Origin of the sequence: Pseudomonas sp. Pseusp97 (assembly GCF_047304025.1) — a bacterium.
Classification (GTDB): domain Bacteria; phylum Pseudomonadota; class Gammaproteobacteria; order Pseudomonadales; family Pseudomonadaceae; genus Pseudomonas.
The window spans coordinates 1-56,397 of sequence record NZ_JBGLYK010000009.1; the positions used below are offsets into that span (position 1 = coordinate 1).

Here is a 56,397-nt window from a genome sequence, read left to right on the forward strand (position 1 = left end):
GGGGGGGGTGGGGCCCGCCCCGGGGGGGGGGGGCCGTTGGGCGCCCGCCGGCCGCGCCCCCCCGGGGGGGGGGGGGGGCCGGGCCCCCCCCCCCCCCCCCCGCTCCTACGAAGAGCCGGGCTTACGCGCCGAACTCGCGCACCAGCGAATCACGGGTGATCTCGCCGATGGTCTTGGCGCCGGTGAGCACCATGGCCACGCGCATTTCCTTCTCGAACAGGTCCAGCAGGTTCTTCACGCCGGCCTCGCCGTGGGTCGCCAGGGCATAGAGGAAGGCGCGGCCGATGAGCACGGTGTCCGCGCCGAGGGCGACCATCCGTACCACATCCAGGCCATTGCGGATGCCGGAGTCGGCGAGGATCTTCAGGTCGCCCTTCACTGCATCGGCGATGGCCGGCAGCGCGCGGGCACTGGAGAGCACGCCGTCGAGCTGACGGCCGCCGTGGTTGGACACGACGATGCCGTCGGCGCCGAATTTCACCGCGTCCTTGGCATCTTCCGGGTCGAGTATGCCCTTGATGATCATCGGGCCGTCCCAGAATTCGCGGATCCACTCCAGGTCCTTCCAGGAAATCGACGGGTCGAAGTTGGCGCCGAGCCAGCCGATATAGTCGGCGAGGCCGGTGGGGTTGCCGCGGTACTTGGAGATATTCCCCAGGTCGTGGGGCTTGCCCAGCAGGCCGACGTCAAATGCCCAGGCGGGGTGGGTCATGGCCTGCCAGACGCGACGCAGCGGCGCATTCGGGCCGCTCATGCCGGAGTGGGCGTCACGGTAGCGCGCGCCGGGCACCGGCATGTCGACGGTGAACACCAGAGTCTTCACGCCGGCGGCCTTGGCGCGCTCCAGGGCGTTGCGCATGAAGCCGCGGTCCTTCAGCACATAGAGCTGGAACCACATGGGCCGGTCGATGGCCGGGGCGACCTCCTCGATGGGGCAGACCGATACGGTGGACATCGTGAACGGAATGCCTTTCGCGGCGGCCGCGCGGGCTGCCTGTACTTCACCGCGCCGGGCGTACATGCCGGTCAGGCCGACCGGGGCCAGGGCGATGGGCATGCTCAACGTCTCGTCGAACAGCTTCGTCTCAAGGCTCAGCTCGGACATGTTCTTCAGCACGCGCTGGCGCAGGGCGATGCCCGCCAGGTCGTCGACGTTGTTGCGCAGGGTGCGCTCGGCGTAGGCGCCGCCGTCGGCGTAGTGGAAGAGGAACGGCGGCAGCTTGCGTTGGGCCGCGGCGCGGTAGTCGGTAGAGGCAGAGATGATCATGGGCGTCTCATCGTTGTGGGTCTTGTCGAGGCCACCGCGTTGGCGCCGGTGACCTCGAAAGACCTTAGCTGCTTTGGACGGATTTCCGCGCTGAGGCGCGGAGCCGAGCTTGCCTTAGTGAACCAGCATGCCGGTGAAGATGTAGGCCTGGGCCAGGGTGATCAGGCCCACGATGGCGGCGAACATCAGGCTGTGCTTGAGGGTAAAGCGGAACAGGTCGGATTCCTTGCCGACCATGCCGGTTGCGGCGCAGGCCACGGCGATGGATTGCGGCGAGATCATCTTGCCGGTCACGCCGCCGCTGGTGTTGGCAGCCACCAGCAGGGTGTCGTTGACCCCGATCTGGTGCGCGGTGGTGGATTGCAGCGAGCTGAACAGGGCGTTGGAGGAGGTATCCGAGCCGGTCAGGAACACACCCAGCCAGCCGAGGAACGGCGAGAAGAACGGGAAGGCCGCGCCGGTGCCGGCCAGGACCAGCGCCAGGGTGGTGGACATGCCCGAGTAGTTGGTGACGAAAGCGAAGGCCAGCACCATGCCGATGGAGAGGATCGGCCATTTCAGCTCGATCAGGGTCTCCTTGAAGGTGGTCAGACCAGTTTTCGCACCGATGCGCAGGATGAACATCGAGACCACGGCGGAGAGGAAGATCGCGGTGCCGGTGGCCGAGACCGGGTCGAGCTTGAACACGGCGGCGATCGGCGTCGGGTTGGCGACGATGGGTGCGGTCTTCACCACCAGTTGGTCCAGGTGCGGGATGGGGAAGTTGAACACCAGGTTGTACAGCGCGCCGCCCGGAGCGAAGAGCGCCTTGAACGGCTTCAGGGTCCAGATGGTGACCAGCACGGTCAGCACCAGGAAGGGCGACCAGGCCTTGAGGATTTCGCCGAAGCTGTAGGGAGTCGGCTCGGCGCTGCGCGGGCCGTTGCCGCCCAGGACGGCGGCGCCGCCCGCGGTGGCGACTACTTCACGCTCGCCGGCGGGTTGCCAGACCTTCAGGAACAGGGTCAGGGAAATCAGGCTGACCAGGGCCGAGGTGATGTCCGGCAGCTCCGGGCCGATGAAGTTGGAGGTGAAGTACTGGGTGATGGCGAAGCTGCCGCCAGCGACCAGTGCGGCCGGCCAGGTTTCCTTCACGCCCTTGAAGCCGTCCATCATGAACACCAGCCAGAACGGCACGAGGATCGACAGGAACGGCAGCTGGCGGCCAGTCATGGCGCCGATCTTGAACGCGTCGATGCCGGTGACCTGGCCGGCGACGATGATCGGGATGCCCAGGGCGCCGAAGGCCACCGGCGCGGTGTTGGCGATCAGGCACAGGCCCGCGGCGTACAGCGGGTTGAAGCCAAGGCCGACCAGCAGCGCGGCGGTGATCGCCACCGGCGCGCCGAAGCCCGCCGCACCTTCGAGGAACGCACCGAAGGAAAAGCCGATCAGCAGTACCTGCAGGCGCTGGTCGCCGGTAATCGACAGCACCGAGCTGCGTATCACTTCGAACTGGCCGCTCTTCACCGTGAGTTTGTAGAGGAACACCGCCGCGACGATGATCCAGGCGATCGGCCAAAGACCGTAGGCGAAGCCATAGCCGGCGGCGGCGATGGCCATGTCGGCGGGCATGCCGAAGGCGGCGATGGCGATGATGATCGAGAGGGCGAGGGTGATGCTGCCGGCGACGTGGCCCTTGAGACGGAACACGGCGAGGGCGAGGAAGAAGAACACGATCGGGATGACGGCGACCAGCGCGGACAGGCCGAGGCTGCCGAGCGGGGTGTAGATCTGCTGCCAGGTTTGCATCTGGTTTGGCTCCCTAATTGTTTTTGGGTGGAGGGCCTGGTTGCCGGTCGGGCGATTCCGATGCGCTTGTGGCGCCTGGGCAGGTCGGTCGACTGATCGCGGCTTATTTTTCGTGAACTGTTGTGGTTCGGTTCGATATTCGGTAAATTGGTAATACCAATTTACAAAGGCGAGCGCTAAGGGTAAAAGCCCTGCTGGCGGCATGTCAATTTGCTGCTCTGCGACTTTTGTCGAGCGTGCTCGGAAAGACGAAGGGCTCCTTTGGTCGGCCGCGGCGCCGATCGGGTTGCGGCGCGCGGTGCAGATCGCGAACTGGAGCGGGATATCGAGAGGGTTCATCCACATGAGTTTTGGCCAGGTCAAACAACGCCGTCTGTCGGACGACATCGTCGAGCGGCTGGAGGCGATGATCCTCGAGGGCACGCTCAAGGCCGGGGAGAGGTTGCCAGCCGAGCGCGTGTTGGCCGAACAGTTCGGTGTTTCGCGGCCGTCACTGCGTGAGGCGATCCAGAAGCTCGGCGCCAAGGGGCTGCTGGTCAGTCGCCAGGGCGGGGGCAACTATGTCAGTGAAGGCCTGGGATCGATGTTCAGCGACCCGCTGCTGCAACTACTGGAAAGCAATCCGGAGGCGCAGCGCGACCTGCTGGAATTTCGCCACACCCTGGAAGGCTCCTGCGCCTACTACGCGGCGCAGCGTGCGACCGAGGTGGATCACCAGCGCCTGAAACAGGCCTTCGATGCCCTGCAGGATTGCTATCAGCGGGTGGGCAAGGTCAGTCGTGCGGAAGAGGGCGCGGCGGACGCGGCCTTCCACCTGGCCATTGCCGAGGCCAGTCACAACGCCGTGCTGCTGCACACCATTCGCGGCCTGTTCGACCTGCTCAAACGCAACGTGGTGACCAACATCGGCGGCATGTACGCGCAGCGCGACGAGACTCGCGAGCAGTTGATGCGTCAGCACCGTGAACTGTACGAGGCGATCATTGGCGGACACGCGGAGGCCGCGCGGGAGATTTCCCAGCGGCATATCGACTACGTTCAGGAAGTGCTGGCCGAGGTGCAGGCGAAGGAATTGCGCCTGCAACGGGCACAGCGACGCCAGGGCACGGCGGACGCCTGACCGGCAACGCGCCCTCGCAGGAGGGCGCGGAAGGACTCAGTCGTCCTTGCCGTGCCGAATGGCGCGCTGGATTTCCCGGTCGGAGTCGCGCTCCTTCTCGGTGCCGCGCTTGTCGTACTCTTTCTTGCCCTTGGCCAGTGCGATCTCGCATTTGATCAGGTGCTTCTTCCAGTACATCGACAGCGCGACGCAGGCGTAGCCTTTCTGCTGCACGGCACCGAACAGCTTGCCCAGCTCGCGCTTGTGCAACAGCAGCTTGCGCGTGCGCACCGGGTCGGCGATGACGTGGGTGCTGGCAGTGGTCAGCGGCGTGATGTGGCTGCCCAGCAGCCAGGCTTCGCCATCCTTGAGCAGCACGTAGCTGTCCACCAGCTGCGCCTTGCCGGCGCGCAGGCTTTTCACTTCCCAGCCGGCCAGGGCGACGCCCGCCTCGAAGCGCTGCTCGATGAAGTAGTCGTGCAGAGCCTTCTTGTTCTGCGCGATGGTCCCCGAAGGGTGTTTCTTCTGTTTAGCCATAGGCCGCGCATTATAGGGAGTCCCTCGCCGCGCCGCTATCGGGAGAGCGTGCGACGGCATGCAAGCTTGAGGGTGCGTGGCTAATCTCGGAGAATGCGCGCTGTTTTTTTTGATCGGCGGGCATCGATTGCGGTCAGATGCCCCACAACACAAAGCGAGAAGTCTATGAGCACGCATATCCAGCGTTCGGCACTGTTGCCCTATCCGGCGAAGGCGCTGTACGACCTGGTCAACGATGTGGCGCGCTACCCGGAGTTCCTGCCCTGGTGTTCGGCCTCCACCGTGCTGGAGGCAAGCGATACGGCCATGCGCGCCGAGCTCACGGTGGCCAAGGGCAGCATCACCCAGCGCTTCACTACCCGTAATGTGCTGGTGCCGGGGCAGAGTATCGAGATGAACCTCGAGGAGGGCCCATTCACCCAGCTGCACGGCGTGTGGACGTTCAAGGCTCTGGGCGACAAGGCCTGCAAGATCTCCCTCGACCTGACCTTCGACTACGCCGGCGCGCTGGTTAAGGCGACCCTGGGCCCGCTGTTCACCCAGGCGGCGAACACCATGGTCGACGCCTTCTGCCAGCGCGCCAAGCAGCTGCATGGCTGAGGCCGTGAGCATCGCCATCGAAGTGGTGTATGCCTTGCCGGACAGGCAGGCGCTGCTGCGACTGAGTGTTCCGCGAGGCACGCGGATGCGCGAGGCAGTGGAGTTATCCGGCATCGCCTCGCAGTTTCCAGGCCTGGACGTTTCGAACTGCCCGCTGGGCATCTTTGGCAAGGCAGTGGCGAGGCCCGAGGAACGGATATTGAGAGAGGGCGAGCGGGTGGAAATCTACCGGCCGCTGATTGCCGATCCCAAGGAAGTCCGCAAGCAACGCGCTGCACGAGCCAAGGCGGCGCGCGGCTGATCTTTCGCGGGAAAGTGCAGATCGCAGGCAACAAAAAGCCCGGCATCGGCCGGGCTTTTCGTGGCAGCGGATCCCTTACTGCGGATTCTTGTCCAGCGGCTCCGGAGTCGGGACCGGCACGGTTTCCACCTGGTCGACTTCCTTCTGGATCTGCTCTTCCACGGAGCCGGGCTTGGCCGGTTCTTCCTTGGGCTGTTCGGGCTGTTGCTGGGTCGGCTGTGACGGCGTGGTAGCCGGGCTGCCTTCCTTGCCGAGGATCGACTCGTCGCGGCTGACACCAGGCATGAAATCGCCGTTGAGGCCGATCAGCTGGTCGTTCTCGCCGAAGTACAGGCTCATGCGCTCCTGCTGGCGCTGACCGCCGCCGGGCTGGATGCTGTAGAGGTAGTCCCAGCGATTGGGGTGGAAGGTGTCCACGATCAGGGGGTTGCCCATGATAAACCGCACTTGGCGCCGGGTCATTCCGGGCTTCAACTGGTCTATCATGTCCTGCGTTACAACGTTGCCCTGCTGGATGTCGATCTTGTAGACCCCCGGGAACGAGCAACCGGCGAGTGCGGCGAGTCCCAGCCCGAAAGCGAGACTGGTCAGCATGAGCTTGGCGTTTTGCATCAAGGGGTGACTTCCACTATCTTGGCTGAGCGACGAAATCCCGATCATACCTGTATTGAGAGATGCTGCGAAGCATTCCGCGCCGAGAAAGCACACATGGTTGAAAATAGCGAACTGCGCAAAGCCGGACTCAAGGTCACGCTGCCGCGCGTCAAGATCCTCCAGATGCTCGATTCCGCCGAGCAGCGCCACATGAGCGCAGAGGATGTGTACAAGGCGCTGATGGAGGCGGGCGAGGACGTCGGCCTGGCTACCGTCTACCGCGTTCTGACCCAGTTCGAAGCCGCCGGCCTGGTGGTGCGCCACAACTTCGATGGCGGTCATGCCGTCTTCGAACTGGCCGACAGCGGTCACCACGACCACATGGTTTGCGTCGATACCGGCGAAGTCATCGAGTTCATGGACTCGGAAATCGAGAAACGCCAGAAGGAGATCGTCAAGGAGCGCGGCTTCGAGCTCGTCGATCACAACCTGGTGCTCTACGTGCGCAAGAAGAAGTAAACGCACGCAGATGCAGAAACGGCGACCCGCGGGTCGCCGTTTTCGTTTGTGCGGGGCTGTTTGTAGGAGCGAGCTTGCTCGCGAACCGTGCAACTCCTGTGCTGCCGGAAAGCTCCGTTCGCGAGCAAGCTCGCTCCTACAGATTCATGTCTCAGCTTTGGACCGCGGAATCGACCATCTTGCGGGCGTGGGCCAGGGATTCCTTGGTCAGGTCCACGCCGCCGAGCATGCGGGCGATTTCCTCGATGCGCTCGGCCTTCTTCAGGTTGGCCACGGCGGTGCGGGTCTCGCTGGTGTCGCGGTCCTTGTGTACGAACAGGTGTTGATGGCCCTGGGCTGCGACCTGCGGCAGGTGGGTGACGGTCAGCACTTGGCCGCGATCGCCGAGGCGACGCAGCAACTGGCCGACCACTTCGGCGGTGGGGCCACCGATACCGACGTCCACTTCGTCGAAGACCAGGGTGGGAATGCGCGAGGTCTGCGCGGTGATCACCTGGATCGCCAGGCTGATGCGTGACAGTTCGCCGCCCGAGGCGACCTTGGCCAGGCCCTTCATCGGTTGCCCGGGGTTGGCGCTGACCAGGAACTCCAGTTGCTCCAGGCCACTGACCTGCGGCTCGTCCGAGCTGGTCTGGCGCAATTCGATGGCGAAGCGCCCGCCGGGCATGCCCAGGCGCTGCATCTCCACTTCCACGGCCTTGGCCAGCTTCGGTGCGGCTTCCTGGCGGATGCGGCTGAGCTCGTCGGCCTTCTCCTGGTAGTGGCGGGCGTAGGCGGCCAGTTCGTTGCCCAGGCGCTCCACGGCCTCATCGTCGGCGTTCAGCGCCTCCAGTTCGTCCAGCAGGCGCTGCTGCAGGTCCTGCAATTCATGGGGCTGTACGCGGTGTTTGCGCGCGAGGCTGTAGATGGCGTCCATGCGCTCTTCCAGTTGCTGCAGGCGCATGGGGTCGGCGTCGAAGTGATCGACGAAGCGGTTCAGCTCGCCAATGGCTTCCTCCACCTGGATCTGCGCGCTGGAAAGCAGGTTCACCGCTTCGCCCAGGGCGGCCGGTTGGCTCTGGAAGGCGGTGAGGCGGTTGAGGCTGGAAGTGAGGGCGGAAAGCACATTGCCAGCGTCGTTTTCGCTGCACAGTTCGACCACCTGGCGGCAGGCGGCGATCAGGCTGCCGGCGTTGCTCTGGGTCTTGTGCTCGGCTTCCAGCGCCTCCAGTTCGTTGTCGCCCAGGCCGAGGTTTTCCAGTTCTTCCAGCTGGTAGCTGAGCAACTGGTGGCGGGCGCGTTGTTCGTCGCCGTTGCGCGACAGGCGGTCCAGTTCCTGGCGGGTCTGCTTCCAGCGCTGGGCGGCGAGGTGCACCTGGCGTGCGAGGTCCTGGCTGCCGGCGTATTCGTCGAGCAGGCGGCGATGGGTGTCGGCCTTGAGCAGTGATTGGTGCTCGTGCTGGCTGTGGATGTCGATCAGCAGCTCGCCCAGGTGCTTGAGGTCGCCCAGCGGGCAGGGCGTGCCGTTGATGTAGGCGCGGGAGCGGCCTTCGGCGGTGATCACGCGGCGCAGGATGCACGGGCCGTCCTGTTCCAGGTCGCGCTCGGCGAGCCAGTCGCGGGCCTCGGCAATCGCGCTGACGTCGAAGCTGGCGAGAATGTCTGCCTTGTCCGAGCCGGGGCGCACCACGCCGCTGTCGGCGCGGTCGCCCAGGGCGAGGCCGAGCGCGTCGAGCATGATCGACTTGCCGGCGCCGGTTTCGCCGGTGATCACGGTCATGCCGGCGGCGAGCTCGAGATCGAGGTGCTCGACGATGGCGTAGTTGTGCACGGACAGATGAACCAGCATGGACGGCGGCTCCGCAGAAAGTTCTGGTTATTTATACAGTATTTTTTGCCGCTGGCAATTCTCCTTTGTCGGCTTTGGGAGGGGCCCGTGAGGCATGCACCCTTGAAGTCGAAAAAAGCTGCCCCATATACACGGCAGAGCCGCGGACCATTGGGTTCGCCTTGTTTTCAAAGGCTTATTTTCTTTTTTAGGAGAGTGGCATGTCTGACGAACAACAGACTCAGGATTCCCAGTTCAACGAGCAGCCGGACACCGGGGCTGCCGGGGATCTGAACGCCCGCGTGCTGGAACTGGAAGAACAGGTCGCCGCGGCGAAGGACCAGAGCCTGCGCGCCGTTGCCGAGCTGCAGAACGTCCGCCGTCGTGCCGAGCAGGACGTGGAGAAGGCGCACAAGTTCGCGCTGGAGAAGTTCGCCGGCGACCTGCTGCCGATCGTCGATACCCTCGAGCGCGCGCTGGAGATGTCGAGCCCGGAAGACGAAGCGATCAAGCCGATGCGCGAAGGCATCGAGCTGACGCTGAAAATGTTCCACGACACCCTCAAGCGCTACAACCTCGAGCCGGTCGACCCGCACGGCGAGCCGTTCAATCCCGAACATCACCAGGCCATGGCCATGGAAGAGAGCATCCGTCTCGAGCCGGGCAGTGTGGTCAAGGTGTTCCAGAAGGGTTACCTGCTCAACGGTCGCCTGCTGCGCCCGGCCATGGTCGTGGTGAGCAAGGCGCCGGAACAAACTCCGCCTTCGATCGACGAGAAGGCTTGAAATCCACCACCCGGTCCCCATCTGGGTAATCAACCGAGCCAAAGACCCGCAACAGGGTCAGCGCGGAATCTAATTTCTGGAGAGTGAAATATGGGCAAAATCATTGGTATCGACCTGGGGACCACCAACTCCTGTGTGTCCATCCTGGAGAACGGTAACGTCAAGGTCATCGAGAACGCCGAAGGCGCTCGTACCACCCCGTCGATCATCGGTTACGCCAACGACGGCGAAATCCTGGTCGGTCAGCCGGCCAAGCGCCAGGCCGTGACCAACCCGAAGAACACCCTGTACGCAGTGAAGCGCCTGATCGGCCGTCGCTTCGAAGAAGACGTCGTGCAGAAAGACATCAAGATGGTGCCTTACAACATCGTCAAGGCTGACAACGGCGACGCCTGGGTCGAGGCCAAGGGCCAGAAGATGGCTCCGCCGCAGGTCTCCGCCGAAGTCCTGAAGAAGATGAAGAAGACCGCCGAGGACTATCTGGGCGAGCCGGTCACCGAAGCGGTCATCACCGTTCCGGCCTACTTCAACGACAGTCAGCGCCAGGCCACCAAGGATGCCGGTCGCATCGCCGGCCTGGACGTCAAGCGCATCATCAACGAGCCGACCGCGGCTGCGCTGGCCTACGGCCTGGACAAGGCCAAGGGCGACCACACCATCATCGTCTATGACCTGGGCGGCGGCACCTTCGACGTTTCCGTGATCGAAATCGCCGAAGTCGATGGCGAGCACCAGTTCGAAGTGCTGGCCACCAACGGCGACACCTTCCTGGGTGGTGAAGACTTCGACCTGCGCCTGATCGACTACCTCGTCGAGGAATTCAAGAAAGAATCCGGCATGGACCTCAAGGGCGACCCGCTGGCCATGCAGCGCCTGAAGGAAGCTGCCGAGAAGGCCAAGATCGAGCTGTCCTCGACCCAGCAGACCGACGTCAACCTGCCGTACGTCACCGCCGACGCCTCCGGCCCGAAACACCTGAACGTCAAGGTCTCCCGCGCCAAGCTGGAATCCCTGGTGGAAGACCTGGTCAGTCGCACCATCGAGCCGTGCCGCGTTGCGCTGAAGGACGCAGGCCTGGACGTGTCGAAGATCGACGAAGTGATCCTGGTCGGCGGCCAGACCCGCATGCCGCTGGTGCAGAAGACCGTTGCCGAGTTCTTCGGCAAGGAAGCGCGCAAGGACGTCAACCCGGACGAAGCCGTTGCCATGGGTGCTGCCATCCAGGGCGCCGTACTGGCCGGCGACGTGAAGGACGTGCTGCTGCTCGACGTCACCCCGCTGACCCTGGGTATCGAAACCCTCGGTGGCGTGATGACCGCGCTGATCGACAAGAACACCACCATCCCGACCAAGAAGTCACAGGTGTTCTCCACCGCCGATGACAACCAGGGCGCCGTGACCATCCACGTGCTGCAGGGCGAGCGCAAGCAGGCCGCGCAGAACAAGTCGCTGGGCAAGTTCGACCTGGCCGACATTCCGCCGGCTCCGCGCGGTGTGCCGCAGATCGAAGTGACCTTCGACATCGACGCCAACGGCATCCTGCACGTCGGCGCGAAGGACAAGGCCACCGGCAAGCAGCAATCCATCGTGATCAAGGCTTCTTCGGGCCTGTCCGAGGACGAGATCCAGCAGATGGTCCGCGATGCCGAGGCGAATGCCGAGGAAGACCGCAAGTTCGAGGAACTGGCCGCTGCCCGCAACCAGGGTGATGCGCTGGTCCACGCGACTCGCAAGATGGTCACCGAGGCGGGCGACAAAGCCACCGCCGAGGAGAAGGCCGCCATCGAGAAAGCGCTGGGCGAGCTGGAAGTTGCCGTGAAGGGCGACGACAAGGCCGAGATCGAAGCGAAGATGAATGCGCTGTCCCAGGCATCCACTCCGCTGGCGCAGAAGATGTACGCCGAACAGCCGCAGCCGGGCGCTGCCGCTCAGGGCGAGGCCGCTGACGACAAGGCTGGCGACGATGTCGTCGACGCCGAGTTCGAAGAGGTCAAGGAGAACAAGTAAGCCACGTGCTTGCTTCCGCTCCGGTGCGCTGGCGATTGTGTCGGCGCGCATGAAACGCCACGCGGGAGCTTGCTCCCGCGTCGGCGTGTCTGGGGGAGAGGTTTTTAAGGTGCAGGAAAGTTATGGCCAAACGTGATTTTTACGAGGTACTGGGTGTCGAGCGCGGCGCCAGCGAAGCGGACCTGAAGAAGGCCTATCGCCGGCTCGCCATGAAGTTCCACCCGGACCGCAATCCCGGCGACAAGGAAGCCGAGGATAAATTCAAGGAGGCCAACGAGGCGTACGAGGTCCTGTCCGACGCCAGCAAGCGTGCGGCTTACGACCAGTACGGCCATGCCGGCGTCGACCCGCAGATGGGTGGCGGCGGTGCGGGCTTCGGTGGCGCGAGCTTCTCGGACATCTTCGGCGATGTCTTCAGTGACTTCTTCGGTGGCGGCGGCGGACGCGGCGGCTCCCGTGGCGGTCCGGCGCGTGGCGCTGACCTGCGCTACACCCTCGACCTGGATCTGGAGGACGCGGTTCGCGGCACCACCGTGACCATCCGCGTTCCGACCCTGGTCGGCTGCAAGACCTGCAATGGCAGCGGCGCCAAGCCCGGCACCACGCCGGTTACCTGTACCACTTGCGGTGGTATCGGCCAGGTGCGCATGCAGCAGGGCTTCTTCTCGGTGCAGCAGACCTGCCCGCGTTGCCATGGCAGCGGCAAGATGATCACCGATCCCTGTGGCTCCTGCCATGGCCAGGGTCGCGTGGAAGAACACAAGACCCTGTCGGTGAAAGTGCCGGCCGGCGTCGATACCGGTGACCGCATCCGCCTGACCGGTGAAGGCGAAGCCGGCGCCCATGGCGGCCCGGCGGGCGACCTGTACGTGGTGGTGAACGTGCGCGAGCACGACATCTTCCAGCGCGACGGCAAGCACCTGTACTGCGAGGTACCGATCAGCTTCGCCGATGCCGCCCTGGGTGGCGAGCTGGAGGTTCCGACCCTCGATGGCCGCGTGAAGCTGAAGATTCCGGAGGGCACCCAGACCGGCAAGCTGTTCCGCCTGCGCGGCAAGGGTGTTGCCCCGGTTCGCGGCGGTGGTGCCGGCGACCTGATGTGCCGCGTCGTCGTCGAGACGCCGGTCAACCTGGACAAGCGTCAGCGCGAGCTGCTCGAAGAGTTCCGCAATACCCTGCAGGGCAACTCTTCCCATTCGCCCAAGGCCAGTGGCTGGTTCGAGGGCATGAAGCGCTTCTTCGACGATCTATGACTTTGAAGTCGCAAGCCGCAAGCCGCAAGCCATAAGGGGCTGCGCTTGCGGCTTGAGGCTTGCTGCTTGGAGCTGATGTTATGCGACGTATAGCCGTAATGGGCGCCGCCGGGCGCATGGGCAAGACCTTGATCGAGGCGGTCCAGCAGACCAATGGTAGCGCCGGCCTGACCGCGGCGGTCGACCGCCCGGACAGCACCCTGGTGGGCGCCGACGCCGGCGAGCTGGCGGGGCTGGGCCGTATCGGCGTGCCGCTGTCGGGCGACCTGGCCAAGGTGGTCGACGAATTCGACGTGCTGATCGACTTCACCCATCCGACCGTTACCCTGAAGAACCTGGAAGTCTGCCGCAAGGCCGGCAAGGCCATGGTCATCGGCACCACTGGTTTCAGCGCGGCGGAAAAAGAGCTGCTGAACGAAGCCGCGAAGGACATTCCGATCGTCTTCGCGGCCAACTACAGCGTCGGCGTGAACCTCTGCCTGAAGCTGCTCGACACCGCCGCCCGCGTTCTGGGTGACGATGTGGACATCGAGATCCTCGAAGCGCACCACCGCCACAAGGTCGATGCGCCGTCCGGCACCGCGCTGCGCATGGGCGAAGTGGTCGCCAATGCACTGGGCCGTGATCTGGAAAAGGTGGCCGTGTACGGTCGTGAAGGCCAGACCGGCGCTCGTCCGCGCGAGACCATCGGCTTCGCCACTGTGCGTGCCGGCGATGTGGTGGGCGACCACACCGTGCTGTTCGCTGCTGATGGAGAGCGCGTGGAGATCACCCACAAGGCTTCGAGCCGCATGACCTTCGCCCGCGGCGCTGTGCGTGCTGCTCAGTGGCTGGAAGGGCAGGCCAACGGCCTGTACGACATGCAGGACGTTCTCGGCCTGCGCTGAGCGGCATGGCCGTACGTCGTGCAAAAGGTGGACCATGATGTCGCATTTCTGTAAACTACAGCTTTAGTGTGTCCACTAAAAGTAGCGCAGCATGATCACATAAAAAGCGGGATGACTTCTTCTGATGTCATCCCGCTTTTTTACAATCTGCGCACGCCCAGCCAGGCTTGAACTACGGGAGGTCTTCTTGACTAAGCCAGCCATACTTGCACTTGCCGACGGCAGCGTTTTTCGCGGTGAAGCCATCGGCGCCGACGGCCAGACCGTCGGAGAGGTGGTGTTCAACACCGCCATGACCGGCTACCAGGAAATCCTCACCGATCCTTCCTACGCCCAACAGATCGTCACCCTGACCTACCCGCACATCGGCAACACCGGCACCACGCCCGAAGATGCCGAGTCGAACAAGGTCTGGGCCGCCGGCCTGATCATCCGTGACCTGCCGCTGCTCTCCAGCAGCTGGCGCGACAAGCAGTCCCTGCCGGACTACCTGAAAGAGAACGGCACCGTTGCCATCGCCGGCATCGATACCCGCCGCCTGACCCGCATCCTTCGCGAAAAGGGTTCGCAGAACGGCTGCATCCTCGCTGGCGATGACGCCACCGAGGAAAAAGCCCTCGAGCTGGCGCGCGGCTTCCCGGGCCTGAAAGGCATGGACCTGGCCAAGGTCGTTTCCTCCACCGAGCGCTACGAATGGCGTTCCAGCGTGTGGAACCTGGAAACCGACAGCCACCCGGAAATCGCCGCCGCCGACCTGCCGTACCACGTGGTCGCCTACGATTTCGGCGTCAAGCTGAACATCCTGCGCATGCTGGTCGCCCGCGGCTGCCGCCTGACCGTCGTGCCGGCGCAGACCCCGGCCAGCGAAGTGCTCGCCCTGAACCCGGACGGCATCTTCCTTTCCAACGGCCCTGGCGACCCCGAGCCGTGCGACTACGCCATCCAGGCCATCCGCGAGTTCCTCGATACCGAGATCCCGGTATTCGGCATCTGCCTCGGCCACCAGCTTCTGGCCCTGGCCTCCGGCGCCAAGACCCTGAAGATGGGCCACGGCCACCACGGTGCCAACCACCCGGTGCAGGACCTGGATTCGGGCGTGGTCATGATCACCAGCCAGAACCACGGTTTCGCGGTCGACGAAGGCAGCATGCCGGCCAACCTGCGCGCCACCCACAAGTCGCTGTTCGATGGCACCCTGCAGGGTATCGAGCGCACCGACAAGGTGGCCTTCAGCTTCCAGGGTCACCCGGAAGCCAGCCCAGGCCCGCACGACGTAGCTCCGCTGTTCGACCGCTTCATCGCGGCGATGGCCGAGCGCCGCTGAGTCCGGCCTGCTGCGAACGAGACGCAAGAGGTAGAAGAAGATGATGCCGACCCTGGGAATCACCGACCTCTGGACCTACGTCCTGGGTACGTTGTTCATCGTCCTGCTGCCGGGGCCGAACTCGCTGTTCGTCCTCGCCACCGCCGCCCAGCGCGGCGTGGCCTCGGGCTACCGGGCGGCGAGCGCGGTGTTCCTCGGCGATGCGATCCTGATGTTCCTGTCGGCGCTGGGTATCGCCTCGGTCCTCAAGGCCGAGCCGATGTTGTTCCTGGGCCTGAAGTACGTCGGCGCCGCGTACCTGTTCTATCTGGGGATCGGCATGCTCCGCGGTGGCTGGCAGAAGCTGCGCCACCCGCTGGAAGCGGCTGCCGCGCCGGCGAAGGAAGTGGACGTCAACCAGCCGTTCCGCAAGGCGCTGCTGCTGAGCCTGTCCAACCCCAAGGCGATCCTCTTCTTCATTTCCTTCTTCATCCAGTTCGTCGACCCGGGTTACGCCTATCCCGGCCTGTCGTTCCTGGTGCTGGGCACGATCCTCGAGATCATCAGCGCCCTGTACCTGAGTTTCCTGATTTTCTCCGGTGTGCGTCTGGCGGCCTGGTTCCGTCGGCGGCAACGGCTGGCTGCTGGCGCCTCTGGTGGCGTCGGCGCCCTGTTCGTCGGCTTTGGCGTGAAGCTGGCCAGCGCAACCCTTTCCTGAATATTGCAACGAGAGTCCCATGCCCAAGCGTACAGACATCAAGAGCATCCTGATCCTCGGCGCCGGCCCGATCGTCATCGGCCAGGCCTGCGAGTTCGACTACTCCGGCGCACAGGCCTGCAAGGCCCTGAAGGAAGAAGGCTTCCGTGTCATCCTGGTGAACTCCAACCCGGCCACCATCATGACCGACCCGGCCATGGCCGATGCCACCTACATCGAGCCGATCAAGTGGCAGACCGTCGCCAAGATCATCGAGAAGGAGCGCCCTGACGCGCTGCTGCCGACCATGGGCGGCCAGACCGCTCTGAACTGCGCCCTGGACCTGGAGCGCCACGGCGTGCTCGAGCAGTTCGGCGTGGAAATGATCGGCGCCAACGCCGACACCATCGACAAGGCCGAAGACCGTTCGCGCTTCGACAAGGCCATGCGCGACATCGGCCTGGCCTGCCCGCGCTCGGGCATCGCCCACAGCATGGAAGAAGCCTACGGCGTGCTGGAGAAGGTCAACTTCCCGTGCATCATCCGTCCGTCCTTCACCATGGGCGGCACCGGCGGCGGCATCGCCTACAACCGCGAAGAATTCGAGGAAATCTGCACCCGTGGTCTGGACCTGTCGCCGACCAACGAGCTGCTGATCGACGAATCGCTGATCGGCTGGAAGGAATACGAGATGGAGGTTGTCCGCGACAAGAAGGACAACTGCATCATCGTCTGCGCCATCGAGAACTTCGACCCGATGGGCGTGCACACCGGCGACTCGATCACCGTTGCCCCGGCGCAGACCCTGACCGACAAGGAATACCAGATCATGCGCAACGCCTCCCTGGCGGTGCTGCGTGAGATCGGCGTGGAAACCGGCGGTTCCAACGTGCAGTTCGGCATCTGCCCGAACACCGGCCGCATGGTCGTGATCGAGATGAACCCGCGCGTATCGCGTTCCTCGGCGCTGGCCTCCAAGGCCACCGGCTTCCCGATCGCCAAGATCGCCGCCAAGCTGGCCGTCGGCTACACCCTCGACGAGCTGCAGAACGACATCACCGGCGGTCGTACCCCGGCGTCCTTCGAGCCGGCGATCGACTACGTCGTCACCAAGATCCCGCGTTTCGCCTTCGAGAAATTCCCGAAAGCCGACGCCCGCCTGACCACCCAGATGAAATCCGTGGGTGAAGTCATGGCCATCGGCCGGACCTTCCAGGAATCCGTGCAGAAAGCCCTGCGCGGCCTGGAAGTCGGCGCCACCGGTTTCGATCCGAAGCTCGACCTGAGCAACCCGGAAGCCGAGAGCATCCTCAAGCGCGAGCTGACCGTGCCCAATGCCGACCGCATCTGGTACGTCGCCGACGCCTTCCGTGCCGGCAAGAGCATCGCTGAAGTCTTCGATCTGACCCGCATCGACGAGTGGTTCCTGGTGCAGATCGAAGACCTGGTCAAGGACGAAGAGCGCGTCAAGACCCTGGGGCTGTCCGCCATCGACCGCGAGCTGATGTACAAGCTCAAGCGCAAGGGCTTCTCCGACGCCCGCCTGGCGACCCTGCTCGGCGTGACCGAGAAGAACCTGCGCAACCATCGCCACAAGCTCAAGGTGCTGCCGGTGTACAAGCGCGTGGACACCTGCGCCGCGGAGTTCGCCACCGATACCGCCTACATGTACTCGACCTATGAGGAGGAGTGCGAAGCCAATCCGTCGACTCGCGACAAGATCATGATCCTGGGCGGCGGTCCGAACCGCATCGGCCAGGGCATCGAGTTCGACTACTGCTGCGTACACGCGGCGCTGGCCATGCGTGAAGACGGTTACGAGACCATAATGGTCAACTGCAACCCGGAGACCGTCTCCACCGACTACGACACTTCCGACCGCCTGTACTTCGAGCCGGTGACCCTGGAAGACGTGCTGGAAATCGTCCGCGTCGAGCAGCCCAAGGGCGTCATCGTGCAGTACGGCGGCCAGACCCCGCTGAAACTCTGCCGCGCCCTGGAAGAAGCCGGCGTGCCGATCATCGGCACCAGTCCGGACGCCATCGACCGCGCCGAAGACCGCGAGCGCTTCCAGCAGATGGTCCAGCGTCTGAACCTGCGCCAGCCGGCCAACGCCACCGCGCGCAGCGAAGACCAGGCCCTGGAGCTGTCGAAGAACATCGGCTACCCGATGGTGGTTCGTCCGTCCTACGTGCTCGGCGGCCGTGCGATGGAAATCGTTTACCAGGAAGAAGAGCTCAAGCGCTACATGCGCGAAGCCGTGAAAGTCTCCAACGACAGCCCGGTGCTGCTGGACCGCTTCCTCAACTGCGCCATCGAAGTCGACATCGATGCGGTGTGCGACGGCGAGACCGTGGTGATCGGCGCGATCATGCAGCACATCGAACAGGCCGGCGTGCACTCCGGTGACTCCGCCTGCTCGCTGCCGCCGTACTCGCTGCCGCAGCACATCCAGGACGAGATCCGCGAGCAGGTCAAGAAGATGGCCCTGGAGCTCGGCGTGGTCGGCCTGATGAACGTGCAGATGGCCGTGCAGGGCGAAGACATCTACGTGATCGAGGTGAACCCGCGCGCGTCGCGTACCGTGCCGTTCGTCTCCAAGTGCATCGGCGAGTCCCTGGCCAAGGTTGCGGCCCGCGTCATGGCTGGCAAATCCCTGGCCGAAGTCGGCTTCACCCAGGAGGTGATCCCGCCGTACTATAGCGTCAAGGAAGCGGTGTTCCCGTTCGCCAAGTTCCCGGGCGTCGACCCGATCCTCGGCCCAGAAATGAAGTCCACGGGCGAGGTGATGGGTGTCGGCGACAGCTTCGGTGAGGCATTCGCCAAGGCCCAGTTGGGCGCCAGCGAAATCCTGCCGAACGCCGGTTGCGCCTTCATCAGCGTCCGCGAGGACGACAAGCCGCAAGCCGTTCAGGTCGCCCGCGACCTGGTCGCGCTGGGCTTCGAGGTGGTTGCCACTGCCGGCACCGCCAAGGTGATCGAGGCCGCCGGTCTGCCGGTGCGTCGCGTGAACAAGGTGACCGAGGGCCGTCCTCACGTGGTCGACATGATCAAGAATGACGAAGTCACCCTGATCATCAACACCACCGAAGGCCGCCAGTCCATCGCCGACTCGTACTCCATCCGTCGTAACGCCCTGCAGCACAAGATCTACTGCACCACCACCATCGCGGCGGGTCAGGCGATCTGTGAGGCGCTCAAGTTCGGTCCCGAGAAGACCGTTCGCCGTCTGCAGGATCTCCATGCAGGAATCAACGCATGAGCAAATTTCCAATGACCGTCCAGGGCGCTCGCGCCCTGGAAGAAGAACTGAAATACCTGAAGACCGTTCTGCGCCCGCAGATCACCCAGGCCATCGCCGAAGCGCGTGAACTGGGTGACCTCAAGGAGAACGCCGAGTACCACGCGGCCCGTGAGCAGCAGGGTATGTCCGAGGCGCGCATCCGTGACATCGAGGCCAAGCTGTCCAACGCGCAGATCATCGACGTGACCACCATTCCGCACAGCGGCAAGGTGATCTTCGGCACCACCGTCGATATCGCCAACGTCGAGACCGACGAAACCGTGACCTACCAGATCGTCGGCGACGACGAGGCGGACATCAAGAACAGCAAGATCTCGGTCAACTCGCCGATCGCCCGTGCGCTGATCGGCAAGACCGAGGGCGACGCCGTTCTGGTGAAGACTCCGGGCGGCGACGTCGAGTACGAGATCGTTGAAGTCCGCCACGCCTGATCGGCAATCCCTGAATGCAGGCACCGCCAGTTGGTTGCTGGCCCAGACATTCTGGGTCGGCGGCCTCTGGCTGCTTCAGTTCGTGGTGCTGCCGGCGCTGGACAAGATCGGTCTGGCGCCGTTGCTGGTGGAGTCCGTCTCCGACGCGCTGAAGCCGTTGCTGCTGGGGTTTGCCGCTTTCTGCGTTCTGCTCCAGGCGCTGGTGCTCTGGCAGGCGCGCGGGCTCGCGGCCTTCATCCGTGAAACGCGGGGGCAGTTGCTGCTCACCGTGCTGGTAATGGCGGCAGCCTATTTCGTGGTGCGACAGGTCGCGCCGGACGCTCAGCGCTGGCTGCTGTTCAACTACCTGGTGGTGGCGCTCTGCGGTCTGCTGCTGGTGCTGCAGCCGGTGCCCGGGCGCAACGAGCGCAACTGACGCGGCGGAGCCTTGCCGGCTCCGCGTTGCCGGTCTTGACTGTCAGAGACCGCTGAAGCGGCTGATGTTCGACAGGTTCTTGTTCGGCTTGGGATTGCGGCGATAGATCAGCGCCATCTTGCCGATGCTTTGAATCAGTTCGCAGCTGCCGTTCTGGCAGAGTTCGTCGATCAGCGCACGACGATCGTCGCGTTCGGCGATGCGGAACTGCACCTTGATCAGTTCATGATCGTTGAGCGCACGCTCAAGCTCGGCCATCACACCTTCCGACAGACCGTTTTCAGCAACGGTCAATACGGGTTTCAGGTGATGCCCGATAGATTTGAACTGCTTTTTCTGCTCCTGAGAGAGCGCCATAATCTGACCCCTGGGAAAAAGGCGGATATTCTACCCGAGTTTCGGTTATACCGGGATGCCGCTCAGACGAGGTAATACGTGGCCCGTTCCAAGACTAGCCATCGCTGGCTGAAAGAACATTTCGACGATCCGTACGTGAAGATGGCACAGCGCGACGGCTATCGCTCGCGCGCCAGCTACAAGCTGCTGGAAATCCAGGAGAAGGATCGCATCCTCCGTCCGGGCATGACCGTGGTCGATCTCGGCGCGGCGCCGGGCGGCTGGTCGCAGGTCACCAGTCGGGTGATCGGCGACAAGGGCACGCTGATCGCCTCGGACATCCTGCCGATGGACAGCATCCCGGACGTCACCTTCATCCAGGGGGACTTCACCGAGGACGAGGTCTTCGCCCGGTTGCTCGAGGCCATCGGAGAAAATCCGGTAGACCTTGTGATTTCCGATATGGCCCCCAATATGAGTGGACTGCCCGCCGTCGACATGCCTCGTGCGATGTTCCTCTGCGAGCTGGCCCTGGACCTGTGCACCCGCGTGCTGCGTCCGGGCGGCGACTTCCTGATCAAGATCTTCCAGGGTGAGGGTTTCGACGCTTACCACAAGATGGTTCGCGAGAACTTCGAGAAGGTGCAGATGCGCAAGCCGCTGTCGTCCCGCGACCGTTCGCGGGAGCAGTATCTGCTCGCACGGGGCTTTCGCGGCGCCTAGACTGGAATGATTGGGCCGGCCTCCGGTCTATGCCTTGCAGGTTTTGCTTGTACCGGTGAAAGCCGGGGTTCATAAAGGGTTACAGACGGCGCCTGCCTGGCGGCGGGCGTTGTGTAGTAATTTTGGCCGGAAGGAGTCTGGCCGTCGTGAGAAGCGGTTTCCAGGGCGGAGCCGGCTTCAGAGGGTAGTCAATTGAACGACATGGCAAAGAACCTGATTCTGTGGCTCATCATCGCGGCGGTACTCGTCACTGTGATGAACAACTTCTCCAGCCCGAGCGAGCCGCAGACGCTCAACTATTCCGACTTCATCCAGCAGGTGAAGGACGGCAAGGTCGAGCGCGTAACCGTCGACGGCGCGGTCATCACCGGCAAGCGCCAGGATGGTGACACCTTCAAGACCATCCGCCCGGCCATCGCTGACAATGGCTTGATCGGTGATCTGGTCAACAACAACGTGGTCATCGAAGGCAAGCAACCCGAGCAGCAGAGCATCTGGACCCAGCTGCTGGTGGCGAGCTTCCCGATCCTGGTGATCATCGCGGTCTTCATGTTCTTCATGCGCCAGATGCAGGGCGGCGGCGGCGGTCGCGGCGGCCCGATGAGCTTCGGCAAGAGCAAGGCCCGCCTGCTGTCGGAAGACCAGGTGAAGACCACCTTCGCCGACGTCGCCGGTTGCGACGAGGCCAAGGAAGAAGTCAGCGAGCTGGTGGAATTCCTTCGCGATCCGGGCAAGTTCCAGCGCTTGGGTGGCCGTATCCCGCGCGGCGTGCTGATGGTCGGTCCGCCCGGTACCGGCAAGACCCTGCTCGCCAAGGCCATCGCTGGCGAAGCCAAGGTGCCGTTCTTCACCATTTCCGGTTCGGACTTCGTGGAAATGTTCGTCGGCGTGGGCGCCTCGCGCGTTCGCGACATGTTCGACCAGGCCAAGAAGCACGCGCCCTGCATTATCTTCATCGACGAGATCGACGCTGTTGGTCGCCATCGTGGCGCCGGCCTGGGTGGCGGTCACGACGAGCGCGAGCAGACCCTCAACCAGTTGCTGGTGGAGATGGACGGCTTCGAGATGAATGACGGCATCATCGTCATCGCCGCGACCAACCGTCCGGACGTGCTCGACCCCGCGCTGCTGCGTCCGGGTCGCTTCGACCGCCAGGTGGTGGTCGGCCTGCCGGACATTCGCGGCCGCGAGCAGATCCTGAAAGTGCATATGCGCAAGGTTCCGCTGGGCGATAACGTCGATCCGGCCGTAATTGCGCGCGGTACCCCGGGCTTCTCCGGTGCCGACCTGGCCAACCTGGTCAACGAAGCCTCGCTGTTCGCCGCCCGCGCCAACAAGCGCATCGTCGATATGCGCGAGTTCGAACTGGCCAAGGACAAGATCATGATGGGCGCCGAGCGCAAGACCATGGTCATGTCCGAGAAGGAGAAGAAGAACACCGCGTTCCACGAAGCCGGCCACGCCATCGTTGGTCGTCTGGTTCCGGAGCACGACCCGGTCTACAAGGTTTCCATCATTCCGCGCGGCCGCGCCCTGGGCGTGACCATGTTCCTGCCGGAAGAGGACCGCTACAGCCTGTCCAAGCGCGCCCTGGAAAGCCAGATCTGCTCGCTGTTCGGCGGCCGTATCGCCGAAGAGATGACCCTGGGCTTCGAAGGCGTCACCACCGGTGCCTCCAACGACATCATGCGTGCCACCCAGTTGGCGCGGAACATGGTGACCAAGTGGGGGTTGTCGGAAAAGCTCGGTCCGCTGATGTACGCGGAAGAGGAGGGCGAGGTGTTCCTGGGGCGCAGCGCCGGCGGCCAGCACTCTAATCTCTCCGGTGAGACTGCAAAGCTGATCGACCAGGAAGTGCGCCGCATCATTGACGACTGCTACGGCACCGCCAAGCGCCTGCTGGAAGAGAACCGCGACAAGCTCGACATGATGGCCGACGCGCTGATGAAGTACGAAACCATCGATGCCGATCAGATCGACGACATCATGGCCGGCCGCACTCCACGTGAGCCGCGCGACTGGCAGGGTGGCAACTCCGGCTCATCCGGCAATGCCGCGTCGCCGCGCGACGAGGGCCGCCAGGAAAACCCGATTGGCGGTCCCGCCGGCGAACACTGAGATCACTGAATGAGTTCGTTGTACCACCCGACCCGGTTGCCTTGCGGCAACCGGGTTCTTGATTTAAGCCGCCCGCACGTCATGGGCATCCTCAATGTCACGCCGGATTCCTTCTCCGACGGCGGGCGCTTCAACCAGCACGATGCTGCCTTGCGCCATGCGGCGGAGATGGTCGCAGCCGGCGCGACGCTGATCGACATCGGCGGCGAGTCGACCCGCCCGGGAGCCCGCGTGGTTTCCCCCACTGAGGAACTGGAGCGTGTAGCCCCGGTGGTCGAGGCGATTGCCCGCGAGCTGGATGTCGTGATCTCGGTGGATACCTCTACTCCTGCCGTCATGCGAGAGACCGCCCGGCTCGGTGCGGGCCTGATCAACGACGTACGCTCCTTGCAGCGCGACGGCGCCCTGGATGCTGCCGTGGATACGGGGCTCCCGGTATGCCTGATGCACATGCGTGGCGAGCCGGGGAACATGCAGGACGATCCGCGTTATCCGGATATTCTCCAGGAGGTCCGGGGCTTCCTTGAGGGGCGCATCGCCGTGTGCGAATCCGTGGGCATTGCCCGGGAAAAGATCGTCATCGATCCTGGCTTCGGCTTTGCCAAGACCCAGAGTCACAACCTCAACCTGTTCCGGCAGATGGAGCAGTTGCTGAGCCTGGGTTGCCCGCTTCTGGTCGGTGTCTCGCGCAAGAGCATGGTCGGCCGCGCGCTGGGGCGCGAGGTCGGGGAAAGACTTCATGGCAGCCTTGCGCTTGCCGCTCTTGCGGTGACCAAGGGGGCCAGCATTATACGGGTGCACGATGTGTCCCAGACAGTTGACGTAGTGCGAATGATCCACGCGGTGGAAAGCGCAACAGAAGGAGAGCAGGTATGAGCAGGAAGTATTTCGGTACCGATGGAATTCGCGGGCGCGTAGGCACTCCGCCGATCACGCCGGACTTCGTGCTCAAGTTGGGTTGGGCTGTGGGCATGGCCTTCCGTCAGCAGGGCAAGTGCCGTGTGCTGGTGGGCAAGGACACGCGCATCTCCGGCTACATGTTCGAGTCCGCGCTGGAGGCTGGTCTGTCGGCCGCCGGCGCCGATGTGATGCTGCTGGGCCCCATGCCGACTCCGGGTATCGCCTATCTGACCCGTACCTTCCATGCCGAGGCCGGTATCGTCATCAGCGCTTCGCACAATCCACATGACGACAACGGCATCAAGTTCTTCTCCGGCCAGGGCACCAAGCTGCCGGACGAGGTCGAGTTGATCATCGAGGAGCTTCTGGACGCGCCGATGACCGTGGTCGAATCCGCGCGCCTGGGCAAGGTCTCGCGGATCAACGACGCCGCTGGCCGCTACATCGAGTTCTGCAAGAGCAGCGTGCCTTCCAACACCAGCTTCGCCGGCCTGCGCATCGCGCTGGATTGTGCCCATGGCGCGACCTACAAGATCGCCCCGAACGTCTTCCGCGAGCTCGGCGCCGAAGTCTTCGTCATCGGCGCCGAGCCCAACGGTCTGAACATCAACGACAAGTGCGGCTCGACCCACATGGGGGCGTTGCAGGAAGCGGTGTTGTCCCAGCATGCGGATATCGGTGTTGCCTTCGACGGCGACGGCGATCGGGTGATGATGGTCGACCACACCGGCACCATCGTCGATGGCGATGAGATCCTCTTCCTCATCGCTCGCGACATGCTCGACCGCGGCAGGCTGCACGGCGGGGTGGTCGGCACCCTGATGAGCAACCTGGGCCTGGAGCTCGCCTTGCAGGACCTGCACATCCCCTTCGCCCGCGCCAAGGTCGGCGACCGCTACGTGATGTCCGAGCTGCAGTCGCGCAACTGGCAGCTGGGTGGTGAGAACTCCGGCCATGTCGTGTGCTACCAGCACACTACGACCGGCGATGCGATTATCGCGGCTCTGCAGGTGCTGATGGCGCTGAAAACGCGCGGACAGAACCTGGCCGAGGCGCGGATGGGCATTCGCAAGTGTCCGCAGGTGCTGATCAACGTGCGTTTTGCCGGCGGTGGGGTCGATCCGCTGGAACATCCGGCGGTGAAGGAGGCCTGTGCCAAGGTGACCGAGGAAATGGCCGGCCGCGGCCGCGTCCTGTTGCGCAAGTCCGGCACCGAACCCTTGGTGCGGGTCATGGTCGAGGGTGACGAGGAAGCACGCGTACGCGCTTATGCCGAACAGCTGGCAAAAGTCGTTACAGAGGTATGTGCTTGATTTCTCTTGTCAGTTCCAAAAGCGTCGAGTAATATCTGCGCCCACTTTGCTCAGCGAGGTACAGCATGCGTCGACCCTTGGTGGCCGGTAATTGGAAAATGCACGGTACCCGCTCCAGCGTAACGGAGCTGATCAAAGGCCTGCGTCAACTGGCTCTTCCCACGGGTGTCGATGTGGCGGTGTTCCCGCCCTGTCTGTACATCAATCAGGTCGTTCAAGGTCTGGATGGAAAGGCGGTTGCCGTCGGTGCGCAGAATTGCGCGGTTGAGCCGATGCAGGGTGCCCTCACGGGCGAAGTCGCAGCCAGCCAGTTGGCGGATGCGAACTGCTCCCTGGTGCTGGTGGGTCATTCCGAGCGTCGCCTGATCCTGGGCGAAAGCGATGGGGTGATCAGTCGCAAGTTTGCGGCGGTTCAATCGTGTGGCCTGATTCCGATCCTGTGCGTGGGCGAGACCCGCGAGCAGCGAGAGGCGGGCAAGACTCTTGAGGTTGTCGGGCGCCAGTTGGGCTCGGTGATCGAGGATCTCGGTGTCGGGGCTTTCTCCCGCGCCGTTGTGGCTTACGAGCCGGTGTGGGCGATTGGGACGGGGCTTACCGCTTCTCCCGAGCAGGCCCAGGAAGTGCATGCGGCGATTCGCGCGCAGATCTCGGCGGAAAACGCAGAGGTGGCCCGCGGCCTTCGTCTCCTGTACGGCGGCAGTGTCAAGGCCGCCAACGCTGTCGAACTTTTCGGCATGCCGGATATCGATGGGGGGCTCATTGGTGGAGCTTCCCTGAATGCAGATGAGTTCGGTGCGATCTGTCGCGCCGCAGGAAACTGAAGATGCTGGAAACAGTTGTAATCGTGATTCACCTGCTGATGGCGCTGGGTCTGGTTGTGCTGGTCCTGCTTCAGCAAGGCAAGGGTGCCGACGCTGGTGCGTCGTTTGGTGCTGGCGCTTCGGGTACTGTTTTCGGTAGCCAGGGTTCTGCTACCTTCCTGAGCCGCTTCACCGCGGTGCTGGCTGCAGTTTTTTTTATTACCAGCTTGGGTTTAGCGTATTTTGCTAAAGAAAAAGCTGATATAATTCGTCACGCTGGGCTTCCTGATCCGGCAGTGATGGAGCAGAAGCAGGAACAAGCTCCGGCAGCTAGCGATGTGCCGGGCGCGCAAGGGCAACCTCAAGCCCCTGCAGGCGGTAACGGCGACGTTCCGGCGGCTCCTGAGCAGAGGTAAGCAGGCAAGAGTTTTTGCCGAGGTGGTGGAATTGGTAGACACGCTACCTTGAGGTGGTAGTGGCCATAGGCTGTAGGGGTTCGAGTCCCCTCCTCGGTACCATATACGAAAAGGCCCGCAGTGCGGGCCTTGTCGTTTCGGAGTTTCGGTTGACCTTGAAGGGGCTCAACCGTATAATTTCGCACCAGCTTTGACGCGGGATGGAGCAGTCTGGTAGCTCGTCGGGCTCATAACCCGAAGGTCGTTGGTTCAAATCCAGCTCCCGCAACCAGTTTGGCAGAGCCCCTTTTCAGGGGCTTTTTGCTAGCTGGACAGTCCGCGCCGCCGTGTCAGGGCGGTCCTTAAGGGATGGGCGTTTCGCCCATTTTTTGTTTCTACAGCATACGCGAGGCGATCAGGTGTCGAGCAAGCTAGAACAGTTGCAGGCCTTGTTGGCCCCTGTAGTAGAAGCGCTCGGCTATGAGTGCTGGGGCCTGGAGTTCATTTCCCAAGGTCGCCATTCCCTGCTCCGGGTTTATATCGACCGTCCGGAAGGCATCCTGATTGATGACTGCGAAATCGTCAGTCGTCAGGTCAGTGGCATCCTGGACGTGGAAGACCCGATCAGTGGCGAGTACACCCTGGAGGTGTCGTCGCCCGGTATGGATCGGCCTCTCTTCACGCTCGAACAGTTCGCCCGCTATGTCGGCGAGCAGGTGAAGATCAAGCTGCGCACGCCCTTCGAACGGCGGCGCAATTTCCAGGGCATTCTCCGTGGTGTGGAGGAGCAGGATGTGGTGGTCCTGGTGGACGACCATGAATACCTGCTGCCGGTCGACTCGATCGACAAGGCCAACATCATTCCCCGATTTGAGTGAGCCGCCAGAGCGCGGATTCCAATGGATTGAAAGGCGAGGCGTACGATGAGCAAAGAAGTACTGCTGGTTGTTGAGTCGGTATCCAACGAGAAGGGTGTACCGCCTGGCGTGATTTTCGAAGCGCTGGAACTGGCCCTGGCGACCGCGACCAAAAAGCGTTTCGAGGACGAGGTTGACCTGCGCGTGGAAATCAACCGCGCCAACGGCAACTACGAGACTTTCCGTCGCTGGACCATCGTCGAAGACGAGGACTACTCCAACCCGGCATCGGAACTGACCGTCGAAGACGTGCAGGAAGAGCACCCCGGCATGAAGGCCGGCGAGGTCATCGAGGAAAAGATCGAGTCCATCGAGTTCGGCCGCATCGCTGCGCAGACCGCCAAGCAGGTCATCGTGCAGAAGGTCCGCGAAGCCGAGCGCGCTCAGGTGGTCGACGCCTACCGCGAGAAGGTCAATGAGATCATCTCGGGTACCGTCAAGAAGGTCACCCGTGACAACGTCATCGTCGACCTGGGCAACAACGCCGAAGCGCTGCTGGCCCGCGACCAGATCATCCCGCGTGAAACCTTCCGCGTCGGCACCCGCGTGCGTGCCCTGCTCAAGGAAATCCGCAGCGAGAACCGTGGCCCTCAGCTGATCCTGTCGCGTACCGCGCCGGAAATGCTGATCGAGCTGTTCCGCATCGAAGTACCGGAAATCGCCGAGCAACTGATCGACGTGATGGCCGCCGCCCGTGATCCGGGTTCGCGCGCCAAGATCGCCGTTCGCTCCAAGGACAAGCGTATCGACCCGCAGGGCGCCTGCATCGGTATGCGTGGTTCCCGCGTCCAGGCCGTCTCCGGCGAACTGGGCGGCGAGCGTGTGGACATCGTCCTCTGGGACGACAACCCCGCGCAGTTCGTGATCAACGCCATGGCCCCGGCCGAAGTGGCGGCGATCATCGTCGACGAAGATACCCACACCATGGATATCGCCGTCGCCGAGGACAACCTGGCACAGGCCATTGGCCGCAGTGGCCAGAACGTCCGTCTGGCCAGCCAGCTCACCGGCTGGACCCTGAATGTGATGACCGAGGCCGATATCCAGGCCAAACAGCAGGCTGAAACTGGCGACATCCTGCAGCGCTTCGTCGACGAGCTGGATGTCGACGAAGAACTCGCCCAGGTCCTAGTGGAAGAAGGTTTCACCACCCTGGAAGAGATCGCCTACGTACCGATGGAAGAGATGCTCAGCATCGACGGCTTCGACGAAGACATCGTCAACGAGCTGCGCTCGCGTGCCAAGGACCGCCTGCTGACCAAAGCCATCGCCACTGAAGAGAAACTCGCCGACGCACAACCTGCCGAAGACCTGCTCAGCCTCGATGGCATGACCAAAGAGCTGGCCGTGGACCTGGCACTGCGTGGCGTAACCACCCGTGAAGATCTTGCCGAGCAATCCATTGACGATCTGCTCGACATCGACGGCATGGACGAAGAGCGTGCCGGCAAGTTGATCATGGCCGCCCGGGCCCATTGGTTCGAGTAAGCATTCGCGGCCTGAGGAGAGAAGTGCATGACGCAAGTCACGGTGAAAGAACTGGCCAAGACGGTCGATACGCCGGTGGAGCGCCTGCTGCAGCAGATGCGCGAAGCGGGTCTGCCCCATAACGATGCCGAGCAGGTAGTCACCGACAGCGAGAAGCAAGCGCTGCTGGCCCACCTGAAAGGCAGCCACGGTGATCGCGCGGACGAGCCGCGCAAGATCACCCTGCAACGCAAGACCACCTCGACCATCCGGGTCGCTGGCAGCAAGACTGTCAGCGTCGAGGTGCGCAAGAAGAAGACCTACGTCAAGCGCGATCCCGAGGAGCTCGAGGCCGAGCGCCAGCGCGAGCTGGAAGAGCAGCGTGCCGCTGAGGAAGCGGTGCGTCTGAAGGCCGAGGAAGAGTCCCGCCAGCGCGCTGCCGAGGAAGAGGCTCGCCGTCAGGCGGACGCTGCTCGCCAGGCGACCAGCGCTGCTCCTGCTGCAGCTCCGGCTGCTGCCGAAGCGCCGCGTGCCGCGGCTCCTGCTCCGGCTGCTCCGGCCGCTGCCGCTCCTGCTGCGGATGACCGCAAGAAGGAAGAAGTACGCCGCGCGCCCAAGCGTGACGACGAGGATGAGCGCCGCGATCGCAAGCATGCCCAGCATCGCCCGTCGATCAAGGAAAAGGAAAAGACCACCGCGCCGCGCGTCGTGCGCAGTGGCGGCGACGACGACGACAGCTTTGGCCGTCGTGGCGGTGGCCGCGGCAAGGGCAAGCTGAAGAAGCGTAACCAGCACGGGTTCCAGAGCCCGACAGGACCGATTGTGCGTGAAGTGAATATCGGCGAGACCATCACCGTGGGCGAGCTCGCTGCCCAGATGTCGGTGAAGGGTGCCGAGGTCGTCAAGTTCATGTTCAAGATGGGCACCCCGGTGACCATCAACCAGGTGCTCGACCAGGAAACCGCCCAGCTGATCGCCGAAGAACTCGGCCACAAGGTCAAGCTGGTCAGCGAGAACGCCCTGGAAGAGCAACTGGCCGAATCCCTGAAGTTCGTCGGTGAGGCGGTATCCCGCGCGCCGGTCGTGACCGTGATGGGCCACGTCGACCACGGCAAGACCTCGCTGCTCGACTACATCCGTCGTGCCAAGGTGGCAGCTGGCGAAGCCGGCGGCATCACCCAGCACATCGGCGCCTACCACGTGGAAACCGACCGCGGCATGGTCACCTTCCTCGACACCCCCGGCCACGCCGCGTTTACCGCGATGCGTGCCCGTGGTGCCCAGGCGACCGACATCGTCATCCTCGTGGTGGCAGCGGACGACGGCGTGATGCCGCAGACCCAGGAAGCCGTACAGCACGCGAAAGCGGCTGGCGTGCCGATCGTGGTCGCGGTGAACAAGATCGACAAGCCCGACGCCAACCCGGACAACATCAAGAACGGCCTGGCCGCTCTGGACGTGATCCCGGAAGAGTGGGGCGGCGATGCTCCGTACGTTCACGTCTCCGCCAAGCTGGGTACCGGCGTCGACGAACTGCTCGAAGCCGTACTGCTGCAGGCTGAAGTACTCGAACTCAAAGCCACTCCGTCGGCCCCGGGCCGTGGCGTGGTGGTCGAGTCCCGTCTGGACAAGGGCCGTGGCCCGGTAGCCACCGTGCTGGTCCAGGACGGTACCCTGCGTCAGGGCGACATGGTCCTGGTCGGCGTCAACTACGGCCGCGTCCGTGCGATGCTCGACGAGAACGGCAAGCCGATCAAGGAAGCCGGTCCGTCCATTCCGGTCGAGATCCTCGGCCTGGATGGCACCCCGGATGCCGGTGACGAGATGACCGTGGTCGCCGACGAGAAGAAGGCCCGCGAAGTCGCTCTGTTCCGTCAAGGCAAGTTCCGCGAAGTGAAACTGGCTCGTGCCCACGCCGGCAAGCTGGAAAACATCTTCGAGAACATGGGCCAGGAAGAGAAGAAGACCCTCAACATCGTGCTCAAGTCCGATGTCCGTGGTTCGCTGGAGGCCCTGCAGGGCTCGCTCAGCGGCCTGGGCAACGACGAAGTGCAGGTTCGCGTGGTCGGCGGCGGCGTCGGTGGCATCACCGAGTCCGATGCCAACCTGGCGCTGGCCTCCAATGCGGTGCTGTTCGGCTTCAACGTCCGTGCCGACGCCGGTGCGCGCAAGATCGTCGAGTCCGAAGGCCTCGACATGCGTTACTACAACGTGATCTACGACATCATCGAAGACGTCAAGAAAGCCCTGACCGGCATGCTCGGCAGCGATGTTCGCGAGAACATCCTGGGTATCGCCGAAGTGCGTGACGTGTTCCGTTCGCCGAAGTTCGGCGCCGTCGCCGGCTGCATGGTCACCGAGGGTCTGGTGCACCGCAACCGTCCGATCCGCGTACTGCGCGACGACGTGGTCATCTTCGAAGGCGAGCTGGAATCCCTGCGTCGCTTCAAGGATGACGTCTCCGAAGTCCGTGCCGGCATGGAGTGCGGTATCGGCGTGAAGAGCTACAACGACGTCCGCGTCGGCGACAAGATCGAAGTGTTCGAGAAGGTCGAAGTCGCTCGTACTCTGTAAGGGTATTCGAGCGTGAACGCAGCGCCCGGGCCAGCTTTCCAGCTGTCCCGGGCGTTTGCCGCTTTCAGACCCGGAGCCTTTGGGCTCGGGTAAGCAGGTTAGAAAAATGGCAAAAGAGTACAGCCGTACCCAGCGTATCGGCGACCAGATGCAGCGCGAGCTGGCGCTGCTGATCCAGCGTGAAATCAAGGATCCCCGCCTGGGCCTGGTGACCATCACCGGCGTGGATGTGGCCCGTGACCTGTCCCATGCCAAGGTGTATGTCACCGTGATGGGCCAGGACGACAACGCCGAAGTGGTGAAGCAGAACACCGGCATCCTCAACGATGCCGCGGGTTTCCTGCGCATGCAGCTGGGCAAGGCGATGAAGCTGCGCACCGTGCCGCAATTGCACTTCAGCTATGACGCCAGTATCCGCCGTGGTGCGGAACTCTCGGCGCTGATCGAGCGGGCGGTGGCTGAAGATCGCCGCCATGACGGCGACTCCGAGGAGTAAGCCGTGGCGCAGGTCAAACGCATCCGCCGCGCGGTCAACGGTGTGCTGATTCTCGACAAGCCGCTGGGCATGAGTTCCAACCAGGCGCTGCAGAAGGTGCGCTGGCTGCTCAACGCCGAGAAGGCTGGCCACACCGGTAGTCTCGATCCTTTGGCCACCGGCGTGCTGCCGCTCTGCTTCGGCGAGGCGACCAAGTTTTCGCAGTACCTGCTCGACGCCGACAAGGCCTACGAGACGATTGCCAAGCTGGGCGTCACTACCACCACCGCAGATGCCGAGGGTGAGGTGCTCGAACAGCGCGAGGTGACCAGCGGTCGGGAGGCCATCGAGGCCCTGCTGCCGCGCTTCCGCGGCGATATAGAGCAGGTGCCGCCGATGTACTCGGCCCTGAAGAAGGATGGCCAGCCGCTGTACAAGCTGGCCCGTGCAGGAGAGGTAGTGGAGCGCGAGGCGCGTTCTGTTACTATTGCGCGCCTGGATTTGCTTGCCTTCGAGTCGCCCTGTGCGACCTTGGCCGTTTCCTGCAGCAAGGGCACCTACATTCGCACCCTGGTCGAAGACCTCGGACGCGAACTTGGGTGCGGTGCACACGTTGCCGCCCTGCGCAGGACCCAGGCAGGTCCGTTCCAGCTGAGCCAGTCGGTGACGCTGGAGGAGCTCGAGAAAGCCCATGCCGAGGGTGGCAACGAAGCCCTCGACCGCTTCCTGCTGCCGGTGGATGCCGGCCTGGAGCACTGGCCGCTGCTGCAATTGTCCGAGCACAGCGCCTATTACTGGCTGCATGGTCAGCCGGTGCGCGCCCCCGAATTGCCGAAGTTCGGCATGCTGAGGGTGCAGGATCACGAAGGCCGCTTCATCGGTATCGGTGAAGTGGTCGAGGACGGGCGCCTGGCGCCGCGTCGACTGATTCGGTCTTAAGGCCGAAACCGAGGGTGGCTGTCAGCAGGCACGGTCACTCCTCTTACTATGAACACAGGGATAAGTCCCTGGCCTGTTACCTCAGAGGAAGCCCCATCATGGCACTGAGCGTCCAAGAAAAAGCCCAGATCGTTAACGAGTACAAGCAAGCTGAAGGCGACACCGGTTCCCCGGAAGTGCAGGTTGCACTGCTGTCCGCCAACATCAACAAGCTGCAGGACCACTTCAAGGCCAACGGCAAAGACCACCACTCCCGTCGTGGCCTGATCCGTATGGTCAACCAGCGTCGTAAGCTGCTGGATTACCTGAAGAGCAAGGACACCTCTCGTTACAGCGCCCTGATCGGTCGCCTGGGCCTGCGTCGCTAAGACGGCAAGCCTGAAGTGGGAAGCTGGGAGTCCGGGGTCGATGGGCGGTGTATACCGCTCATCGGCTTCGGCTCCCGGCTTTCTCGCTTTTATAGGGAATGAATTCGGGTCCGACTCCCGGCATTTCCACGATTTCCCCCAAGGCAACTAAAGCGAAGGTAGAAAAACCGTGAACCCGGTAACCAAGAAATTCCAGTTCGGTCAGTCGACCGTAACCCTCGAGACTGGCCGCATCGCCCGCCAGGCCACCGGTGCCGTCCTGGTCACCATGGACGACGTGACCGTGCTCTGCACCGTCGTCGGTGCCAAGCAGGCCGACCCGAGCAAGAGCTTCTTCCCGCTCTCCGTGCACTACCAGGAGAAGACCTACGCAGCCGGCCGCATCCCCGGTGGCTTCTTCAAGCGTGAAGGCCGTCCTTCCGAGAAGGAAACCCTGACCTCGCGTCTGATCGACCGTCCGATCCGCCCGCTGTTCCCCGAAGGCTTCATGAACGAAGTGCAGGTCGTCTGCACCGTCGTTTCCACCAACAAGAAGTCCGATCCGGACATCGCTGCCATGATCGGCACCTCCGCCGCCCTGGCGATCTCCGGCATTCCGTTCGCCGGCCCGATCGGCGCTGCCCGCGTTGGCTTCCACCCGGAAATCGGCTACATCCTCAACCCGACCTACGAGCAGCAGCAGAGCTCCAGCCTCGACATGGTCGTAGCCGGTACCTCCGACGCCGTACTGATGGTTGAATCCGAAGCCGACGAGCTGACCGAAGACCAGATGCTGGGCGCCGTTCTGTTCGCCCACGAAGAATTCCAGGCCGTCATCCGCGCCGTCGCCGAGCTGGCTACCGAAGCCGGCAAGCCGAGCTGGAACTGGACCGCCCCGGTCGAGAACACCGCCCTGGTCAACGCCATCAAGGCCGACTTCGGTGCTGCCATCTCCGAGGCCTACACCGTTACCGTCAAGCAGGACCGTTACGCGGCCCTGGACGCCCTGCGTGAGCAGGTCGTCGCCAAGTTCGCCGGCGAAGGCGAAGGCCAGTTTGCCGCAGGTGACGTCAAGGAAGCCTTCGGCCTGCTGGAATACCGCACCGTTCGCGAGAACATCGTCAACGGCAAGCCGCGTATCGATGGCCGCGACACCCGCACCGTTCGCCCGCTGAAGATCGAAGTCGGCGTACTGGGCAAGACCCACGGCTCGGCGCTGTTCACCCGTGGCGAAACCCAGGCCCTGGTGGTTGCCACCCTCGGCACCGCCCGTGACGCCCAGCTGCTCGACACCCTCGAAGGCGAGCGCAAGGACCCCTTCATGCTGCACTACAACTTCCCGCCGTTCTCGGTCGGTGAGTGTGGTCGCATGGGCAGCGCAGGCCGTCGTGAAATCGGCCACGGCCGTCTGGCTCGTCGCAGCGTCGCGGCCATGCTGCCGTCCCAGGACGAGTTCCCCTACACCATCCGCGTCGTTTCCGAGATCACCGAATCCAACGGTTCCAGCTCCATGGCTTCCGTTTGCGGTGCTTCCCTGGCTCTGATGGATGCGGGTGTTCCGGTCAAGGCTCCGGTTGCCGGTATCGCCATGGGTCTGGTGAAGGAAGGCGACAAGTTCGCCATCCTGACCGACATTCTGGGTGACGAAGACCACCTGGGCGACATGGACTTCAAGGTCGCCGGTACCGACAAGGGCGTGACCGCCCTGCAGATGGACATCAAGATCAACGGCATCACCGAAGAGATCATGGAGATCGCCCTGGGCCAGGCCCTGGAAGCTCGCCTGAACATCCTCGGCCAGATGAACCAGATCATCGCCGCGCCGCGCGCCGAGCTGTCGGAAAACGCTCCGACCATGATCCAGATGAAGATCGACACCGACAAGATCCGCGACGTCATCGGCAAGGGCGGCGCCACCATTCGCAGCATCTGCGAAGAGACCAAGGCCTCGATCGACATCGAGGACGATGGCAGCGTGAAGATCTACGGCGAAACCAAGGAAGCTGCCGAGGCCGCCAAGCAGCGCGTCCTGGGCATCACCGCGGAAGCCGAGATCGGCAAGATCTACGTCGGCAAGGTCGAGCGCATCGTGGACTTCGGCGCCTTCGTCAACATCCTGCCGGGCAAGGATGGTCTGGTGCACATCTCGCAGATCAGCGACAAGCGCATCGACAAGGTCACCGACGTTCTGCAGGAAGGCCAGGAAGTCAAAGTCCTGGTTCTCGACGTGGACAACCGTGGCCGCATCAAGCTGTCCATCAAGGACGTAGCCGCTGCTGAAGCCTCTGGCGTGTAAGCCAACGGTGAAATGAAGAGGGCCCCTTGCGGGCCCTCTTTTTTTGCCTTGAGAATGCTCTATTCGCCGATCTCGCTCCAAGGATGCCCCGAGATGGACAAGCGCTACTGCCACTACCACAGTGCCCAGCCCGCGACCTGGCATTGCCAGCCGTGCGAGCGTCATTACGGCGACTGCTGCATTCCCCTCAACGCTGACGCTCCCGAGTACGCTCCGGCGTGCCCGCTTTGTCGCGGCCACCTGCGCTTCCTTGGCGCGGCGAACACCGCTCAGCCCTTCTGGGAGCGCCTGCCGAAATTCTTCGCCTATGGCTTCCAGGCCGGGCCGCTGGCCTTCTGTGCCCTGCTGGCGTTGGCCTGTGTATTCATGCCGGCGGTGTTCCTGCTCTGGATCGCCCTGCTCAGCGTGGCGACCAAGTACCTGCACAGCGTGATCGAGGCGGCGAGCTTTGGCGGCCAGGACGCGCCCGGCCTGCTGGAGGCCTTCAGCGCCGACAGCCTGCGCACTTTCTTCCAGCAACTGGCGGTATTCCTGATCGCCCTTGTGCTGCTCTGGCTGGCAGCGGATTTCCACAGCGAGGCGATCTACTGGGCGGCGAACATTGCCATCGTGCTGGTATTGCCGGCGAGCATCATCCGCCTGTCCCTGGACAAGAGCCTGGGCGCGGCGCTCAGTCCGGGCGAGGTGGGGCAGGTGATCGGCGCCATGGGCTGGCGCTACCTGATCCTCTGCGTTTTCCTTTTCATCCTCTGGCAGTCGCCGACCTACGTGGGCTGGCTGCTGTCCCACGGCCTGCCCAGGGTGGTGATGGTGCCGGTGGTGGCCGGGCTGACGGGATACTTCAGCGTGGTGATGTGCGCCATGATGGGCTATGCCGTCTTCCAGTATCAGGGCGAACTGGGCTACGCATCTGCCGGTGACGACGCCCCGGCTGGCTTCGCCGCGCCGGAATGGCACCGGCGCAAGGCGCTGGCCGAGGCAGAAGTCCGGGTGAAGGAAGGGCAGACCGGCGCCGCTCTGGAGATTCTGCTGGCCGCCCTGCGCGAAGGGCGCCAGGACCTCAAGCTGAACGAACGTTATCACCAGTTGCTGTTTGCCCTGAACGAACGTGCGGAATGCCTGAACCATCTGCCGCATTACCTGGGGCTCGCCAGTCGCCTCAATCCGCACCTGGCCGCCAGCGCCTTTCTCAATGCGCGGCAGCTGCAGGCCGATTATCTGCCGGAAGACCCGGGCGTTTGCGAACGCATCGCCGAGGTGTTGATCGAGCGCCACAAGGCCCGCGAGGGGCTGAGCCTGCTGCGCAATCTGCACAAGCGCTTCCCGGAGTATCCCGGCATTCCGCGCGCCTACCTGATGGCCGCGCGGGCGTTTTCCGAGGAACTGGGTCAGGTCGAGCCGGCGCAGCAGTTGCTGGCATTCATCCGCCAGCGTTATCCCGCCTTCGAGCAGATGGGCGAGGTAGTGCAGCTCGAATCCGTCCTGGCGAAGCTGGGCAAGAAATCCGGCTGAAGGTCATGCAGATTGCATGAAGCGCAGCGGCAGTTTATGCAAACTGCAACCGCTCCGCTTTTGCGTAAACTTTGTAAGCTATTGATTTATAAAATTTTTGATGAGCTGGAAAAACTGGCACAGGGCTTGCGATATTCCTTGTGCAACTGCTGCCAGGCACGGTCGCAGTTTTCCAATAATTCAGGAGAAACCGCCATGAAACGTTTCAACAAACTGGCTCTTGCCGCTGCCACTGCAACCGCCCTGAGCTTCTCGTTCGCCAACTCGGTGTTCGCCCAGCCGACGACCCTGGCCGCCAACGATACAGTTCAGAAGACTGAAGAGGCGGTTTCCGACACCTGGATCACCAGCAAGGTGAAGTCCAGCCTGATCGCTGACAAGGACATCAGCGGCACCAACATCAAGGTCGAAACCAACAAGGGTGTGGTGTCGCTGTCCGGCAACGTCAAATCCGATGCCGAGAAAGAACTCGCCATCAAGACCGCCAAAGGCATCAAGGGCGTGACCGCGGTGTCCGCTGACGGCCTGAAATCGGTCGAATAAGGGCGCGAGTCCTTTACCCATCCAATCTTCCAGAGGAGGATCGCCATGAACACTGACGTCATCAAAGGCAAGTGGAAGCAGCTTTCCGGCTCGCTCAAGGAAAAGTGGGGCAAGCTCACTGACGACGACCTGCAGGCGGCAGACGGACACGCCGAGTACCTGGTAGGCAAACTGCAGGAGCGCTACGGCTGGACTCGCGAAAAAGCGGAAGAGGAAGTCCGCGATTTCAGCAGCCGCCTGTAGCGCCCAGACACAGGGATGGTCCAGGCCCCGCCGGTTCACCGGCGGGGCTTTTGTTTTTCCGTCAGGGCGCGAGGTGCTGCTGGTAGATCGTCAGTTGACGCGTCGGATCGGCTTCCGGGTAGTGCTGGCGAAGGAAGCGCGAAAGCTCGCGTACCGCCTGCAGATCACCTTTCTGGCCCATCTGCTTGGCCAGTTGCAGGGTCAGGCCAGGCAGTTGTTCGGGCAGTTGGCCGGAGCGTGTCAGGCGACGCCAGCTGTGCAGGGCTTGCCCGGTTTCGTTGCGTTGCAGCAGTTTGCGCAGCAGGTGCAACTGGATCGCTGGGTGCCCGAGCAGGCCTGCATCGCTCGCAGCGCTTTCCTCGGCGAGCCGACGCAACAGGGCGTCGGCGGCGGGAGAGGGCGGCAAGGCGAAGAGCTGCTTGAGGGTTTCGCTCATCAGCGCCCGGTCCTGCCGCCCCTTGGCTACCCCGTACAGGCGCTCGACCAGCACGGGACGGCCGGGAAACTGCTGCAGCAGCTGTGGTCCGCGCGCAGCGGCCTGATCCAGGGCAAAGCGGCCAATCAACTCGTCGAGTGCCGCCAGGGCGCGCTTGAACGGCGCATCCGGGTCTTCCTTTGCCAGGTACGCCTCGTCCACCGGCATCCGCCCCAGCTTGCGCGGCAGCCAGACGGCGAGGAAGCCGGACACCAGCCCACCGATGTGTGCGTAGTAGTTCACATGGTCGGCGGCGCGGATCAGTCCGAACAGTTCCTTGCCCAGCCAGAGCGGCAGGATCCACAGCGCGGGCGCCTTGAGGTAGCCCATCAGCGGCCCGAGCCAGTAGAAGAACTGGATACGGCGCAGGCCATAGACGCCGATGTACATGCCCATCAGGCCGGAGATGGCGCCCGAGGCGCCAATGCCGGGCACCCAGGACGGGTCCAGTGCCCACCACAGCAGTCCTGAGCAGAGGCCGCTGAACAGATAGAGGCCCAGATAAAGGGCACGGCCGAGCGCGGCCTCCAGGGCGAAGCCGAAGATGAACAGGAACACCATGTTACCGGCCAGGTGCCAGAAGCTGCCGTGGAGGAACATCGAGCCGAACAGGCCCTGTACGGTGAATCGCTCGGGGATGAAACCGAAGCGCAGGCTGCTGGTCTGGTCGCGCGCCGCTTCGGCCCTGGCGCGTGCGGCCTGCCAGGCTGCGTCCTGCTGGAACGCCGGCAGGACGCGCAACTCATGGCCGAACTCCAGATCGGAAAGCACCAGCCAGGCCAGCTGCTGGCGGGGCAGTGCTTCCAGAGCGCGTTGCTGATCGGCTTCCAGCCGGTCGCGGCGCTCCAGCGAGGCGCTGAACAGTGGGCGTTCGTGACCGAGCAGGTCCTGGGCGAGATACACGCGCACGGCTTCCTCGCGGCGAGCGCCGTCGCCACCCTGGTAGCCGAAGTAGATCAATACGTTGATGACGATCAGCAGCAGCGTGATGACCGGAGGTTTCTTCCAGTCCAGCGGGTGCTCGGCGGGGACTATGACCATGGCGACCGATCCTTGGCGCGGTGGCGTGAATGCGGAAGTGGCGGCGAGACTAGCACCTCGCCAGTACGCCTGTCAGTTGCCGCTGCGCTTGCTCTGGATATCGCTGAGGCGGTTACCTTCGAAGCGGACGAAATACAGCATGCCGCTCCACGGACCGTAGATCCATTCCTCCACGGCGACTTCCATGGATTCGCCGTACCGATAGCCGGGCACCTGCTTGTAGCCCAGGAAGGAGCGGCTGACCGGCTCGCCACAGCGGCTGAGCACATCGCTGGACACATCGCCGGTGCTGATCAGCTTGCTGTTGCAGCGCAGGCTGGCGGCCTGGGTGGCGGGTGCCGAGAAGGCGAGCGGCAGTAGCAGCGCAGTGACGCGCAGAAGGGGGGAGGTCTTCAATTGCGTTTGAACTCGATGCTTTTGAGCTTGTTGGCTTCGAAGGTGAGGATGTAGCTGGTGCCGTTGCGTGGTCCGTAGACCCACTCCTCGACGCGGTATTCGCGGCGGTCGTAGCCACCGAGGGTGTAGCCGACTTCATCCCGATGATCCGGCGCGCCGCACTTCTGTTCGACTTCCCAGGCGCGGTCGCCCGCATTGATCAGGGCGCTGCCGCAACGCATGCTTTCCGCCTGGGCGCCCGCCGCGCAAAGCAGCAGGGCGCAGGACGTCCAGGTCAGGGCTTTCATCGAACGACTCCTTACTCGCTGTCGAGGTGAAGCTGGGTGGCCACACTGCCACCATTCTCCGCTTCGCCGAAGCTGACGTCGATGAGGTAGATACGGTCGTCACTCAGGCCACCCTTGGCGACCAGGTAGTCCTTGATCTGGGTCGCGCGTTCCTGGCCGAGCTTGCGCAGCAGCAGTTGACTGTCGCTCCAAGAGTCGAGCACGGCCTGGCGCATCTTCACGGAACGCTCGTCCTTGCTCAGTTGCTTCCATTCTTCGGGCGGTTGCTTCTTCAGGCGCGCGCGGTAGACGCCTTCGAGCAGCACCGGCTGCAGGTCTTCCGGCACCTCCAACTGGCTGGCGTCGCTGGGCACCTTGTCGCCCCGGCGCTGCAACATGCTGTAGTAGTTCTTCTGGTATTCCTGCTTCAGGCGCTTGTCCGCCAGCAGCGGGCCGTCGCTGGCGGCCGCGGCGACGCCTTCGACTTCCAGCTTCAGGGCAGGACGCTGCTTGAGCGCTGCGGCCAGCTTGTCCAGGTTGCCCTGGGCGCTGGCGTCCAGTTCGCTGGAGCCCGGGGCAAACGTCACGTTGCTCAGGTCCGGGCCGCCGGAGCCGCCCGCCAGGCCGGCAATGAAGTTGAAAGGCGCCTGCACTGCGCGCACCACCAGGTTGCGCAGGGTCTGCCAGACGATGGGCATGACGCTGAACTGCGGATTGTTCAGGTCGCCTTCCACCGGCAACTGGATATCGATGTTGCCGTTGGCATCCTTGAGCAGGGCGATGGCCAGTTTCACCGGCAGGTCCACGGCATCCGGGCTGTCGACCTTCTCGCCCAGCTGCAGGTGTTCCACCAGTACCTTGTTGTCGGCTTTGAGCTTGCCCTGGGTGATCTGGTAGTGCAGGTCGAGGTTCAGCCGGCCCTTGCGGATACGGTAGCCGGCGAACTTGCCGGAGTAGGGCGTCAGGGTGGTCAGCTCGACGCGCTTGAAGCTGGTGGCGATGTCCAGCTTCTCCAGCGGCGAGAAGGGGTTGAGGCTGCCCTTGATGGTGACCGGCGCGTACTTGTCGACCTTGCCCTTCACGTCCACCGAGGCCGGCGCCGGGTTGCGGTTGTCGATGGTGCCGATTTCGCCGCCCAGTTGCTGGATGGCGGTGGCGAAGTCCGGGCGCAGGGTGAGGTCGGCGAAGTTGGCCGAGCCGTTGTTGATCTTCACGCCGCCGATGCGGATGCCCAGTTCCTTGCCGCCGCCGCTGGAGCCGCTGGTTTTGCCGGCGGGCGCGGAGGATTCCGGCTGCTTGATGATCAGCTCGCTGACGTTGGTGCTGCGGTCCTCGTTGATGATGAAGCGCGCGTAGGGCTCTTCCAGCGACACGGTCTGGATCACCAGGCTGTCGCCGTGCTTGTACGCCAATCCGTCGAGGGTCAGCTTGGTCCATTTGACGAAATCGCGGCTCTTCAGGGTGTCCAGCGTGTGCAACTGGGTCACCTGGGCGCTGCCGTTGACGCTGAAGGCCAGCGGGTCGGTGCCCTTGAGGTCGACGTCGAGGTCGCTGGCGAGCAGGCCGCTGCGCAGTTCCAGGCGGATGAACGGGTCGATGTAGGCCTGGGCGACGCGCAGGTCGATGTCGCGGGTCGAGACCTTCAGCCTGGCGCTGACCGGATTGGGGATGACCTGGCCACTGGCTTCGATCTGGCCACGCGGGCCGAGGCCCGTTTTCAGCTTTAGCTGCAGTGGCGAGGTCAGGCCGCTGTCCAGGTTCTGCAGGTCGAGGTCCAGTGGGCCGACTTCCAGGTTGACCGGCTTGCCCGGCGCGCGATCGGCCAGATGAGCCTTGTAGCCGCGCAGCTGGGTATCGCGCAGGATCACATGCCAGGCTTTCTGCGGCTCACTCGGTTTAGCGGCTTCGGCGGTCTGCGGGGGCTTGCTCTCAGGCTGAGGCGGCGAAGCCGGTTTGGCGGCCTCGTTCTGCGCGGTCGCGGCGGGCTCCGTCGTCCCGGCGGCAGTCTCTGCGCCTGGAGTCTGTTCCGGGGTGGCCTGTGCTTGCGGCGTGGGTTCCTCGGGGCGCTTGTAGGGTTTGAAATTGGCGAAGAGTTTCTGCCAGTCCAGCTGGCCGTCCTTTTCGCGGGCCGCCCAGGCCTCCAGGCCCTGGCTGCGAATCTGGCCGACCACCACTTCCTGCTTGGCCAGGTCGAGGGTGGCCTCGGCCACATCGAGGCTGGCGAGCTTGGCCAGCGGTTTGCCGTCGGGGGAGGACAGGTCGAAGTCGCGCAGCTGGATGGCGGCCTTGTCCAGCAGCAGCTGGGTGTCCTTGGAGAGGTCCAGGTGGTAGTCGGAGGCGAGGCTGAGCACGCCATTGTTCAGGCTGAGCGGTGCGTTGTCCCTGACGTAGGGCCACCATGCCTTCAGCGGCACGCCATCGAGGGTGAAGCTGCCCTTGGAAGTGAAGGGCACGATGCTCAGGTCGCCCTTCCAGTCGAGCTTCCCGCCGTGAGGACCGGTGGCCACCAGGGTCATCTCGGCGCCATCGTCCGGCAGGGTGCTGAGGTTGTGCAGTTCGAAGCCCATCGGGTCGAAGACGAACTCCACGGGTTCGCTGGGACGCCGGTCAAGGAAATGCAGGCTGCCTTCGGCCAGGCGGATGCGGTCGATACGCAGTGGGAAGGGATCGCTCGGTTTTTCCTGGGCAGGCGCCGGTTCGCTGGGCGGCAGCTTGAACAAGCGGGTGAGGTTCAGCGTGCCGTTCTCGGCGAACAGCAGCTCGGTGTGCGGTGCGTCCAGTTCGACATCGGCGAGATGCAGCCTGCGTTTCCACAGGCTATCGAGTTCGAGGTTGGCATAGAGCCGGCGGAAACGTACCTGCTCCTGTCCATCGTCGCCCAGGTGCAGCCCCCAGAGGGTGAGTTCAAGGCTGAATGGGTTGAATTCGATGCGTTCCAGGCGCGCCGGAACCGTCGAGTAGTGAGCCAGTTGCTGGTTGGCTATTCGCAATCCTGCGCCGGGCAGAATGAGGAACCCGAGCAGGCAGTAGAAGAGGACCAGCAGCACTACCGCGCCGATGGCGCGTTTCAATCCTTTGGGCATGGCGAGAGTCGTTTCCGTCGTGACGTGCCACAAGAGTATGGCACGGCTGTGAGTCTTCGATTCGATAGTCGCCTTCGGACGCAGTTTCAGTGATGTCTGTCAGTCATTCAGGCGATGGGTGCGGGCGAATTCGACCAGGTCCACGAGGCTTTCCAGGTTCAGCTTCTCAAGAATGCGGGTCTTGTAGGTGCTGACGGTTTTCTGGCTGAGAAAGAGCTCCTCGGCGATGTCCTTGTTGCTCATGCCTCTCACCAGGCTGCGCAGCACGACCAGTTCGCGCGGCGTCAGGCTGGCCACCGGATCGGTGCTCTTGTCGATGCTCAGGGCCTTTTCCGGGAAGCAGCGATAGCCGGAAACCAGCATGCGCGCGGCGTTGAGAATGGCGCTGGTGTCCTTGTTCTTGCTGACGAAGCCATGCGCACCCGCGGCTTCGACCTTGCTCGAGTAAAGACGTTCGTCCTGCGAGCTGAGGACCAGCAGGCGGATGTTCTCATCGAAGATATGGATGCGCGCCAGCAGGTCGAGGCCATCCATGCCCGGGAGGTTGAGGTCCAGTATCACCAGGTCTGGCCGTTCCTTGCGGACGGCGTCGAGGCCGCCATGGCCATCGGCCGCTTCACGAACCACTTCGAACTGCGGATCCTGTTCGAGCAGCGAGCGGATGGCCAGGCGCATCGCGGGGTGATCCTCGATCAGCACCACACGTTTCTTCATAGCTGACTCCCTGAGTCCAAATGATTTGCGCGCATTGATCTTGAAGATAGACCAGTTGTTCAAGCACCTACGGAATATTCCTATGCGTAGGACCGAAAGCATGCGGGGAATCAAGTTGGCAGGGCGTTGACTTGTCCGCGTGCGCGCAGACTTGCTGCGCAGAAGGAATTCTGCACAGCAAGCCCCAGGCGGATCAGCGCTGCAGGGCCAGCGCCACGCCTTGTCCACCGCCGATGCAGAGCGTGGCGAGGCCCTTTTTCGCGTCGCGGCGGAGCATCTCATGAAGCAGGGTGACCAGCACGCGGCACCCCGACGCGCCGATGGGGTGACCGAGGGCGATTGCGCCTCCGTTCACGTTCACCTTCGAGGCATCCCAGCCCAGCTCCTTGCCAACCGACAATGCCTGCGCCGCGAACGCCTCGTTGGCTTCGATCAGGTCCAGGTCGGCGAGCTGCCAGCCAGCCTTCTCCAGGCAGCGGCGGGTGGCCGAGACCGGGCCGATGCCCATGATGGCGGGATCGACGCCGGCGTTGGCATAGGCGGCGATGCGCGCCAGGACCGGCAGGCCCAGTTCGGCGGCCTTGGTCGCGCTCATCAGCAGTACGGCGGCGGCGCCGTCATTGAGGGTCGAAGCGTTGCCGGCGGTGACGCTGCCGTCCTTCTTGAACGCCGGCTTGAGTTTGCCCAGGGACTCGGCGGTGGTGCCGGCGCGGGGCTGTTCATCGGTATCGAAGCGCAGCGGTTCGCCTTTGCGCTGGGGAATCTCGATGGCGGTGATCTCGGCCTTGAAGCGGCCCGCTTCGATGGCCTCCGCGGCCTTGCGCTGGGATTGCGCAGCGAAGGCGTCCTGCTCCTCGCGGCTGATGCCGTACTTCTCCACCAGGTTCTCGGCGGTGATGCCCATGTGGTAGTCGTTGAAGGCGTCCCACAGGCCGTCCTGGATCATGCTGTCGACCAGCTTCGCGTGGCCCATGCGCAGGCCGGTGCGGGCGCCGGGCATGACATAGGGGGCGAGGCTCATGCTTTCCTGGCCGCCGGCGATGATCACGTCGGCATCGCCGCAGCGAATCGCTTGAGTGGCGAGGTGCAGCGCCTTGAGGCCGGAGCCGCAGACCTTGTTCACCGTCATCGCGGGCACGCTGTTGGGCAGGCCGGCGGCGATAGACGCCTGGCGCGCCGGGTTCTGGCCGGCGCCGGCGGTGAGGGTCTGGCCGAGAATGACTTCGTTGACCTGGGCCGGGTCCAGGCCGGTCTGTTGCAGCAGGCTGCGGATCACCGCGGCGCCCAGTTCGTGGGCCGGCAGTGCGGAAAGCGAACCCTGGAAGCTGCCGATGGCGGTACGGGTGGCAGCGACGATGACGACTTCTTGCATGACACGAATCCTCTGTCGGGAGCGGCGGAGCCGCAGCGAGGGGCCATGGTTGCATGCTCGCCTGCGCCTCACCACCCTCCGAACCGAGTGGTCACGTTTCAGCGCAGAGGGGGAAGCCCCATGCGGCGCCGCGCGCGATGCAGCGAGCCGTTTCGCACCGCCCAGCGCAGCAGGGGCACACTGCGCCTCACGCTGGAGCGGATCAGCTGGCGCTGCAGGCTGCCCAGGCTCAGGCCGAGCTGGTCCGACGCCCACTCCGGCAACAGGTCGATGCCGGCGCGCATCATCAGCATGCCGAAGGGTTTGGCGAGGAAGCTCGGAGCAGGGGCGTTGAACAGCACGCTGACCACTTCGCGGGTGCGTTCGTCGTAGCGCAGTTGCGGGCGCATGCGCTGAAGGTAGGCCGCCACCTCGGCGCGCGAGCGTGGAACGTTGCGCGCGCCGAGGCGCTCGGCGATCAGGGCGATCTCGTCGTAGTAACGGTCCTGTTGTTCGCCGGAAAGCTCCGGATTCAGGTAGCGCAGGTGCGAGGCGAGGAAGCAGCTGACTTCGGCGACGTGTACCCAGGTCAGCAGGTCCGGGTCGCTGGCCGCGTAGGATGTGCCGTCGGGCAAGGTGCCATGGACTCCGTCGTGGATACGTCGCACGCGATCGATCAGCTTCTCGGCGTCACCGCGCGAGCCGTAGGTAGTGGCGGATATGAACTGCCCGGTGCGGCGCAGGCGTCCGAGCATGTCGGCGCGGAAATTGGAGTGGTCCCAGACGCCGCCGAGGGCGGCCGGATGCAGCATCTGCAGGAGCAGGGCGCTGATGCCGCCGATCAGCATTGAGCTGAAGTCACCGTGGACTTTCCAGCTGACGGACTCCGGCCCGAACAGGCCGGGGTCGCCCTTGGGCGACTCGAAGTCGACCCCGCCCAGGGCGAGGCCGGTCAGGCTGAGTACCTGGCTTTCGATATGACGACGAACGGTTTCCATGACGGGGAGCTGCAAGCCTCAAGCGTTAAGCTACAAGTGGTGCACTGCGCTCAGCTTAACCGCAGGCTCTTCCGCTTGCAGCTTGCAGCTGCCCCTTACCGATTGAGGCGGTTGTCGATCAGCCCCTGGACCACGCTGGGATCGGCCAGGGTCGAGGTATCGCCGAGGTTTTCCAGCTCGTTGCAGGCGATCTTGCGCAGGATGCGCCGCATGATCTTGCCCGAACGGGTCTTGGGCAGGCCCGGCGCCCATTGCAGCATTTCCGGCTTGGCGAAGCTGCCGATCTCCTTGCTCACCAGGGCCAGCAGTTCCTGCTTCAGGGTGTCGCTGGGTTCGATGCCGTTCATGGTGGTGACGAAGGCGTAGATACCCTGGCCCTTGAGGTCGTGCGGGTAGCCGACCACCGCGGCCTCGGCGACCGAGTCGTGCAGCACCAGCGCGCTCTCCACCTCGGCGGTACCGATGCGGTGCCCGGAGACGTTGATCACGTCGTCCACGCGGCCGGTGATCCAGTAGTAGCCATCCTCGTCGCGGCGCGCGCCGTCACCGGTGAAGTAATAACCCGGGTAAGGCTTGAAGTAGGTATCGATCATCCGCTGGTGGTCGCCGTAGACGCTGCGGATCTGGCTGGGCCAGCTCGCCTTGACCGCCAGGACGCCGGAACCCGGGCCGGTGATTTCCTTGCCCTGTTCGTCCAGCAGTACCGGCTGCACGCCGAAGAAGGGCCGGGTGGCAGAACCCGGCTTGAGGTCGGTGGCGCCGGGCAGCGGGGTGATCAGGATGCTGCCGGTCTCGGTCTGCCACCAGGTGTCGACGATGGGGCAGCGCTTCTCGCCGACCACCTCGTAGTACCACTCCCAGGCTTCCGGGTTGATCGGTTCGCCCACCGAGCCGAGCAGGCGCAGGCTGCTGCGCTGGGCTTTGCGTACCGGCGCGTCGCCTTCGCGCATCAGCGCACGGATGGCAGTCGGCGCGGTGTAGAAGATGTTCACCTGATGCTTGTCGATCACCTGCCAGAAGCGCGAGGCGTCCGGGTAGTTCGGTACGCCCTCGAACATCAGCGTGGTGGCGCCGTTGGCCAGCGGGCCGTAGACGATGTAGCTGTGGCCGGTGACCCAGCCCACGTCCGCGGTGCACCAGTAGATGTCGCCTTCGTGGTAGTCGAACACGTACTTGTGGGTCATCGCCGCGCCCAGCAGGTAGCCGCCGGTGGTGTGCAAAACGCCCTTGGGTTTGCCGGTGGAGCCTGAGGTGTAGAGGATGAACAGCGGGTCCTCGGCGTCCATCGGCTCGGGCGCGCAGTCCTCGCTGGCCTCACGCAGGGCCTCGTGGTACCAGATGTCGCGGCCTTCGACCCAGGGGATTTCGCCCTGGGTACGCTCGACCACCACCACGGTGGAGACGTTCGGGCAGTCCGCGAGGGCCTTTTCGACGTTTTTCTTCAGCGGGATGTACTTGCCGCCGCGTACGCCTTCGTCGGCGGTGATCACGGTGCGGCAGTCGGCGTCGTTGATGCGGTCGCGCAGGGCGTCCGGAGAGAAGCCGCCGAACACCACCGAATGGATGGCGCCGATCCGTGCGCAGGCCAGCATGGCGTAGGCGGCCTCGGGAATCATCGGCATGTAGATGCAGACCCGGTCGCCTTTCTCCACGCCGCGACTCTTGAGCACGTTGGCCAGGCGGCTGACGTGGCTGTGCAGCTTGCGGTAGGTGATGTTGGCGGATTCGGCGGGGTTGTCGCCTTCCCAGATGATCGCGACCTGCTCGCCGCGCTGTTCCAGGTGGCGGTCGATGCAGTTGTAGGTGACGTTGAGCTGGCCGCCCTTGAACCAGGTGGCCTGGCCCTTGGCCAGGTCGCCGTGATGTACCGAGTGCCAGGGCTTGAACCAGTCGAGGAAGGCTTTGGCCTGCTCGCCCCAGAAGGCTTCCGGCTGTTCTACGGATTGCTGGTAAAGACGCTGGTAGGCATCGTTGTCGAGATAGGCACGCTTGCGCACGGCCTCCGGCACGGGGTGAAGGCTGATCTCATGCATGGGGAATCCTTGTTGTTGTTTAGCCGAGATGCCCTCAAGGGTGCATCCAAGGCCCGGCGGGTTCAAGGGTTGTCCATGCTGTTTCGACGCGCCCGCGGGGCTGATCGTTCAGACGGGGCATATTCCAGCTGGGCGGCGACCAATTGCCGGGTTGCTTCACCATAGCGCCGGGCGATGGCGTCGAGGGCGTTGTCGAGCGCCTGCATCGCTGTGCTGCTGGGCTCCGGCAGGCGAGGAAGGTCCTTTGTCTGCTCGGGGAGAAACAACAGGCCGCCCAAGCTGGTAACCGGTTGTGCAGCGCCACCCCTGGCTTCGCTGCGGAAGGTCCGCGCCCAGGCATCCGTTGCCAGTGCCAGGCTGACCTCGTCGAAACCGGGCTGGAGCGGGACGCTGAAGGATTCGTGGTTCCAGAAGGCGAGGTAGTTTCCGGCCGCTGCCAGGTAGCCGCTCGCGCCCAGGGCAAAGCGCTGGCTGCCGTGTCGGGGCGACCAGTCCTGCACGCCGAATTCGTGAGCGAGCCGGCTCGCCGCGGGCCTTCCGGAAATAGCCTCCACCAGCGCAAGCGATACCGGCAGCGCGGCGGTCACGCCGGAAGTGGTGATCACCTGGCCATCGGCTACATAGCGGCGATTCTCCACCCAGCGAGCGTCGGGATAGTCCTCCAGGCGCTGCTTGCGCGAGTACCAATGGCCGGTGGCGCGCCGTCCCTGCAGCAGCCCGGCATTGCCCAGCACCAGCACTCCGTCGCAGATGCCGACGATGGTTGCCCCCTTGCTGGCCTGCTGCCGTACGAAGGCCAGCAGGGCAGCGTCCTGGCTGTCATGCACCGCGGGCACGATCAGGTAGTCCGCGCCCTGTGGATAACGTTGTGCGAACTCATCCAGCGTGGCCTGCGGCTGGAGTCGCAGGGCCGGCATCAGCTGTACCGGGCCGGGGGCGGTGGCGAGGGCGAGTACCTCTGCTGCCCCCGAGCGGCGCAGCACGCCAAGGGGGACGACGTAGTCCGCCAGCTCGGTCATGTGGTTCTGGGCGACGACGGCAATGACCGGGCGCTCGCGGCCGAAGCGTGGTTGATAAGGCGCAAGCGTCTCGTCGTCGGCCTGGGCGTGGATGCAGAGCAGCAGGATGAGGAACAGCAGGAAGGTGCGCATGACTGTCTCCGGGATGGGATTTCCATGCTGCAGCACTGATGGCTGTCACTTCTGACGCTGATAGTTGAATATCTGCCAATCGCCCCCCTGGATCTGCCCCGATGAACGCTCCTCACCGCGTGCTCTTGCTGGTCTTCCCGGATTTCCAGTTGCTCGATGCCACCGGGCCGGCCGACGTGTTCGCGGCAGTGGACGAGCACTTGCCGGCCGCTGCGCGCCGCGCTTACCAGCTTGAGGCGATCTCGCCCGATGGCGGCCTGGTTCGCTCCAGCACCGGGCTGGAATTGGCGACCAAGGGCTTGCCAGAGCCGCAGCAGGCAGCGGGCAGCACCCTGCTGGTGGCGGGCGGCTTCGGAGTACAGGCGGCCATGCAGAAGGGCGACGTCGCGCGCTGGCTGGCGCAGGCGGAGCCCCATGCGGCACGCTGCGGATCGGTGTGTACCGGCGCCTTCCTGCTGGCGCAGGCGGGGCTGCTGGATGGCCGGCCGGTGGTCACCCACTGGCGCTACGCCGAGTTGTTACAGCGACTGTTTCCTCGCTTGCAGGTGATGCATGACGCGCTGTTCATCCGCGACGCGAAGTTCTACAGCTCCGCCGGTGTGACTGCCGGGATGGACCTCTGCCTGAGCCTGGTGGAGGAGGACCACGGCCGCGACCTGTCGCTGCGGGTTGCCCGCGGGCTGGTGATGTACCTGCGCCGTCCTGGCGGGCAGCGCCAGTTCAGTGCCGAACTACTGGCGCAGCAGGCGCCGCCGGGAGGGCAGATGGAGCGGCTGCTGGAGTGGCTGCGGGAGCGGCTGGCTCAGTCGCTGGATGTCGAGGAAATGGCGGCGCAGATGGCCATGTCGTCGCGCACCCTGCATCGGCACTGCCAGGCAGAGATGGGCATGACGCCGGCGAAGCTGCTGCTGGAGCTGCGTCTGGAAAAGGCCAGCCAATTGCTGGAGGGGGGAGAGTCTTCGCTCAAGCGCGTGGCGCAGCACGCGGGTTTTGGCAGCGAGTACAACTTGCGGCGCGCCTTCGTGCAGGCGCTGGGCGTGACGCCCGGGGAGTATCGGCAGCGCTTCTGCCGCTAGGAGGAGGACGGATGCGCAGGCGCGCACCCGTCCGTTTCGCCGTCAGCCGCGGTGACGACCGCGGAAGAAGTCGATCAGGCCCTGGGTGGAACCGTCCTCGGCAGCGCTTTCCTCGCTGCCGACCAGGCGGCCGTAGACGGCCTTGCCCAGTTCCTTGCCCAGTTCCACGCCCCACTGGTCGAAGGCGTTGATGCCCCAGAGGATGCTCTGCACGTAGACCTTGTGCTCGTACATGGCAATCAGCGCGCCCAGGCGGCGGGCGCTGATGCGCTCCAGCACCAGGGTGTTGCTCGGGCGGTTGCCCGGGATCACCTTGTGCGGCGCCAGGCGCTGCACTTCGGCTTCGTCCACGCCCTTGGCGCGCAGCTCGGCCTCCGCCTCGGCGCGGCTCTTGCCGACCATCAGCGCCTGGCTCTGCGACAGGCAGTTGGCGTACAGCCACTGGTGGTGATCGGCGACCGGGTTGTAGCTGGACACCGGGACGATGAAGTCCGCCGGAATCAGGTGGGTGCCCTGGTGCAGCAACTGGTGGTACGCGTGCTGGCCGTTGCAGCCCACGCCGCCCCAGATCACCGGGCCGGTGCCGGCGGAAACCGGCGAGCCGTCCTGGCGCACGCTCTTGCCGTTGGACTCCATGTCCAGCTGCTGCAGGTGGTCGGTGATGTTCCGCAGGTAGTAGTCGTAGGGCAGGATCGCGTGGCTGCGCGCACCCCAGAAGTCGCCGTACCAGACACCGAGCAGGCCCAGCAGCACCGGGATGTTCTTCTCGAACGGCGAGGTGAGGAAGTGCTGGTCCATGCTGTAGGCACCGGACAGCAATTCCTTGAAGTTGTTGATGCCCACCGACATGGCGATCGGCAGGCCGATGGCCGACCACAGCGAGTAACGCCCCCCCACCCAGTCCCACATCGGGAAGACGTTCTCCGGGCGGATGCCGAAGGCCGCGGCGGCCTCCTTGTTGCTGGAGACGGCGATGAAGTGACGGTACAGCTCCGCCTCGCTGCCGCCCTGGGCCAGGTACCAGGCGCGGGCGGCCTGGGCGTTCTTCAACGTCTCCAGGGTGCCGAAGGATTTCGACGAGACGATGAACAGCGTGGTCTCGGCGTTGAGCTTGGCGGTCATCTCGCGGAATTCGCTGCCGTCGATGTTCGCCAGGTAGTGGCAACGTACGCCTTTCTGGGCGAAGGGCAGCAGCGCCTCGGAGACCAGCTGCGGGCCGAGGAAGGAGCCACCGATGCCGATGTTCACCACGTCGGTGATCGGCTTCTCGGTGTAACCGCGCCACAGGCCGTTGTGCACGGCGGCGACCAGTTCGGTCATCTGGTGCAGCACGCGGTGCACCTCGGGCATCACGTCCTTGCCATCCACCATCACCTTGTCGCCGATGGGGCGGCGCAGCGCCGTGTGGAGTACCGGGCGGCGCTCGGAGGCGTTGATCACCTCACCATTGAACATCGCCTGGATGGCCTCGCCCAGCCTCGCTTCCTGCGCCAGCTTCACCAGCAGGTCGAGGGTGTCCTGGCGGATCAGGTTCTTCGAGAAGTCGAGGAACAGGCCGCAAGCGCTCAGGGAGAAGCGCTTGAAGCGCTCCGGGTCCTCGGCGAATGCCTCGCGCATGGTGAAATTCTGCAGATCCTGGCGGTGTGCGGCCAAAGCCTGCCAGCTCGCCAGTCGGGTGGCATCCAGCGGGGTGAGGTGGTGTTCCATGACGTACCTTCGGGTAAGACGTGCGTGTTTGGACGAGCTTTCGAACTTGAAAAAAGCCCGGTGGTTCCGGGCTTTTCTCGTCGGTCAGGCGAGCTGGACCGGGATGGCGTTGCTGGTGTGGCTGAGTTCGTTGCCCGGCGCCATGTACAGCATGCGCGGCTGGTAGCCTTCCAGCTCGGCGTCGCTGAACTGAGCGTACGCGCAGATGATCACCCGGTCACCCACCTTCGCCTTGTGGGCGGCGGCGCCGTTCACGGAAATCATCCGCGAACCTTCCTCGCCACGGATGGCGTAGGTGGTGAAGCGTTCGCCATTGTCCACGTTGTAGATCTGGATCTGCTCGTACTCGCGGATGCCGGCGAGATCGAGCCATTCGCCATCGATGGCGCAGGAGCCTTCATAGTCGAGCACGGCGTGGGTCACTTCGGCGCGGTGCAGTTTGGCTTTGAGCATGATGCTCTGCATGGCGTGGCTCCTCTTGTTCTGGTGCGGTGTTCTGGTGCGGGTTCGTGCCGCCGAGAGCGGGGCGAGTATGCCCGAGCACCCGAAGCCGCTCAAGGCCGCGAATGGCGCGGCCTTGAGGCGAAAATTCGGGTGTTGGGCGGGGAATCAGTCGATGTGGAAGGCGAGGTTGTCGATCAGCCGGGTGCTGCCCAGGAAGGCGGCGACCAGGATCACCAGCTGCTGGTCCTGCGCCGTGGCCGGGCGCAGGCCGACAGGCTCGCGGACCTCGAGGTAGTCGATGCGCAGGCCCGCCGCTTCGATCTGCTGCTGGCCCTCCGCAAGCAGCGCGGGGAAGTCGCGCTCGCCCTCGCGGATGCGCTCGGCGATTTGCTTCAGGGTACGCTGCAGCACCGGCGCGACGGCGCGTTGTTCCTCGGTCAGGTAGCCGTTGCGCGACGACAGGGCCAGGCCGTCCTCGGCGCGCACGGTCGGCTCGCCGAAGATCTGGATCGGCAGGTTCAGGTCGCGGACCAGCTTGCGGATGACCGCCAGCTGCTGGAAGTCCTTCTCGCCGAACAGCGCCATGTCGGGCTGGACCATGTTGAACAGCTTGCAGACCACCGTGGCGACGCCGTCGAAGTGGCCCGGACGGCTGCCGCCGCAGAGCCCTTCGGAGACGCCGGTGACGTGCAGCCTGGTCTGGCCTTCCATGCCGTCGGGATACATCTCGTCGACGGTGGGCGCAAAGAGCAGATGGCAGCCGGCGCCGAGCAGCTTTTCCTGATCGGCAGCGAGGGTGCGCGGGTACTTGTCGAGGTCTTCGCTGGGGCCGAACTGCAGCGGATTGACGAAGATGCTCGCCACCACGAAGTCGGCGCGCTGGCTGGCCTTGGTCACCAACGCGGCATGGCCGGCGTGCAGGTTGCCCATGGTCGGCACCAGCGCGATGCGCTTGCCTTCGCTACGGGCGCGCGCCACCGCGGCGCGCAGCTCGCGGACTGTCTTGACTGTAATCATCAGGCGAAACCGTGCTCCGGGCCGGGGAAGGTGCCGTCCTTCACTGCCTTCACGTAGGCGGCGAAGGCGGACTGGATGTCGGGCTGGCCATCGAGGAAGTTCTTCACGAACTTCGGCGAGCGGCCGGACAGCGACAGGCCGAGCATGTCGTGCATCACCAGGACCTGACCGTCGGTGCCGGCACCCGCGCCGATACCGATCACCGGGATCTTCACCGCTTCGGTGATTTCCTTCGCCAGGGCGGACGGCACGCATTCCAGCAGCAACACGGCGGCGCCGGCCTGCTCCAGGGCAATGGCGTCGGCGCGCAGCTGGCGCGCCTGGGCTTCCTGGCGCCCCTGGACCTTGAAGCCGCCGAACAGGTTGACCGCCTGCGGCGTGAGGCCCAGGTGCGCGCACACCGGGATGCCCATCTGGGCCAGGCGGATGATCGGCTCGGCGAGCCAGGCGCCGCCTTCGAGCTTGACCATGTGCGCGCCGGCCTGCATGACCTTTACCGAGTCGCGCAGCAGCTGGTCCAGCGAGGTGCCGGATTCGAACGGCAGGTCGGTGACGATCAACGCGCCCTTGTTACCGCGTTTCACCGCAGCGGTGTGGTACGCCATGTCCTCCACGGTCACCGGCAGCGTGCTGTCGTGACCTTGCAGCACCATACCCAGGGAGTCACCGATCAGCAGCATTTCGGCACCGGCCAGGCTGGCGGTGTGCGCGAAAGTGGCATCGTAGGAGGTCAGCATCGCGATCTTTTCGCCGCTTTGCTTGAGACCTTGCAGGGTGGTCAGGGTGACATCAGGCATGAAAGTGTCCTCGGTTCTGCGCCGGGCAGGGGCAAACGGGGCCCTATAGTCCGGATCGAAAAAGGCTAAGTCAATTGCAGGTGTTACCGGACTGTTACGGCGTTACTGCCAGTGCGCCCCACGCCTGCGGCGCAGCATGCCTCAGGCCAGGCGCTCGAGGCCGCTGAACGGACAGGCGGCGAGCAGTTCGGCCAGGGTGCGGCCGTCGGGGAAGCGCAATTGCGGGGCGAGGTCCGCCAGTGGGTAAAGCACGAAGGCACGGGCCTGCATGTGGTAGTGCGGCACCTTCAGACGCGGCTCGTCGATCAGGCGCTCGCCGAACAGCAGGATGTCGAGGTCCAGGGTGCGCGGCCCCCAGCGCTCGTCCTTGCGTACGCGGCCCTGGTCCAGCTCGATGGTCTGCAGGGCGTCCAGCAGCGCCAGCGGCTCGAGGTCGGTATCCAGCGCGGCCACGGCGTTGACGTAGCGCGGCTGGTCCGGCGGGCCGAGCGGGTCGCTGGCGTAGAGCGGGGAGACCACCGCCACCTTGGTGGCGGGGACCTGCGACAGCGCCTTCAGCGCGGCTTCCAGCTGCTGGCGCGGCTCGGCGAGGTTGCTGCCGAGCCCGATGTACACGCGTTCGCTCATTCGCTGCTGGCGCCTTCGGTGCGCGGGCCGCGGCGACGACGGTTGCTGCCGCCACGACGGCGTTTGCGCGGAGCAGCGGCGCCACCTTCTTCCTGCTGGCTGGCGAGGTTGCGGATCATGCCGCGGCGCTCACCATCGCTGGCTTCCTGGTAGTCGGTCCACCAGTCGCCCAGACCGCCGGTTTCCTCGCCGGCGCTTTCGCGCAGCAGGAGGAAGTCGTAGCCGGCGCGGAAGCGCGGGTTTTCCAGCAGCAGGTCGGCCTTCTTGCCCTGGCGGCGCGGCAGGCGCTCCTGCATGTCCCAGATCTCGCGGATCGGAATGGTGAAGCGCTTGGGTACCGCGGTGCGGCGGCATTGTTCGAGGATCAGCTCGTGAGCGGCTTCCTGCATCGCCGGGATCGGCGGCATGCCGCGGTCCTGCAGCTTCAGCACGCGGGCGGGCAGGGCCGGCCAGAGCAGCGCGGCGAACAGGAAGGCCGGGGTGACCGGCTTGCCCAGGCGGATGCGCTCGTCGGTGTTGGCCAGGGCCTGACGCATCAGCTTACCGGCGTAATCGGGGTTTTCCTTCAGCGCTTTCGCGCTCGCCGGGAACAGCGGGGCGAACAGGTCGTACTCGTTGAGCAGTTCGAAGGTGCGCTCGGCCTTGCCGCTCAGGAACAGCTTGAGCACTTCGTCGAACAGGCGCGCGGAGGGAATCTCGTTGAGCAGCGGCGCCAGGCGGCGGATCGGCGCGGCACTGTGCTTCTCGATCTCGAAGTCCAGCTTGGCGGCGAAGCGCACGGCGCGGAGCATCCGTACCGGGTCCTCGAGATAACGCTGCTCGGGGTCGCCGATCAGGCGGATCAGGCGGTTGCGGATGTCGCGTACGCCATGGGCGTAGTCGAGGATGCGCTCGCCGGTGACGTCGAAGTACAGGGCGTTGATGGTGAAGTCGCGGCGCTGGGCGTCGTCTTCCAGGGTGCCGTAGACGTTGTCGCGCAGGATGCGGCCGGCCTCGTTGCGCGAGGCGTGGGCGTTATCGGCGTCGTCGTCTTCGGTCACCGGATGGTTGGCGCGGAAGGTTGCAACCTCGATGATCTCGCGGCCGAAATGGACGTGGACCAGCTTGAAGCGGCGACCGATCACCCGCGCGTTGCGGAATTCGGCTCGCACCTGCTCGGGGGTGGCGCTGGTGGCCACGTCGAAGTCCTTGGGCGGAATGCCCAGCAGCGGGTCACGGACGCCACCGCCGACGATGTACGCCTGGTAGCCGGCCTTGGTCAGGCGCTCCACGACGTTCACCGCGTTCCTGCTGAACTGTTCCCGCCGCAGCGAGTGCTGATGGTTGCCAACGACTTCCGGAGTAGTGCGGACAGCGCGCGGACGGCGCAGTGGGGATCGGATGGACTGGATCAGCTTTTTCAGCATGTGTGCACTATCGGGAATGGATGTAGGGATGGCATACGCAGTCTCGGCAAGCCGCTTGGTTACGGCGTTTCCTGGAGGATAGCGGGTGTCTGCCGCTGCCTTGAAACAAATGGCAGCAAATCGAATGCCGTCTGCGCCGCGGCGATTCTAGCATCGTGGGGTGGGATGATGAAGAAAAGTGAAGAAAGGGACTTGCGGGGAGAGAGCGGGAGGGTGTAGCGAAAGCTACTGGGGGAGCCGAAGCTCCCCCCCAAATAGGTGCGTGCTTTGTTTTTATTATGATTACCGGGCTTGTTGTTTTTGTTTGTAGACCCGACCCT

General features: G+C 64.2%; 51 protein-coding genes and 2 tRNA genes. 32 read left to right on the top strand and 21 right to left on the bottom strand.

Going from position 1 to position 56,397, the window contains the following annotated elements; all coding sequences use genetic code 11:
* Positions 1–121 precede the first annotated feature (121 nt).
* A complete protein-coding gene (lldD, locus tag ACCC94_RS03430) occupies positions 122–1,267 on the bottom strand; it encodes an FMN-dependent L-lactate dehydrogenase LldD (RefSeq protein WP_413348039.1) in 1,146 nt (381 codons plus the stop codon).
* Between the two features lie 114 nt (positions 1,268–1,381).
* Positions 1,382–3,058 carry a lactate permease LctP family transporter gene (locus tag ACCC94_RS03435; protein ID WP_413348040.1) on the bottom strand — a complete coding sequence of 559 codons (1,677 nt, stop codon included), beginning with the start codon at positions 3,056–3,058 and terminating at the stop codon, positions 1,382–1,384.
* Positions 3,059–3,401: 343 nt separating this feature from the next.
* Here ACCC94_RS03435 and ACCC94_RS03440 point away from each other — a divergent pair, with 343 nt between their 5' ends.
* The gene (locus ACCC94_RS03440) at positions 3,402–4,178 is read left to right on the top strand and encodes an FCD domain-containing protein (RefSeq protein ID WP_413348041.1); all 777 of its coding nucleotides are present in this window, start codon (positions 3,402–3,404) and stop codon (positions 4,176–4,178) included.
* Positions 4,179–4,214: 36 nt separating this feature from the next.
* Here the strand turns inward: ACCC94_RS03440 and smpB are convergent, their stop codons facing one another.
* A complete protein-coding gene (gene smpB, locus ACCC94_RS03445; RefSeq protein WP_017518965.1) occupies positions 4,215–4,694 on the bottom strand; it encodes an SsrA-binding protein SmpB in 480 nt (159 codons plus the stop codon).
* 165 nt (positions 4,695–4,859) lie between these two features.
* Here smpB and ACCC94_RS03450 point away from each other — a divergent pair, with 165 nt between their 5' ends.
* Both ACCC94_RS03450 and ACCC94_RS03455 read left to right on the top strand, forming a co-directional pair.
* Entirely contained in the window at positions 4,860–5,294 is a 435-nt protein-coding gene (locus tag ACCC94_RS03450) for a type II toxin-antitoxin system RatA family toxin (RefSeq protein WP_138524530.1), read from the top strand.
* Positions 5,287–5,595, top strand: coding sequence for an RnfH family protein (locus ACCC94_RS03455; RefSeq protein WP_413348043.1), 309 nt, complete (start codon positions 5,287–5,289; stop codon positions 5,593–5,595). Before ACCC94_RS03450 ends, ACCC94_RS03455 begins: the two co-directional genes overlap by 8 nt.
* A 75-nt stretch (positions 5,596–5,670) precedes the next feature.
* Here the strand turns inward: ACCC94_RS03455 and ACCC94_RS03460 are convergent, their stop codons facing one another.
* Positions 5,671–6,207: an outer membrane protein assembly factor BamE gene (locus ACCC94_RS03460; protein ID WP_413348044.1), complete on the bottom strand. Its 537-nt coding sequence runs from the start codon at positions 6,205–6,207 to the stop codon at positions 5,671–5,673.
* A gap of 96 nt (positions 6,208–6,303) precedes the next feature.
* On the opposite strand from ACCC94_RS03460, the gene fur reads away from it, so the two are divergent.
* Positions 6,304–6,708 (top strand): ferric iron uptake transcriptional regulator, encoded by a 405-nt coding sequence (gene fur / locus ACCC94_RS03465; RefSeq protein WP_009613072.1) that lies wholly within the window; start codon positions 6,304–6,306, stop codon positions 6,706–6,708.
* Between the two features lie 151 nt (positions 6,709–6,859).
* On the opposite strand, the gene recN is transcribed toward fur, so the two are convergent.
* The gene (gene recN / locus ACCC94_RS03470) at positions 6,860–8,536 is read right to left on the bottom strand and encodes a DNA repair protein RecN (protein WP_413348045.1); all 1,677 of its coding nucleotides are present in this window, start codon (positions 8,534–8,536) and stop codon (positions 6,860–6,862) included.
* Between the two features lie 200 nt (positions 8,537–8,736).
* Between recN and grpE the strand changes: the two genes are divergently transcribed.
* The 9 genes from grpE (at position 8,737) to ACCC94_RS03515 (ending at position 19,597) form a co-directional block, all read left to right on the top strand.
* Entirely contained in the window at positions 8,737–9,300 is a 564-nt protein-coding gene (gene grpE, locus ACCC94_RS03475; protein ID WP_413348046.1) for a nucleotide exchange factor GrpE, read from the top strand.
* Between the two features lie 90 nt (positions 9,301–9,390).
* Entirely contained in the window at positions 9,391–11,307 is a 1,917-nt protein-coding gene (dnaK, locus tag ACCC94_RS03480; RefSeq protein ID WP_259757417.1) for a molecular chaperone DnaK, read from the top strand.
* A 122-nt stretch (positions 11,308–11,429) separates the two neighbouring features.
* Entirely contained in the window at positions 11,430–12,560 is a 1,131-nt protein-coding gene (gene dnaJ / locus ACCC94_RS03485; RefSeq protein ID WP_413348047.1) for a molecular chaperone DnaJ, read from the top strand.
* Between the two features lie 80 nt (positions 12,561–12,640).
* Positions 12,641–13,447, top strand: coding sequence for a 4-hydroxy-tetrahydrodipicolinate reductase (gene dapB / locus ACCC94_RS03490; protein ID WP_413348048.1), 807 nt, complete (start codon positions 12,641–12,643; stop codon positions 13,445–13,447).
* A 187-nt stretch (positions 13,448–13,634) separates the two neighbouring features.
* Positions 13,635–14,771 (top strand): glutamine-hydrolyzing carbamoyl-phosphate synthase small subunit, encoded by a 1,137-nt coding sequence (gene carA / locus ACCC94_RS03495; protein WP_081520693.1) that lies wholly within the window; start codon positions 13,635–13,637, stop codon positions 14,769–14,771.
* 43 nt (positions 14,772–14,814) lie between these two features.
* Positions 14,815–15,468 (top strand): leucine efflux protein LeuE, encoded by a 654-nt coding sequence (leuE, locus tag ACCC94_RS03500; RefSeq protein ID WP_413348078.1) that lies wholly within the window; start codon positions 14,815–14,817, stop codon positions 15,466–15,468.
* Positions 15,469–15,487: 19 nt separating this feature from the next.
* Complete coding sequence (carB, locus tag ACCC94_RS03505) at positions 15,488–18,709, top strand: carbamoyl-phosphate synthase large subunit (RefSeq protein WP_413348049.1); 3,222 nt, start codon at positions 15,488–15,490, stop codon at positions 18,707–18,709.
* Positions 18,706–19,182: a transcription elongation factor GreA gene (greA, locus tag ACCC94_RS03510; RefSeq protein ID WP_017518953.1), complete on the top strand. Its 477-nt coding sequence runs from the start codon at positions 18,706–18,708 to the stop codon at positions 19,180–19,182. The genes carB and greA overlap by 4 nt, the downstream gene beginning before the upstream one ends.
* A gap of 10 nt (positions 19,183–19,192) precedes the next feature.
* Positions 19,193–19,597, top strand: coding sequence for a DUF4149 domain-containing protein (locus ACCC94_RS03515; RefSeq protein WP_413348079.1), 405 nt, complete (start codon positions 19,193–19,195; stop codon positions 19,595–19,597).
* 42 nt (positions 19,598–19,639) lie between these two features.
* Here the strand turns inward: ACCC94_RS03515 and ACCC94_RS03520 are convergent, their stop codons facing one another.
* A complete protein-coding gene (locus ACCC94_RS03520) occupies positions 19,640–19,954 on the bottom strand; it encodes a YhbY family RNA-binding protein (protein WP_413348050.1) in 315 nt (104 codons plus the stop codon).
* 78 nt (positions 19,955–20,032) lie between these two features.
* On the opposite strand from ACCC94_RS03520, the gene rlmE reads away from it, so the two are divergent.
* From rlmE to ACCC94_RS03610, 18 genes are all read left to right on the top strand, one after another.
* The gene (gene rlmE / locus ACCC94_RS03525) at positions 20,033–20,656 is read left to right on the top strand and encodes a 23S rRNA (uridine(2552)-2'-O)-methyltransferase RlmE (protein ID WP_413348051.1); all 624 of its coding nucleotides are present in this window, start codon (positions 20,033–20,035) and stop codon (positions 20,654–20,656) included.
* A gap of 201 nt (positions 20,657–20,857) precedes the next feature.
* Positions 20,858–22,774 carry an ATP-dependent zinc metalloprotease FtsH gene (gene ftsH, locus ACCC94_RS03530; RefSeq protein WP_413348052.1) on the top strand — a complete coding sequence of 639 codons (1,917 nt, stop codon included), beginning with the start codon at positions 20,858–20,860 and terminating at the stop codon, positions 22,772–22,774.
* 9 nt (positions 22,775–22,783) lie between these two features.
* Positions 22,784–23,650 carry a dihydropteroate synthase gene (gene folP / locus ACCC94_RS03535; RefSeq protein ID WP_413348053.1) on the top strand — a complete coding sequence of 289 codons (867 nt, stop codon included), beginning with the start codon at positions 22,784–22,786 and terminating at the stop codon, positions 23,648–23,650.
* Positions 23,647–24,987, top strand: a complete 1,341-nt coding sequence (gene glmM, locus ACCC94_RS03540; RefSeq protein ID WP_413348054.1) for a phosphoglucosamine mutase — start codon at positions 23,647–23,649, stop codon at positions 24,985–24,987. The genes folP and glmM overlap by 4 nt, the downstream gene beginning before the upstream one ends.
* Positions 24,988–25,052: 65 nt before the next feature.
* Complete coding sequence (tpiA, locus tag ACCC94_RS03545; protein WP_413348055.1) at positions 25,053–25,808, top strand: triose-phosphate isomerase; 756 nt, start codon at positions 25,053–25,055, stop codon at positions 25,806–25,808.
* Between the two features lie 2 nt (positions 25,809–25,810).
* Positions 25,811–26,203 carry a preprotein translocase subunit SecG gene (gene secG / locus ACCC94_RS03550; protein ID WP_413348056.1) on the top strand — a complete coding sequence of 131 codons (393 nt, stop codon included), beginning with the start codon at positions 25,811–25,813 and terminating at the stop codon, positions 26,201–26,203.
* Between the two features lie 16 nt (positions 26,204–26,219).
* A tRNA-Leu gene (locus ACCC94_RS03555) sits at positions 26,220–26,305 on the top strand.
* Between the two features lie 92 nt (positions 26,306–26,397).
* Positions 26,398–26,474, top strand: a tRNA-Met gene (locus tag ACCC94_RS03560).
* A 127-nt stretch (positions 26,475–26,601) separates the two neighbouring features.
* Entirely contained in the window at positions 26,602–27,060 is a 459-nt protein-coding gene (gene rimP, locus ACCC94_RS03565) for a ribosome maturation factor RimP (RefSeq protein ID WP_026079041.1), read from the top strand.
* 45 nt (positions 27,061–27,105) lie between these two features.
* The gene (gene nusA, locus ACCC94_RS03570) at positions 27,106–28,587 is read left to right on the top strand and encodes a transcription termination factor NusA (RefSeq protein WP_017518943.1); all 1,482 of its coding nucleotides are present in this window, start codon (positions 27,106–27,108) and stop codon (positions 28,585–28,587) included.
* Between the two features lie 27 nt (positions 28,588–28,614).
* A complete protein-coding gene (infB, locus tag ACCC94_RS03575) occupies positions 28,615–31,140 on the top strand; it encodes a translation initiation factor IF-2 (RefSeq protein WP_413348057.1) in 2,526 nt (841 codons plus the stop codon).
* A gap of 106 nt (positions 31,141–31,246) precedes the next feature.
* Entirely contained in the window at positions 31,247–31,636 is a 390-nt protein-coding gene (gene rbfA, locus ACCC94_RS03580) for a 30S ribosome-binding factor RbfA (RefSeq protein ID WP_413348058.1), read from the top strand.
* A 3-nt stretch (positions 31,637–31,639) separates the two neighbouring features.
* Complete coding sequence (gene truB, locus ACCC94_RS03585) at positions 31,640–32,554, top strand: tRNA pseudouridine(55) synthase TruB (protein WP_413348059.1); 915 nt, start codon at positions 31,640–31,642, stop codon at positions 32,552–32,554.
* Positions 32,555–32,652: 98 nt separating this feature from the next.
* Entirely contained in the window at positions 32,653–32,922 is a 270-nt protein-coding gene (gene rpsO / locus ACCC94_RS03590; RefSeq protein ID WP_017518939.1) for a 30S ribosomal protein S15, read from the top strand.
* A gap of 169 nt (positions 32,923–33,091) precedes the next feature.
* Positions 33,092–35,197 (top strand): polyribonucleotide nucleotidyltransferase, encoded by a 2,106-nt coding sequence (gene pnp, locus ACCC94_RS03595; RefSeq protein WP_413348060.1) that lies wholly within the window; start codon positions 33,092–33,094, stop codon positions 35,195–35,197.
* Positions 35,198–35,290: 93 nt separating this feature from the next.
* Positions 35,291–36,709: a hypothetical protein gene (locus tag ACCC94_RS03600; RefSeq protein ID WP_413348061.1), complete on the top strand. Its 1,419-nt coding sequence runs from the start codon at positions 35,291–35,293 to the stop codon at positions 36,707–36,709.
* A 195-nt stretch (positions 36,710–36,904) separates the two neighbouring features.
* On the top strand, positions 36,905–37,252 hold the full coding sequence (locus tag ACCC94_RS03605) for a BON domain-containing protein (RefSeq protein WP_017518936.1): 348 nt from the start codon (positions 36,905–36,907) through the stop codon (positions 37,250–37,252).
* 45 nt (positions 37,253–37,297) lie between these two features.
* Complete coding sequence (locus ACCC94_RS03610; protein ID WP_017518935.1) at positions 37,298–37,495, top strand: CsbD family protein; 198 nt, start codon at positions 37,298–37,300, stop codon at positions 37,493–37,495.
* A 61-nt stretch (positions 37,496–37,556) separates the two neighbouring features.
* Here ACCC94_RS03610 and ACCC94_RS03615 read toward each other — a convergent pair whose 3' ends face one another.
* The 9 genes from ACCC94_RS03615 to ACCC94_RS03655 form a co-directional block, all read right to left on the bottom strand.
* A complete protein-coding gene (locus ACCC94_RS03615; protein ID WP_413348062.1) occupies positions 37,557–39,011 on the bottom strand; it encodes a rhomboid family intramembrane serine protease in 1,455 nt (484 codons plus the stop codon).
* 72 nt (positions 39,012–39,083) lie between these two features.
* Positions 39,084–39,407 carry a DUF2845 domain-containing protein gene (locus tag ACCC94_RS03620; RefSeq protein WP_413348063.1) on the bottom strand — a complete coding sequence of 108 codons (324 nt, stop codon included), beginning with the start codon at positions 39,405–39,407 and terminating at the stop codon, positions 39,084–39,086.
* Entirely contained in the window at positions 39,404–39,694 is a 291-nt protein-coding gene (locus tag ACCC94_RS03625) for a DUF2845 domain-containing protein (RefSeq protein ID WP_138214238.1), read from the bottom strand. Before ACCC94_RS03625 ends, ACCC94_RS03620 begins: the two co-directional genes overlap by 4 nt.
* Positions 39,695–39,705: 11 nt before the next feature.
* On the bottom strand, positions 39,706–42,756 hold the full coding sequence (locus ACCC94_RS03630) for a DUF748 domain-containing protein (RefSeq protein WP_413348064.1): 3,051 nt from the start codon (positions 42,754–42,756) through the stop codon (positions 39,706–39,708).
* A 99-nt stretch (positions 42,757–42,855) separates the two neighbouring features.
* Positions 42,856–43,470, bottom strand: coding sequence for a response regulator (locus ACCC94_RS03635; RefSeq protein ID WP_413348065.1), 615 nt, complete (start codon positions 43,468–43,470; stop codon positions 42,856–42,858).
* 193 nt (positions 43,471–43,663) lie between these two features.
* The gene (locus ACCC94_RS03640; RefSeq protein ID WP_413348066.1) at positions 43,664–44,842 is read right to left on the bottom strand and encodes an acetyl-CoA C-acetyltransferase; all 1,179 of its coding nucleotides are present in this window, start codon (positions 44,840–44,842) and stop codon (positions 43,664–43,666) included.
* A 98-nt stretch (positions 44,843–44,940) separates the two neighbouring features.
* Positions 44,941–45,819, bottom strand: a complete 879-nt coding sequence (locus ACCC94_RS03645) for an oxygenase MpaB family protein (RefSeq protein ID WP_413348067.1) — start codon at positions 45,817–45,819, stop codon at positions 44,941–44,943.
* Between the two features lie 95 nt (positions 45,820–45,914).
* A complete protein-coding gene (gene acs, locus ACCC94_RS03650; protein ID WP_413348068.1) occupies positions 45,915–47,852 on the bottom strand; it encodes an acetate--CoA ligase in 1,938 nt (645 codons plus the stop codon).
* A gap of 62 nt (positions 47,853–47,914) precedes the next feature.
* Positions 47,915–49,003: a DJ-1/PfpI family protein gene (locus ACCC94_RS03655; protein WP_413348069.1), complete on the bottom strand. Its 1,089-nt coding sequence runs from the start codon at positions 49,001–49,003 to the stop codon at positions 47,915–47,917.
* Positions 49,004–49,104: 101 nt separating this feature from the next.
* Here ACCC94_RS03655 and ACCC94_RS03660 point away from each other — a divergent pair, with 101 nt between their 5' ends.
* A complete protein-coding gene (locus ACCC94_RS03660; protein WP_413348070.1) occupies positions 49,105–50,079 on the top strand; it encodes a GlxA family transcriptional regulator in 975 nt (324 codons plus the stop codon).
* 42 nt (positions 50,080–50,121) lie between these two features.
* Here the strand turns inward: ACCC94_RS03660 and pgi are convergent, their stop codons facing one another.
* The 6 genes from pgi to ACCC94_RS03690 form a co-directional block, all read right to left on the bottom strand.
* The gene (gene pgi / locus ACCC94_RS03665; RefSeq protein ID WP_413348071.1) at positions 50,122–51,786 is read right to left on the bottom strand and encodes a glucose-6-phosphate isomerase; all 1,665 of its coding nucleotides are present in this window, start codon (positions 51,784–51,786) and stop codon (positions 50,122–50,124) included.
* Positions 51,787–51,870: 84 nt separating this feature from the next.
* The gene (panD, locus tag ACCC94_RS03670) at positions 51,871–52,251 is read right to left on the bottom strand and encodes an aspartate 1-decarboxylase (protein WP_017518923.1); all 381 of its coding nucleotides are present in this window, start codon (positions 52,249–52,251) and stop codon (positions 51,871–51,873) included.
* A 144-nt stretch (positions 52,252–52,395) separates the two neighbouring features.
* Entirely contained in the window at positions 52,396–53,247 is an 852-nt protein-coding gene (gene panC, locus ACCC94_RS03675) for a pantoate--beta-alanine ligase (protein ID WP_413348072.1), read from the bottom strand.
* Positions 53,247–54,044, bottom strand: coding sequence for a 3-methyl-2-oxobutanoate hydroxymethyltransferase (panB, locus tag ACCC94_RS03680; RefSeq protein ID WP_413348073.1), 798 nt, complete (start codon positions 54,042–54,044; stop codon positions 53,247–53,249). The genes panC and panB overlap by 1 nt, the downstream gene beginning before the upstream one ends.
* A 141-nt stretch (positions 54,045–54,185) precedes the next feature.
* On the bottom strand, positions 54,186–54,671 hold the full coding sequence (gene folK / locus ACCC94_RS03685) for a 2-amino-4-hydroxy-6-hydroxymethyldihydropteridine diphosphokinase (RefSeq protein ID WP_413348074.1): 486 nt from the start codon (positions 54,669–54,671) through the stop codon (positions 54,186–54,188).
* Positions 54,668–56,077 carry a polynucleotide adenylyltransferase PcnB gene (locus ACCC94_RS03690; RefSeq protein WP_413348075.1) on the bottom strand — a complete coding sequence of 470 codons (1,410 nt, stop codon included), beginning with the start codon at positions 56,075–56,077 and terminating at the stop codon, positions 54,668–54,670. Before ACCC94_RS03690 ends, folK begins: the two co-directional genes overlap by 4 nt.
* Positions 56,078–56,397: the final 320 nt, after the last annotated feature.

What these genes read in the sequence shown, in the direction of transcription:
- recN (WP_413348045.1), bottom strand. Translation starts at nt 8,536, where the DNA reads ATGCTGGTTCATCTGTCCGTGCACAACTACGCCATCGTCGAGCACCTC.
- ACCC94_RS03435 (WP_413348040.1), bottom strand. Translation starts at nt 3,058, where the DNA reads ATGCAAACCTGGCAGCAGATCTACACCCCGCTCGGCAGCCTCGGCCTG.
- dapB (WP_413348048.1), top strand. Translation starts at nt 12,641, where the DNA reads ATGCGACGTATAGCCGTAATGGGCGCCGCCGGGCGCATGGGCAAGACC.
- ACCC94_RS03645 (WP_413348067.1), bottom strand. Translation starts at nt 45,819, where the DNA reads ATGGAAACCGTTCGTCGTCATATCGAAAGCCAGGTACTCAGCCTGACC.
- folK (WP_413348074.1), bottom strand. Translation starts at nt 54,671, where the DNA reads ATGAGCGAACGCGTGTACATCGGGCTCGGCAGCAACCTCGCCGAGCCG.
- glmM (WP_413348054.1), top strand. Translation starts at nt 23,647, where the DNA reads ATGAGCAGGAAGTATTTCGGTACCGATGGAATTCGCGGGCGCGTAGGC.
- ACCC94_RS03520 (WP_413348050.1), bottom strand. Translation starts at nt 19,954, where the DNA reads ATGGCGCTCTCTCAGGAGCAGAAAAAGCAGTTCAAATCTATCGGGCAT.
- ACCC94_RS03615 (WP_413348062.1), bottom strand. Translation starts at nt 39,011, where the DNA reads ATGGTCATAGTCCCCGCCGAGCACCCGCTGGACTGGAAGAAACCTCCG.
- panB (WP_413348073.1), bottom strand. Translation starts at nt 54,044, where the DNA reads ATGCCTGATGTCACCCTGACCACCCTGCAAGGTCTCAAGCAAAGCGGC.
- nusA (WP_017518943.1), top strand. Translation starts at nt 27,106, where the DNA reads ATGAGCAAAGAAGTACTGCTGGTTGTTGAGTCGGTATCCAACGAGAAG.
- acs (WP_413348068.1), bottom strand. Translation starts at nt 47,852, where the DNA reads ATGCATGAGATCAGCCTTCACCCCGTGCCGGAGGCCGTGCGCAAGCGT.
- ACCC94_RS03455 (WP_413348043.1), top strand. Translation starts at nt 5,287, where the DNA reads ATGGCTGAGGCCGTGAGCATCGCCATCGAAGTGGTGTATGCCTTGCCG.
- rpsO (WP_017518939.1), top strand. Translation starts at nt 32,653, where the DNA reads ATGGCACTGAGCGTCCAAGAAAAAGCCCAGATCGTTAACGAGTACAAG.
- panC (WP_413348072.1), bottom strand. Translation starts at nt 53,247, where the DNA reads ATGATTACAGTCAAGACAGTCCGCGAGCTGCGCGCCGCGGTGGCGCGC.
- ACCC94_RS03655 (WP_413348069.1), bottom strand. Translation starts at nt 49,003, where the DNA reads ATGCGCACCTTCCTGCTGTTCCTCATCCTGCTGCTCTGCATCCACGCC.
- fur (WP_009613072.1), top strand. Translation starts at nt 6,304, where the DNA reads ATGGTTGAAAATAGCGAACTGCGCAAAGCCGGACTCAAGGTCACGCTG.
- tpiA (WP_413348055.1), top strand. Translation starts at nt 25,053, where the DNA reads ATGCGTCGACCCTTGGTGGCCGGTAATTGGAAAATGCACGGTACCCGC.
- smpB (WP_017518965.1), bottom strand. Translation starts at nt 4,694, where the DNA reads ATGGCTAAACAGAAGAAACACCCTTCGGGGACCATCGCGCAGAACAAG.
- ACCC94_RS03600 (WP_413348061.1), top strand. Translation starts at nt 35,291, where the DNA reads ATGGACAAGCGCTACTGCCACTACCACAGTGCCCAGCCCGCGACCTGG.
- ACCC94_RS03440 (WP_413348041.1), top strand. Translation starts at nt 3,402, where the DNA reads ATGAGTTTTGGCCAGGTCAAACAACGCCGTCTGTCGGACGACATCGTC.
- ACCC94_RS03660 (WP_413348070.1), top strand. Translation starts at nt 49,105, where the DNA reads ATGAACGCTCCTCACCGCGTGCTCTTGCTGGTCTTCCCGGATTTCCAG.
- pgi (WP_413348071.1), bottom strand. Translation starts at nt 51,786, where the DNA reads ATGGAACACCACCTCACCCCGCTGGATGCCACCCGACTGGCGAGCTGG.
- ACCC94_RS03605 (WP_017518936.1), top strand. Translation starts at nt 36,905, where the DNA reads ATGAAACGTTTCAACAAACTGGCTCTTGCCGCTGCCACTGCAACCGCC.
- ACCC94_RS03625 (WP_138214238.1), bottom strand. Translation starts at nt 39,694, where the DNA reads ATGAAAGCCCTGACCTGGACGTCCTGCGCCCTGCTGCTTTGCGCGGCG.
- dnaK (WP_259757417.1), top strand. Translation starts at nt 9,391, where the DNA reads ATGGGCAAAATCATTGGTATCGACCTGGGGACCACCAACTCCTGTGTG.
- panD (WP_017518923.1), bottom strand. Translation starts at nt 52,251, where the DNA reads ATGCAGAGCATCATGCTCAAAGCCAAACTGCACCGCGCCGAAGTGACC.
- carB (WP_413348049.1), top strand. Translation starts at nt 15,488, where the DNA reads ATGCCCAAGCGTACAGACATCAAGAGCATCCTGATCCTCGGCGCCGGC.
- ACCC94_RS03640 (WP_413348066.1), bottom strand. Translation starts at nt 44,842, where the DNA reads ATGCAAGAAGTCGTCATCGTCGCTGCCACCCGTACCGCCATCGGCAGC.
- ACCC94_RS03635 (WP_413348065.1), bottom strand. Translation starts at nt 43,470, where the DNA reads ATGAAGAAACGTGTGGTGCTGATCGAGGATCACCCCGCGATGCGCCTG.
- secG (WP_413348056.1), top strand. Translation starts at nt 25,811, where the DNA reads ATGCTGGAAACAGTTGTAATCGTGATTCACCTGCTGATGGCGCTGGGT.
- dnaJ (WP_413348047.1), top strand. Translation starts at nt 11,430, where the DNA reads ATGGCCAAACGTGATTTTTACGAGGTACTGGGTGTCGAGCGCGGCGCC.
- infB (WP_413348057.1), top strand. Translation starts at nt 28,615, where the DNA reads ATGACGCAAGTCACGGTGAAAGAACTGGCCAAGACGGTCGATACGCCG.
- leuE (WP_413348078.1), top strand. Translation starts at nt 14,815, where the DNA reads ATGCCGACCCTGGGAATCACCGACCTCTGGACCTACGTCCTGGGTACG.
- ACCC94_RS03450 (WP_138524530.1), top strand. Translation starts at nt 4,860, where the DNA reads ATGAGCACGCATATCCAGCGTTCGGCACTGTTGCCCTATCCGGCGAAG.
- ACCC94_RS03610 (WP_017518935.1), top strand. Translation starts at nt 37,298, where the DNA reads ATGAACACTGACGTCATCAAAGGCAAGTGGAAGCAGCTTTCCGGCTCG.
- ACCC94_RS03460 (WP_413348044.1), bottom strand. Translation starts at nt 6,207, where the DNA reads ATGCAAAACGCCAAGCTCATGCTGACCAGTCTCGCTTTCGGGCTGGGA.
- grpE (WP_413348046.1), top strand. Translation starts at nt 8,737, where the DNA reads ATGTCTGACGAACAACAGACTCAGGATTCCCAGTTCAACGAGCAGCCG.
- lldD (WP_413348039.1), bottom strand. Translation starts at nt 1,267, where the DNA reads ATGATCATCTCTGCCTCTACCGACTACCGCGCCGCGGCCCAACGCAAG.
- ACCC94_RS03690 (WP_413348075.1), bottom strand. Translation starts at nt 56,077, where the DNA reads ATGCTGAAAAAGCTGATCCAGTCCATCCGATCCCCACTGCGCCGTCCG.
- ftsH (WP_413348052.1), top strand. Translation starts at nt 20,858, where the DNA reads ATGGCAAAGAACCTGATTCTGTGGCTCATCATCGCGGCGGTACTCGTC.
- ACCC94_RS03630 (WP_413348064.1), bottom strand. Translation starts at nt 42,756, where the DNA reads ATGCCCAAAGGATTGAAACGCGCCATCGGCGCGGTAGTGCTGCTGGTC.
- folP (WP_413348053.1), top strand. Translation starts at nt 22,784, where the DNA reads ATGAGTTCGTTGTACCACCCGACCCGGTTGCCTTGCGGCAACCGGGTT.
- rbfA (WP_413348058.1), top strand. Translation starts at nt 31,247, where the DNA reads ATGGCAAAAGAGTACAGCCGTACCCAGCGTATCGGCGACCAGATGCAG.
- greA (WP_017518953.1), top strand. Translation starts at nt 18,706, where the DNA reads ATGAGCAAATTTCCAATGACCGTCCAGGGCGCTCGCGCCCTGGAAGAA.